A 57,671-nucleotide genomic window follows, 5' to 3' on the forward strand; every position below is an offset into this window, starting at 1 on the left:
CGTTGCTGCGTTGTATCGCTGCGACATGTACTAATATAACAGTTTATTTAGCTTTCGTCAACATTTTTCAAAATAAATTTTCATCATTTATAAACATGAACATTGAATAAATAAAAAGCGCTCTATCGCGATTCGAATCCGGTCAGAAACCGAATGTTAAATCATAATTTCAACATAACGTTCTGTTATTAATAAAAACAATCTTTTTGAAATACATATTTATACTTTTATTTGCATAAAACAGAAATCCCCATTCTTTTCCATAATAGAATAAGAAAAAAACATTTTAGAATTATATTCAATGTAATTCAACTGAATTTATTCCAGATGATTCATCCCTTCTATAAATTCAAAACCGTTTTGATTAAATGTCAGTAGGCTACATATATCCACTGCCCGAATGCATAAGCATGATTGGTTTTTAACCCATAGCGCCGTGACCGATAATCGATGTATAAATATCACGCGTGATGCTCAATAAAATAGGCTTTGAGGTCGTCAGATTGATTACCGCCACTACCATACAACCAGAGCATACCTGTCGGATTCTACCGAGGTCTCGGTACCAATCCCCAGCAAGAGAATAAGGCTGAACGCGAACAAAATGAAAGAAGAGTTACCTTTTCTAGAAGTACCACTCTACAATCTACACTCCCAATATAATTATCAGCACTTCAAGCGCTAATTTTAGTAGCTGATGCATCTGTTTTGAGAATTAGTCATGCGAGATATCAGTGCAACAAAACTAAAACGACTTGCTTGGAGAGAATTTTCTCGAAGCAAGTCGTTTTAGTTTTGTTCCCTATTGTGCAGTTTCTACCTCAATTTTAGTAGCCAACATTTTTTTAGCTAGACGTTATTCAGAATTAAGCTAGCGATGTACGGCATTGCAAAAATAGCCATATTGCAACTACCGATGGTGATGATGCCGAAAAAATTATTTTATGCCATCTTTTCTCCGATTCACCAGATAAGCGATTACTTGCTGGTTCAAATTGGCGAAGACGCTACTCACAGTCAAAAAAATAAATTGTAGCTACTGTCAAAATTATTGAAGGACCTGATTTTTGTTGGACGAAAAGGCTATCGCTAACGATAGGCCATTATTCATATTTTAAAACAGACCGTTCTCCCAGTGGTTGAACTTCTCTGTTGTTGCCTTCATAATATTCGTTGAATGTCACAATCTGTTCTGCGGATACTTCAATAGGATTCTCCATCACATACCATTCGACATTTTCCGTAAGGGGAGGTGTCGTCAAGGATCCGAGGTAATGATAATAGCTTTTGTTGGACGGCAACAGCTCAGTAACGTTCAGGCGAAGCCCGCTTGCAACCGTTGTTTCTTCGTTCGCATTCACATCAGTCAAGATTGCTTCAAAAGTTTCATTCCCCGCTCCTTCTTTGAAGAAAACCGCGATGACCGCCAAACGTCCGTCTTGTGCCTTATGGACAAAATGCAGTTCGATTGGGAAGTGCTCCCCGTCCAGCGTATGTTCGCTTGGGGAATGAAGATGAAATTGCGTCAGTTCAAAACTACGGCCAGCAATCAGCGCTTGGCCACCATCCTCTATTTCAATACTATGCCCATTATCGACCACATCAATAGCCTCTTCCAGATAGTTCAAGGTGAGAGAACCATCCTCGTTCATTATTTCGGCGTTGCTTGTTTCGATATTGATTGGGGATTGCATCTCTCCTGATTCAAAAGTCCATTCTTTCTGATTTTCATAGTCAAGATGCGCTTCGTTTTCATTTTCAGACGTTTGTTCTGTTGTTTCTTGGACGCTTTTGTCTGCTTCCACCACTTGTTTTTGGCCACAACCACTTAGTCCAAAAAAGACGAGCACACCTAAAACTGCTAAATGTTTTTTCAATCTTTTTGTTTCCTTCATTTTCTTCTTCTTCCTCCTCTAAAACAATATCTCATTATTATATCTAATAATTCGTGCGTCTACAACAAATGATGCATTTTTTTAAATTTTACTGAAATCTGTACTTTTTGTTACGCTACAAATTCCAACCGATTGAATACACCAATTTGTTTAGGCGAATCATTCTATTCGAAAAAATATTGATGCGCTCGCGCCTTAGGAAGAATCAATTTTAAATTCGATTCATTTGATTTACCCACAGCGCTACTGGATATTTTCAAGGACTTGATAGAAAAATTCCTGATAGACATAATATGAACTGAGTTTTAGCAATATAGCCTGTCCCCCGTTCGAACTACCTTACCTGCGAGCTTGAATAGGCACAATTAGATTATGTTAACTTACATACCTACCGGATATTTTGCAAAATAGAGCGTACACATAAAATTAACGATGTTTTAAACCATTGAGCTTACTACCATTCGAACGTGGTTTTCTAGAAAGGACGAGCTATCGATTTCATCAAAATAAAATCCATTTCCATCCTCTTTGATGAAGTTCTCCATAGTGCACGTTTGCAATATGTACGAAAAACCGTTTCAGCACAAACTTTGTCTGAGTCATTAATAACGATGTCACGCCGAAATGGAAGTTCACCTACTTCGCATGAGGATTTAATACAGCTTTAGCATCCCTTCGTCCACCTTTTTACTTGGTAGGATGTCAAAAAATCGACTTTTTTTATTCCACAAATGATTGTTGTCAATCTGAATAAAACCTTTTGCCAACCTTGAACGGTTGCAATTTACTTTTAACCGAACCACAAAGATGCTGTCATAGACTTCGCAGATTTCGTAAAGTTCCGGAGTGGCGCATCCGCTATCTCCCCGGACGAGAATAGTGCTGACCGGAACTACTTGATCATGATGTTCAAAAAGAGTCTCTATAAAAGAGCGCTAACGCCATTAGAATTTATACCTATTGTCAGAACGAAAAAACACCCGTCAACCCATCAAGTGTCACTAACGGATTGTAACCATTGGTCTGATAGTAAGCATTATCATCAGTTTTTTCTTGATTGCCCTCCGTATCTGAATGGGTTGATTCCAAGTTAAAGACCTTTTCAGTCGTATTCCTTGTTAACTTTACCTTATCGATTATGACTTTGATTGAGCTCTTGCATCTGATAAATATTCTCTTCACTTATGCGATCCTAGAACGGGGAAAGCGAAGTTTGCAAGACAATTTTGGACTTGTCATAAACTACTTGAAAAATAAAGTCTTCCTTCAATAGATTTGCGGAAGAACCAGTTGAATAGTTATCCCTATTTTGATAAGTCAGCTGTTCCATCAAAGCGAAATTATCATGGGTATGATAGAGTTGCTTATCTTCTATTCTGAAAAATTAAAGAAATCCATAAATTCTTTGACGAGAATCACCCCAGAATTGGTACATAAATTTCAAGCAGTATCTGAAACCGCCATTTTAAAGTTAAATTTTACTTTTTTTTCATATGATATTACTATTGTGAGAATTAACCATATTAGATTTGGCTCCTTTTTGTACACCTATAAGGTGTCTAATAAACCAACGAAAAATGTTGTTGTTGCAAGGTAAGTAATAAATACTTAGAATTGTACTAATGATTCAGGTGTATGATGAAGATTTTAAGAAATAATACTAATCACATACAAAAAAAGCATCATCCGAAGATGATGCTTTTTTTAAGATGCGCGGCAGCGTCCTACTCTCACAAAGGGAAACCCTTCACTACCATCGGCGCTAAGAAGCTTAACTGCTGTGTTCGGCATGGGAACAGGTGTGACCTTCTTGCCATCGCCACCACACATCTTACATATAAGAGAACGTTGTTCTCTCAAAACTGGATAGTGTTTAACTGTAAGGGCTTAAAACCGTTTCTTCATCGTTTAAAAATTGGTTAAGTCCTCGACCGATTAGTATTGGTCCGCTCCATACATCGCTGTACTTCCACTTCCAACCTATCTACCTGATCATCTCTCAGGGGTCTTACTCACTTACGTGATGGGAAATCTCATCTTGAGGGGGGCTTCACGCTTAGATGCTTTCAGCGTTTATCCCGTCCACACATAGCTACCCAGCGATGCTCTTGGCAGAACAACTGGTACACCAGCGGTGTGTCCATCCCGGTCCTCTCGTACTAAGGACAGCTCCTCTCAAATTTCCTGCGCCCGCGACGGATAGGGACCGAACTGTCTCACGACGTTCTGAACCCAGCTCGCGTACCGCTTTAATGGGCGAACAGCCCAACCCTTGGGACCGACTACAGCCCCAGGATGCGATGAGCCGACATCGAGGTGCCAAACCTCCCCGTCGATGTGGACTCTTGGGGGAGATAAGCCTGTTATCCCCAGGGTAGCTTTTATCCGTTGAGCGATGGCCCTTCCATACGGAACCACCGGATCACTAAGCCCGACTTTCGTCCCTGCTCGACTTGTAGGTCTCGCAGTCAAGCTCCCTTCTGCCTTTACACTCTACGAATGATTTCCAACCATTCTGAGGGAACCTTTGGGCGCCTCCGTTACACTTTAGGAGGCGACCGCCCCAGTCAAACTGCCCGTCAGACACTGTCTCCCAGCCAGATTATGGCTGTGGGTTAGAGTGGTCATACAGCAAGGGTAGTATCCCACCATTGCCTCCACCAAGACTAGCGTCCTGGCTTCATAGGCTCCTACCTATCCTGTACAAGCTGTACAAACACTCAATATCAAACTGCAGTAAAGCTCCATGGGGTCTTTCCGTCCTGTCGCGGGTAACCTGCATCTTCACAGGTACTATAATTTCACCGAGTCTCTCGTTGAGACAGTGCCCAAATCATTACGCCTTTCGTGCGGGTCGGAACTTACCCGACAAGGAATTTCGCTACCTTAGGACCGTTATAGTTACGGCCGCCGTTTACTGGGGCTTCAATTCTGAGCTTCGCTCGAAAGCTAACCCATCCTCTTAACCTTCCAGCACCGGGCAGGCGTCAGCCCCTATACGTCATCTTTCGATTTAGCAGAGACCTGTGTTTTTGATAAACAGTTGCTTGGGCCTATTCACTGCGGCTGACCAATTGGTCAGCACCCCTTCTCCCGAAGTTACGGGGTCATTTTGCCGAGTTCCTTAACGAGAGTTCGCTCGCACACCTTAGGATTCTCTCCTCGACTACCTGTGTCGGTTTGCGGTACGGGCAGATTGTTTCTAACTAGAAGCTTTTCTTGACAGTGTGACATCAGGAACTTCGGTACTTAATTTCCCTCCCCATCACAACTTGTCCTTAATAGAGGCAAGCATTTGACTCACCTCAAGACTTGTTGCTTGGACGCACATATCCAACAGTGCGTATTCCTTAGCCTACTGTGTCCCTCCATTGTTCAAACAAAACAAACTGGTACAGGAATCTCAACCTGTTGTCCATCGTCTACGCCTATCGGCCTCGACTTAGGTCCCGACTAACCCTGGGAGGACGAGCCTTCCCCAGGAAACCTTAGTCATTCGGTGGACGGGATTCTCACCCGTCTTTCGCTACTCATACCGGCATTCTCACTTCTAAGCGCTCCACCAGTCCTCACGGTCTAGCTTCGACGCCCTTAGAACGCTCTCCTACCATAGAACCTAAGTTCTATCCACAGCTTCGGTGTTATGTTTAGCCCCGGTAAATTTTCGGCGCAGGGTCACTCGACTAGTGAGCTATTACGCACTCTTTAAATGATGGCTGCTTCTGAGCCAACATCCTAGTTGTCTAAGCAACCCCACATCCTTTTCCACTTAACATAAACTTTGGGACCTTAGCTGGTGGTCTGGGCTGTTTCCCTCTCGACTACGGATCTTATCACTCGTAGTCTGACTCCCGGATATAAATCAATGGCATTCGGAGTTTATCTGAATTCGGTAACCCGAGAAGGGCCCCTAGTCCAAACAGTTGCTCTACCTCCATGATTCTAATTCCGAGGCTAGCCCTAAAGCTATTTCGGAGAGAACCAGCTATCTCCAAGTTCGATTGGAATTTCTCCGCTACCCACACCTCATCCCCGCATTTTTCAACATACGTGGGTTCGGTCCTCCAGTGCGTATTACCGCACCTTCAACCTGGACATGGGTAGATCACTTGGTTTCGGGTCTACGACCACATACTCATTCGCCCTATTCAGACTCGCTTTCGCTACGGCTCCGTCTCATCAACTTAACCTCGCATGGGATCGTAACTCGCCGGTTCATTCTACAAAAGGCACGCTATCACCCATTAACGGGCTCTAACTACTTGTAAGCACACGGTTTCAGGTGCTGTTTCACTCCCCTTTCGGGGTTCTTTTCACCTTTCCCTCACGGTACTGGTTCACTATCGGTCACTAGGGAGTATTTAGCCTTGGGAGATGGTCCTCCCGGATTCCGACGGAATTTCTCGTGTTCCGCCGTACTCAGGATACTGATCAGAGTGAACGAAGTTTCAGTTACGGGGCTTTTACCCTCTTTGGCGGACCTTTCCAGGTCGCTTCTCCTACTTCGTTCATTTATGACTCTATGTGTTCAGTCCTACAACCCCAGAAAGCAAGCTTTCTGGTTTGGGCTATTCCCGTTTCGCTCGCCGCTACTCAGGGAATCGATTTTTCTTTCTCTTCCTGCAGGTACTTAGATGTTTCAGTTCTCTGCGTCTACCTCTATTGACCTATGTATTCAGTCAATAGTAACACCCGATAAAGAGTGCTGGGTTTCCCCATTCGGAAATCTCTGGATCAAAGCTTACTTACAGCTCCCCAAAGCATATCGGCGTTAGTCCCGTCCTTCTTCGGCTCCTAGTGCCAAGGCATCCACCGTGCGCCCTTATTAACTTAACCTATGGTCATGTTAACTATTTCATTCACCTCATGGTGAAGAAATACATTAAAAAATAAAACGCGATGTTTTCTTGGTTTCTTGCTTTTCTTACATGTTAAACACTATCCAGTTTTCAAAGAACAACTAACTTACTGTTTGAGAAGATTAGACCTCTCAAAACTGAGCAAAGTAAAACAACTGTGACGGTTCCGTTATATCCTTAGAAAGGAGGTGATCCAGCCGCACCTTCCGATACGGCTACCTTGTTACGACTTCACCCCAATTATCTATCCCACCTTAGGCGGCTGGCTCCCAAAAGGGTTACCTCACCGACTTCGGGTGTTACAAACTCTCGTGGTGTGACGGGCGGTGTGTACAAGACCCGGGAACGTATTCACCGCGGCGTTCTGATCCGCGATTACTAGCGATTCCGGCTTCATGCAGGCGAGTTGCAGCCTGCAATCCGAACTGAGAATGGCTTTAAGAGATTAGCTTGACCTCGCGATCTTGCGACTCGTTGTACCATCCATTGTAGCACGTGTGTAGCCCAGGTCATAAGGGGCATGATGATTTGACGTCATCCCCACCTTCCTCCGGTTTATCACCGGCAGTCTCACTAGAGTGCCCAACTGAATGCTGGCAACTAATAATAGGGGTTGCGCTCGTTGCGGGACTTAACCCAACATCTCACGACACGAGCTGACGACAACCATGCACCACCTGTCACTTTGTCCCCGAAGGGAAAGCTCTATCTCTAGAGTGGTCAAAGGATGTCAAGACCTGGTAAGGTTCTTCGCGTTGCTTCGAATTAAACCACATGCTCCACCGCTTGTGCGGGTCCCCGTCAATTCCTTTGAGTTTCAGCCTTGCGGCCGTACTCCCCAGGCGGAGTGCTTAATGCGTTAGCTGCAGCACTGAGGGGCGGAAACCCCCCAACACTTAGCACTCATCGTTTACGGCGTGGACTACCAGGGTATCTAATCCTGTTTGCTCCCCACGCTTTCGAGCCTCAGCGTCAGTTACAGACCAGAGAGTCGCCTTCGCCACTGGTGTTCCTCCATATATCTACGCATTTCACCGCTACACATGGAATTCCACTCTCCTCTTCTGCACTCAAGTTCTCCAGTTTCCAATGACCTTCCCCAGTTGAGCTGGGGTCTTTCACATCAGACTTAAAGAACCGCCTGCGCTCGCTTTACGCCCAATAAATCCGGACAACGCTTGCCATCTACGTATTACCGCGGCTGCTGGCACGTAGTTAGCCATGGCTTTCTGGTTAGATACCGTCAGGGGATGAGCAGTTACTCTCATCCTTGTTCTTCTCTAACAACAGAGTTTTACGATCCGAAAACCTTCTTCACTCACGCGGCATTGCTCCGTCAGACTTTCGTCCATTGCGGAAGATTCCCTACTGCTGCCTCCCGTAGGAGTCTGGGCCGTGTCTCAGTCCCAGTGTGGCCGATCACCCTCTCAGGTCGGCTACGTATCATTGCCTTGGTGAGCCATTACCTCACCAACTAGCTAATACGCCGCGGGTCCATCCATAAGCGGTAGCCGAAGCCACCTTTCATCCGTTCGCCATGCGGCAATCAGAATTATGCGGTATTAGCATCCGTTTCCGAATGTTATCCCCCACTTATGGGCAGGTTACCCACGTGTTACTCACCCGTCCGCCACTCCTCTTTCCAGTCGAGTGCAAGCACTCAATAGGAAAGAAGCGTTCGACTTGCATGTATTAGGCATGCCGCCAGCGTTCGTCCTGAGCCAGGATCAAACTCTCATAAAAGTTGAACCAACCCGTTAGGATTGCTTCGCTTTTTAACGATGCTTGAAGCTCATTAAAATGACTTGCTAGCGAATAATTATTCACTTTGTTTCTTTTGGTTCGACCCTTGGTCGAACCGCCGTACACAGTTTATTGTTTTACTTTGTTCAGTTTTCAAAGGTCTAATTTGTTTGTCGTTGTCGTTTTGACAACTTCTAAATATTACCAGAAGTTGTTTAACTTGTCAACAACTTCTTGAAAGTTATTTTTTTCGTTGCTGCGTTGTATCGCTGCGACATCTACTAATATAACAGCTTGTTGAACTTACGTCAACTGTTTTTATAACAAATAACCATTTTTTTATTTACCGAGATAGAAAACACTTATAATACAGCTTTTTTTATTATTAAAACAAAATAAATCGCTATTTTTATTTTTAAATACAGATATCATCTTATATTTTATACAGTATAAATATTCATTTTCTTGATAATTTCAAACTTCTCTCTATTATATTAGTTTCTTAATAGTTATATTTTCAAAGCTTAATGGATAAAAAAAATTCCTATAACTTGATGATTCGAAAGGTAAGGCCACAAAAATGATCTGACCTTTCAAATTTACAAGTATTATGGAAGTTTTTCTTTATTAATTATTACGCATTGCAGGAAATAGTAATACATCACGAATAGATTGTGCATTTGTTAAGAGCATAACTAGACGGTCAATCCCTATTCCTAACCCACCTGTTGGGGGCATTCCGTATTCTAATGCTTCTATGAAGTCTTCATCTATAGGGTGTGCTTCATCATTCCCTTGTTCACGTTCTTTTCCTTGTGCTTCAAATCGTTCTTTTTGATCAATCGGATCATTCAATTCACTAAATGCATTTCCATATTCATTTCCTAAAATAAACACTTCAAAACGATCGGTAAACCTTGGATCATCAAAATTTTTCTTTGCCAAAGGAGAAATCTCAACTGGGTGACCAAATATAAAAGTAGGTTGAATTAATTTATCTTCTACAAACATTTCAAAGAATTCATTCACAATATGTCCAAATTGGCTATGCTCTGGTACTGGTACCTTGTGTTCTTTTGCAAGTGAAATGGCTTCTTCATCAGTCATTTCTTGCCAAAAGTCAACTCCAGTTTGTTCTTTAATCGCATCTACCATATGCTGACGCTTCCATGGACTAGCAATATCAATATCTTGTTCATTATAAACAATATGACCTGTTCCAACTACTCGTTCCGTAACTGTGCGAATCAAATCTTCTGTCAAATCCATTACGTCATTAAAATCAGTATAGGCTGTATAAACCTCTAACATAGTAAATTCCGGATTATGCGTTGTATCTATTCCTTCATTACGAAAAACGCGCCCTATTTCATAAACCTTCTCCATGCCTCCAACTATCAACCGTTTCAAATGCAACTCAAGTGCAATCCGCAAATACAATTCCATATCTAGAGCATTATGATGTGTAATGAATGGACGAGCAGCTGCCCCGCCAGCAAGATTTTGCAATATTGGAGTTTCAACTTCTAGATAATCTTTTGCATTCAAAAAAGTCCGAATTTCACGAATGATTTCGCTCCGTTTTGTAAAACGATCAAAACTTTCTTGGTTACTAATCAAATCTAAGTAACGTTGTCTGTAACGTTGCTCTACATTTGTCAATCCGTGGTATTTATCCGGTAAAGGTCGCAACGCTTTTGACAATTGTACAATAGAAGTTGGTTTAATTGTCACTTCACCTGTATTTGTTTTCATAACTGTTCCCGTAACCCCGATAAAATCACCTAAATCTGCATTATCAAATGTTTCGTAATTCTCATCTCCTACAGTATCTTTACGAACGTAAAGTTGAAGTCTACCTTTACGATCTTGCAAATGTGCGAAACCAACTTTTCCTTTTCCACGTTTAGTCATCATTCGACCTGCAACGGTTACAATAACTTCTTTTTCAGCTATTTCTTCTTTTGAAAATCCATCATAGCTTGCATGTATTTCACTCGATAAATGTGTTCTTTCAAAGCGTCCACCGAAAGGATCAATTCCACGTTCACGTAGATGATTCATTTTTTCTCGTCTTACTAATAATTGGTCATTCATTTCTTCATGCATTTCTTCGTGGCTCATGTATTCCACTCCATTTCTATAATTATTCCATCTGTTAAGTTGTCTTCTTTATAATGCCAAGAGCACACAAAAAAAGCAAGTGAATTAGAGAATTTTTCATGTATTCTCTAACTTGCTTTCTTGTTTTCTTTTATTTTTTAAGCTTCTAGCACTGTTGCTTTTTACACTTTTTTATTTCACGTTCTTCTGCCTTATCAAGAAAACGATTTAATAGGTTAATCATATCATCTAATATGACCTATATCCTTACGGTTTCAATCCTCGCTAGGGAATAAAGCTGTTGAAAGATAACGCTCTCCACTATCTGGAGCAATAGTAACAACCTTTTTCCCTGTACCTAATTCGATAGCTACATCTATCGCGCCTTTAATCGCTGCACCAGAGGAGATACCAACTAATAAACCCTCCATCAAAGCCAGTTTACGTGTCATATCGAAAGCTTCTTCACTCGTAACGTGTAAAACATCATCAAAAACAAGTGTATCTAATACTTTTGGCACAAATCCTGTTCCAATTCCTTGTATTTTATGCGGATTCGGATCACCACCACTTAACACCGGTGATTCGGTAGGTTCAAGAGCATAAACTTTAGTACTTGGATCAGCCTCTTTTAAAACTTTCCCTACACCCGTTAATGTCCCGCCAGTTCCTACAGTAGCGATGAAAGCATCTGGTGCTTTCCCATCAAAAGCGGCTAAAATTTCGGGACCAGTAGTTGCTGCATGAACAGCAGGATTTGCCATATTTTCAAATTGTAACGGCATAAAGTAGCCGGGTTGAGCAGCTATCTCCGTAGCTTTAGCAATGGATGCTTTAATCCCACCCGTTCCCGGTGTCAATATCAGTTCAGCTCCGTATGCTTTTAGTAATTTACGACGCTCAATGCTCATCGTATCGGGCATAACAAAAACAGATTTATAGCCTTTTGCTGCTGCAATCATTGCTAACCCAACACCTGTATTACCGCTAGTTGGTTCAACAATAATATCTCCTGCTTTTAATTTCCCTTCTTGTTCGGCTACTTCAATCATATTCATTGCTATTCTATCTTTTATACTGCCACCAACATTTGCGGATTCTATCTTGACATAAACTTCCGCTGCACCGGCTGGCACAATTTTACTTGATAGTTTTAATAAAGGTGTATCTCCAATTAATTCTGTGATGCTAGTAACAATTTTCGCCATTAGCTTGTTCCTCCCCAAAATATTTTTCATTATAATAATTCTAAAGTTTATCTACTGCGATAGCAAGCAGAAGCTGTTTGCCTACTATTGTATCGTTCATAAAAAAAAGACATTAACACCTTTCAAATAAAAAAGAAAATAAGTGCAATATAGTTACATACCAATACTGCACTTACTCTCATTAACTCTATTTTCTGATTGTACACTACTTAACTTATTGCTTCTGCCTTCAACTTTTCTAAATCAGCGATATCATAATGATATTGGTTGCCACAGAAATGGCAGCTCGCTTCAGCACCATGATCTTCTTCAATCATACTGTCAATTTCTTCTCCACCAAGAGCAATTATAGCCGTTGCAAAACGCTCTTTTGAACAGTCGCACTTAAAAGATACAGGCATTTTTTCTAAAACCTTCACATTTCCTTCACCAACTAGACGATCTAAAATAGCTTCAGGATTTTCTCCATTTTCCATCAATTGAGAAATCATTGGAATAGAAGCTAATCGATTTTCAAGCGCTGTAATGGTTTCCTCTGTTGCATCTGGCATAACTTGAATCATAAAGCCTCCAGCTGCTTTAATAGAATCGTCTGTATCGACTAGCACGCTTAGTCCAATAGCTGAAGGCGTTTGTTCTGAAGTCGCCATATAATAAGTGAAGTCTTCACCTAACTCGCCACTAACTAATGGAACTTGTCCAGAAAAAGCTTCTTTCATACCTAAGTCTTTGGTCACAGTTAGCGTTCCTTGTGATCCTACTGCTCCACGAACATCTAACTTTCCAGCTTCATTTAACGGAAGACTTATTTTAGGATTAGCGATATAACCTTTCACTTCACATTTTCCATTGCTATCTACAATTATATGACCAGTTGGGCCGTTCCCTTCAATTTTTACAGTCATTTTTTCTTTGCCTTTTAGCGTAGCTCCAAGCAAAATAGCTCCTATCATTGTTCGGCCTAATGCCGCTGAAGCTACACTCCAAGTTCCGTGTCTGCGTTGTGCTTCTGCAACCGTTTCTGTTGCGTCAATAGCATACACTCTAACTTCACCATTGTAGCCTAAACTTTTCAATAAATAATCTGACATTTTCTTAACTCCTTCAGCAGTGATTTTTCATTATTCTTACTTTAAATCAGAAAGTTACTAAAGTAAAGTAAGTATGTTTATTGTATCGTATTGAAAAAAAAAAAGGAGCGCATATACACGCAACCTTTTTTTGTTTTATAAATTAATGACTATCTAAATCATTATTTTTTTTATCTGGTGAATTTCTTTCTTTGTAATCTTCTTCGTCAACGCCTAGTTCTTTTTTTACATCTTCTACAATTTCTTCGGCGTCTTCTAGTGGTTCATGTCTTTTTTGTTCTTTTTCTAAACGTTCAGTTTCTTTTGCTTTTCTTGCTCGTTTAATTTCTTCAAATGACTTTCCTTCAGTTTCTTCATGAGGAAATTCATCTTCTGAAGAGTTTACTGGTTCAGGCATTTTACCCGTTTCAAATAAGCTCTTAATTGTCAGCTCATCTAATGTTTCCAGTTCAAGTAATTTGTCAGCTATCAATTTGTGTGCATCTTTGTGCTCTTCGAGAATCTGACGTGCCTGATCATGAGCTGCAACGATGATAGCGCGAACTTCTTGATCGATTTCAAAGGCAACTTGTTCAGAATACGCTTTGGTTTGACCATAATCACGTCCAACAAACACTTGATGATTTCCTTCATATTGTACTGGACCTAATTTATCACTCATCCCATATTCTGTTACCATACTTCTAGCTAAGGCAGTAGCTTGTTGGAAATCATTGCTTGCTCCTGATGATTGTGAATCGAAAACTAATTCTTCAGCTACACGTCCACCTAGCAATCCAACAATCTGTTCAGTCATTTCTTTTTTAGTCATTAAGAAACGATCTTCTTTAGGAAGCATGATAGCATATCCACCAGCTCTTCCGCGAGGAACGATGGTTACTTTGTGAACCACACGGGCATCACTTAAGACCATTCCAACAATTGTATGACCCGCTTCATGGTATGCAATCATTGCTCGTTCAACTTTACTAATAACTCGATTTCTCTTAGCTGGACCTGCAATAACTCGGTCTTGAGCTTCGTCTAAATCTAGCGCATCAATTGTCTTCTTATTACGTCTTGCAGCAACTAAAGCTGCTTCATTCAATAGATTTTCTAAATCAGCACCAGAAAAACCTGGCGTTTGAGTTGCAATGACTCTTAAGTCTACATTTTTACTGATTGGTTTGTTTTTAGCATGAACTTTCAAAATCGCTTCGCGTCCCTTAACGTCTGGATGCCCAACTAAAATTTGACGGTCAAAACGACCTGGACGTAACAACGCAGGGTCTAAAACGTCAGAACGGTTCGTTGCAGCAATGACGATAACTCCTTCATTACCAGAGAATCCATCTAATTCAACCAATAGTTGGTTTAATGTTTGTTCGCGTTCATCATGTCCGCCACCCATTCCTGCGCCACGTTGACGGCCTACTGCATCAATTTCATCAATAAAAATAATAGATGGTGCAGTTTTCTTTGCATTTTCAAATAAATCACGTACACGACTTGCTCCAACTCCGACAAACATCTCAACGAAGTCTGAACCGGAAATAGAATAAAACGGCACACCAGCTTCACCAGCAACGGCTTTAGCAAGTAAAGTTTTACCTGTCCCAGGAGGTCCCTCTAATAAAACACCTGCTGGAATACGCGCACCAAGTTCTGAAAAACGTCTTGGGTCTTTTAAGAATTCAACAACTTCTACAAGTTCTTCTTTTTCTTCATCTGCACCAGCAACGTCAGAAAAACGAACTTTGTTTGTTTTATTATCAGATTCTTTTGCTTTTGATTTACCAAAATTCATAACGCCGCGTCCGCCTTGTCCGCCGCCGCCTTGTCCACTTTGTCCCATCATCATATAGATGAAAAACACAAAGATAACTAATGGTAAAACAGAAACCAACAATGTTACCCATATTCCTGAAGATTCCTCAGGAAGTGGTGCTACTTCTATCTTATTCTCTTTAGCAAGAGAATCAATTTCACTTACTGTTGAGTCATTTTGTAAAATAGATGTTGTAAAATTTGTGCTAGATGTTTCAGTTGATCCAAAAATATTAATATCTGAACCAGACTCTTTTTTCAAAGGTTGAGCTTCACGATATTCTCCAGTGATTTTATATACACCGGCATTAGGTTGGATTGTAAATTTTTTGATTTGATCTTCTTCTAATTGCGTTACGAATTCACTAGCTGGAATTTCAGTACTTTGTTCCCCAGATGAGCCACCTGTTGCCCAGGTCACGATTCCAATAATCCCTAGAAATACGATTGCATAGAAGACTCCATTTTTTAAGAGTCCTTTTTTCATTGTTGCCCTCCTTCTACAAATAAACCTTTATAGTTTTTTTCTGTACTTTTTAATTTAAATATTTTAAATCCATCTAATCATATCACATTTGACCTTCATTGACCATTTATTTCTATTGGTAAATTTCTGGTTTTAAGATACCAATATAAGGTAAATTACGATATTTTTCATCATAATCTAATCCATAACCGACTACAAACTCATTAGGAACTAAGAAACCAACGTAGTCAGCTTTCATATCGATTACCCGTCCTTCCGGCTTATCTAACAACGTAACGATTTTGATCGATTTCGCTTTACGGTAACGGAACATTTCTATTAAATAATTCAATGTTCGTCCACTATCAATAATATCTTCGACAATTAACAAGTCTTTCCCTTCAACATTCGTATCTAAATCTTTAAGAATTTTTACTTCACCTGAAGAAGTAATCCCTCCTCCATAACTCGAGACATCCATAAAGTCCATCTCAAGATAAACATCCATTTCTTTTATCAAGTCAGACAAGAAAGGCGTTGCTCCCTTTAAAATCCCAACAACTAAAGGAGTTTTCTCTTTATAATCAACTGTTAGCTGTTGACCTAGTTCTATTGTTCTTGCTGCTAGTGCTTCTCTTGAAAAAAGCACACGTTCAATATCATTTTTCATAGTTTTAAGTTCTCCCTTTCAATACGACCTCTTTTATCTTTGGTAAACGAGTATGTATTGTATTTTATCAGTTTCCCGTTGAATAGACAATCTTGATTCCTTATATTTTAACAACCAAATAATTTCACCTAAGGAATCGTTTATTACTAGTGTTTCTTCTCGTTCTTTTAAAGGCACTTTTTGATCGATTAAGATATCTTTTATTTTTTTATGCCCTATCTTCATTCCTTTTATCGTCATTCGATCGCCAGGTTTACGGTGCCGAATGATTAAAGGCAAAACTACCTGCTCAGGGTCAAGCCACATGTGTCTATCTATTTCAAAAGCTGAATTAGCATCAGCTGCTACTTGGAATAATCCTACACGTCTTCCGTCTGCTAGAGAAACCCATTGACCAGGCACTAATTCCTCTTCATTTTGAAGATAATTTGTTTTGATAAGATTAGTTTTTTCTAAAAAAAATTGCTGATATTGACGTCTACCTTTCCATCCGCCAGGCAAATCTAATTGCGCATTAGATTTACTTCCTGTCATCAAATCCAATAATTCTGCTACTTGTTTTCTAAGCGTTTCAACTGGGCAAGAATGATACACTTTGTTTAATAAAATATGCTTTAATACTAGTCTTTGAATCTCCGGTTCAAAACCTAGTAATGTCGATTTATCTATTTCATAGAAATCGGATTTACTTTCCAATAAAACTTGAGCGCTTTTTTGTTGAATAACTTGATTAGCTAAAAATAGAACATCTGATAAATCGGATGAGAAGTCTCTGAAATGATTCAAAACTTGATTGTTTTCAAGCTTCAAGAGAGGGGCAATTGTCTGTCGATAGCGATTACGCGTGTATGTTAACTCTATATTGGTCTCATCTTCATAATAATCCAGATGATTGGTTTCACTATAGGCGTAAATCTCTTCTTTAGCATATTGCAATAATGGTCGAACAAGCAACCCTGTCCCAAAAAAACGTTGAACTTGAATGCCCGTCATCCCTTCTAGCTGTCCACCACGTACTAATCGCATCAAAATCGTTTCTAATTGATCATCTGCATGGTGAGCTGTCAAAAGATGAGTTGCTTGATTGGCTTCCATCATTTCTTTAAAAAAAGTATACCTGAAATTGCGAGCCGCCAATTCTATTCCTGTTTTAGGGTGTTGATCGCTTTTCCAATTGCGACTAAAGTAAGGGATTTTTTTTATTCGACACTGTTCTTCTAAAAAAGATTCTTCTGCAATAGATGCAGTACGTAATTCATGATTAACATGAACAACACCGTACCAAGGGCGCAATGCATCTGGCACTCGTTGAATCAAATTCAACAACACCATTGAATCAACTCCGCCAGAAACAGCAATCAATAATCGATCCGAGGGCTTCCAAAGAAGATGTTGTTGACAATTTTTCAAAAAATCAGAAAACAATTCCATTTCCTTATCACCTCGTATTATGAATTTAACTATTTTTTAACTAGATACATCCTGGTTCATGTTCGCTTTTTTATTAATCTTTGATCAGCCTCTTACTCTGCTAACGAGTAAGGATAAATATAAAAAAGGATAAGTCTCCTTATCCCTGGTTTTTCTTTTTAGTTACGACGTCCACCACGTCCGCCGCGCTTTCCTTCAGTACTTCGTTTTAATGTTGTTAAACGATCATCACTATCTTTTAAAAATGATGACATCAATGAATCAAAATCATCCTTTTTAGGTTCTACGCTTTTCATTCCACGGCTGTTTCCGCGTTGACTTTGGTATCCGCCACTACGAGGAGCTGCGCTTTCCCGACGTCCTTGATAGCCGCCTGTCTTTTCTTGAGTACTTGAAGCAGGTTCAACTGGTTTATCAACTGCACGTCTAATCGAAAGACCAATTTTTCCATCGTCTCCAATGGACATGACTTTCACAGTGACTTCTTCTCCAATTTTCAATACATCTTTGATATCTTTGATAAAACTATCGGATACTTCACTAATATGAACTAATCCAGTTTTTCTGTCTCCTAGATCGATGAATGCACCAAAATTTGTAATACCTGATACTTTTCCCGAAACTTTATTTCCCACTTCAATTGACATTAAAATTGTTTCCTCCTTAGAACTTGTATGCTTATTATAGCATGCTATCTGGCGACTTCAAACAGTTTATTACTAATTAATGATTTCTTTAGAAATAATAGTCTTTTTTTTTACTAAACTTAGTTCTTCTCTTGATAATGTTGTCATTAATCGTTTTCTTGAACATTTTTTTCGTTTTCTTTTGTATTTTCAATTACTTTTGCAGCATTATCTTCAGGTAAACTAAAAATAATTTCATTATCTTTAGATAAATAATATTGGCTTCTGGCTAATTTAGCTACATAATCTTCATCTTCTAAACGTTTCACTTGGATTTGTAGCTGTTCTTGTTCTTGTTGCGTATCTTTTAAAGTAACTTCTACTTGTCTTTTTTCAGTTTTCATTTTTGAAACGGATTGAACATTCGTCCATATTTTTAGAGATAAAAAGATGATAACAAATGAACCAATCACTAAAATGACGGTCGCTCTTAAGCGCATCCTACGCTTTTTTTTGTGTTCATGATGAGCTTGAAGGGTTTTAGCTTTTGTATAGTCGTTTTGCAATCTAGCAACATTCGTCGGCTCTTTTTTCTTCATGAATCCCCCATCCTCTTGCTACTCTATTATTAGTTTGATTATAGCAAGAAAGCGGATGCGTTGTCTAATATAATTGACAATAGACCACTAAATAAAACTATTACTCATTTTCATCACTTTTTGATTTTTCACTAATAATACTATACATTTCCTTGGTTTCTTCTTTTTTTGTTGATTCAACAATTTTTTCTATTTTTACAACCATTGTTTTATTTCCAAAACTGATTGTTAATTCATCTCCTAATTTTACATCCGATGAAGATTTAGCTACTATTCCGTTTACTTGAATGCGCCCTTTATCTGCAACTTCCTTAGCTATCGTACGTCGTTTAATAATACGTGAAATTTTCAAAAATTTATCTAGTCTCATTCTTTTCCCCTCATTTCTTTTAATTTTATTTTTTGCCACAAGGTTTCTACTTCTTCGATACTCGTTGCTTCAAATTCATCAAATACATGCGGATGGCGCCGGCGTAGTTTTTCATTAAGCGTCTCTAACACTTCTTCTAAAGAAAAATAGCCCGATTGCTCTCCTAAGTTGGTATGATACAAGACTTGCATTAGAATATCCCCTAATTCTTCTACCATATTCGTATCATCTTCTTTTTCAACAGCCTTTATAAATTCTGCTGTTTCTTCTTTTAAATAAGGGATTAAACTTTCATGTGTTTGTTCTTTAATCCAAACATCCCCTGTTTCCCCAGTAATCAAGTCCATATAATATTGCACAGTTTGAAAAGACTTCGTTTGGTTATCTCGAGCCAAAGGAGGAACATACATAGAAGTTAAGTTATGAACGCCTTCCATACGGTCAATTTCAACTAACGGCAGCCATTCAACTTTTTCTATTTTGCTTCCTGCTGCATGAACGAATGCTACAACATGATTAACTGGGTATTTTTCCATTAACGTTAGTTTAACATCACTTGCAATGTATTGATTAAACACTTGCATGATAATGATGTGTTGTCCTACTTCCAATTCGTCCTGTTTTAAATCTAACGCATCAACTAATTGAAAGCCTTCTATTGGATCAATTTGAACAGCTTGAAATAGATCATCTAAAAAGCTTTTTCCGCCTTTGATGTTAATCTCAATTCCTTGTTTATTATCAAGCAGTAGTTGAACGGACTTTTCTGCAACCATTGGATGCCCTGGAACCGCGTAGATAATATCTTGCCTGCCAGCTAACTCAATTAATTCTGCTGCAATAGTATTATAAACTTCTTCAAACTGGTCATTTTTTTCATATACCGCATCGAAAGAATGAAATTCGAACCCTTCCTGCTCTAATTCTGAAACAACTGGATGTAACTTGGTTCGTAAATAAATAGGCTTGTCACTTTTTAGCAAACGGTAAACACCCATTGGTAGTTGCTCCATGTCTCCTGGACCTAAGCCTACAACACTAATTTTCCCCACTTTACTTCCCCCTACTTTCTTAGCATTTTTTTCCCAAAAGGCAATGATAACCATTCACGAATCGTTAAAACGTTTAGATAAGATAATCCATATAAGAATACCCTAACCCCTATTATTACACCTAGAATCGTTAAAGCAAAAGCATCTATCCGGTGCCCGCCATTAAAAATCCATTTTTCTATAAATTGTGTTCCTAACCATACTATTGTTGCCATAGCTAGACTAAGCCAAGCTAATTTAAAAACAATGCCATTCTTTTTAAATTCTTTCCTTAAGACTACCGGTAACCCTAATCTGACAACAAATAAAATAACTACTAAAGATAAGACCGTCGCTATACTTGCACCTATTGTTCCGATTTTGATTATTAACCAAGTATTCGCTAACCATTTTACCAATAAGCCAATCATCAAAGCAACCATTGTTAAATAATATTGATTTCTACTTTGCAAAATAGCATTATAAGTGCCTATCAATGAGGCGAACAAAATAGCTAACATATAAATACTCAAAATCCTTACCCCAGAGCGATCACCAAATAGGAATTGATTAATGTAAGGCATCAAAACAATTAGGCCTGTTGTTGCAGCTATTGAAAAGGTTAGCGTCATACGGACCATCGAACTAGCTGATCGTAAAAATTTAGTTTCTTTTTTTTCAGTAACTGCTCGACTCAGTATCGGTATAAGTGTCGTTGAGAAAGCTGTTGCCACTATCATCCCTAACTGAATTAAAGGTTGTCCTCGATCATAAATACCTTTAGCATTCTTAGCCAGTTCCGAAGAGATTCCTGATTGAGTTAACCCTTTATACAAAGTAAAGGAATCAATCAACTGCAATAAGATCAAAAGAGCACTTAACAGACAGATTGCCAAGCCTTCTGTCATAAATCGTCTAGTTAATAAGCTGTAGCGTATTGTTTCTGATGATTCATCTTCTAGATAAAAAAAGGAATCTTCAACAGTCTCTCTGTTCCTTAACAGTGCTATTCCTAGAACCAAACTAGCTGCTAATCCAGCAATCCAGGAACTACTCATAGCAGCTGTTCCCATTTGATAGACATCCCAGTTTAATGACTTATACAGAAAAGCCGCTAACAAAATAACCGTCACACGAATAACTTGTTCCACAACTTGCGAGACAGCTGTAGGCATCATGTGAAATGTTCCTTGAAAATAACCACGGGTTGTTGTTAATACTGGTACCAATAAAAATAACCACGAGACTGACTGAATAATTGGAGACAATTGCCTATCTCCCATTCCTTGGGCAATCCAATCTGATCCAAAGAAAACTAAAGAAAATAAGAAAATCGAAAAGACCGCTAGTAACATGAAAACTTTTTTAATTAAGTTAGTTTGTCGTTTCTCATTTTTCTGTTCTGCAATAAGCTTAGACAAAAAAACTGGCAACCCACTTAAAGCTATCGTCATTCCAATTCCATAAATAGGATAGACTTGCTGGTAAACGTAAAAACCCGTGTTACCTACTATGTTTTGGAATGGCACACGATAAACTGCACTAAGAATTTTCGCAATCAAGGCTGCTAAAGAAAGAAGTACCGCCCCATTCATCGTTTTTCTCATTTGTTGATTATCCAAGCAGAAAACTCCCCTTTCAAAGTGCAATGGATAGTTGCATCTCATTAGTTTCTAGGTTTTTTTCTACGATAAGTTGCAATGACTTTTGCAAACTTTTGAAGATAATCTAACCATTGATAGGTGTAAGTTTTTCCAATTTGTACCGTTACAAGGTATTTATTTTTTTTCATCTTCATATTTGCCTTTAATGGTACTTCGCCAAGTGCTCTGAAGATTTCTTCTGCTGGTAATGTATTGGAACCCGATTCAGAGAAAATCAACTCCACTTCTTGATCAGAACGTCTAATCGTCTCAATTAACGCACGTTCACTATATAATTTAATTAGACCAATCACTAACAAATCAGCGACTTCATCTGGATATTCACCGAAACGATCGATGACCTCATCTTGTAAATGAACGTAAGTTTCATCATCCCGTAATTCACGGATTCGTTTATATATTTCAATTTTCTGACGCTCATCTTCAATATAGGTTCCCGGTAAATAGGCATTTATACCCAAATCGATTTCTACTTGTGTTGTTTCTTCTCGTTTTTCTAAACCACGTTTGCGGGCAACTGCCTCACTTAGCATCTCTGAATACAAATCAAATCCGACAGAATCAATAAAGCCATGTTGTTGAGACCCTAGCAAATTACCTGCTCCACGAATAGATAAATCACGCATGGCAATTTTAAATCCTGATCCTAATTCTGTAAAGTCTTTGATAGCTTGCAGTCTTTTTTCGCTGACTTCATTTAGAACTTTATCTGCTTGATACATAAAATAAGCGTATGCTACACGGTTGCTACGTCCAACACGGCCTCTTAATTGATAAAGTTGCGATAATCCCATGTGATCTGCATTTTCGACAAATAAGGTATTCACATTAGGAATATCTACTCCTGTTTCAATAATAGTCGTAGTAACTAGCACATCGTATTCGCCTTCAATAAACTGGAAGAGCACGTTTTCTAGTTGGTTCTCGGTCATTTGCCCATGAGCAAACCCAATTCTAGCTTCAGGAATTAATTGCTTTAATTCTGAAACTTTTTTTTCAATCGTTGCTACGCGATTATGCAAATAAAAGACTTGCCCACCCCTAGCCATCTCTCGTTCAATGGCTTCACGAACAGCTCCAAGATTTTGTTCCATGACATATGTTTGAACAGGGTAACGGTTAGCTGGTGGCGTTTCAATGACTGACAAATCACGAACACCTAACATAGACATATGCAATGTTCTTGGTATTGGAGTAGCCGTTAAGGTCAAGACGTCGACTTGAGCTTTTAACTGTTTTAACTTTTCTTTGTTTTTCACACCAAATCGTTGTTCTTCATCTACAATCAATAATCCTAAATCTTGAAATTCAATATCCTTTGATAAAATCCGGTGTGTCCCTATCACAATATCCACTTGGCCTTTTCTTATCCTTTCAATTGTTTCAGCTTGCTGTTTTTTTGTTCTAAAACGACTCAACAAGCCTATTTCAACAGGGAATTCTATAAATCGTTGTTTAAGCGTTTCGTAATGTTGCTGGGCCAAAATAGTTGTTGGCACTAAGAATGCCGCTTGTTTGCCTTCTTGAATAGCTTTGAAAATGGCGCGCATCGCCACTTCCGTTTTACCATAACCGACATCTCCTACTAACAAACGATCCATAGGCTTTTTACTTTCCATATCTTTTTTGATTTCAGCTGTACTACGTAATTGGTCAGGCGTTTCTGTGTAAGGGAACGCGTTTTCAAATTCCTGCTGGTAATCATTATCTGGCGGGTACGAATAGCCAACTTCTTGTTCACGAGCTGCATAAAGTTCGATTAAATCATCTGCTATATCTTCAATTTTACTGGCTACTTTTTTCTTAGTTTTAGCCCATTCAGTGCCACCTAATTTATTTATTTTAGGTGTCTTCGCTTCTGAAGAAACATATTTTTGCAGTAAATTTAGTTGAGTAACGGGAATAAATAATTTAGCGTCATCTTTATAAATGATAGACATATAATCTTGATGAACACCATCAATCGTTAACGTTTCCATCCCCGTGTATTTTCCAATTCCGTGATTTACGTGTACGACAAAATCACCTGGATTGAGTTCACTATAACTTTTTAAACGTTCAGCGTTAGATAATGTTTGGCGTCTAGGTGTTTTTTTCGTTACCTTATTGAATAACTCTCGTTCAGTCAGCAAGACTAATTTATCAACTGGTAACTCAAACCCATTTTGAATGGTTCCTTTTAAAATCTGAACTTTTCCAATTTCGATTTTTTTTGGTTTGACCACTTTACTGACAATATCAAAATCTTTAAAAATTTGCTGAACTTTATTTGCTCGTTCATCATTAGGAACCATGACGATGACAGTATTATTTTGTTTTATCCAACGATCCATTTCCGTTTTTAATAAGGGCATTTGTCCAAAAAATTGTTGCATATTTCGATATGAGAAAGGATGAATTTGTGAGAAACGTAAATTCCCCATTCCCTTTTGGAAAAGCGAAAAGTATAAAATATCTTGTTTGATATTTTTTGTCTTACTACGAAAATCATTAGAAAAAATTTGTTTTTGTAAAATACGGTGCTCTGAAAGTTTTTCTGTAGTCCACTCAGCTTCTTCTTTTATCAATTGACGATCCGTTTCCATGATACGTGGATATTCATCTAAGATAACAATGCTTTTTTTACTAATATAATCTAAAATACTAATAGATTCAGGATAAATGTAATCAGTAAACATGGCTAATTGATCCATTGGTTCTCCCTTATCAAAAGCGTCCATAATCGGAGTAATATATTGCGTGAAAGCTTGTTTCACATCAGCTTCCTTTAGCAACTCTAAGTTATGTTCGACAGCTTTTGAAAATCGTGGAGCAGCATCTTGAAGCAAATCATGGGTGTAGAGTGTATCAATAGCCGGTAAGATGGTAATGGATTCGATAGTTTCAATTGAACGTTGATTATCTGCGTCAAAAAACCGTAAAGAATCAACTTCTACATCAAATAGATCTATCCGAATAGGGTGCTCTTCTGTCAAAGGATAGATATCAATAATCCCACCACGTATACTAAATTCTCCCGGACTGCCAACCAGTTGTTGCCTCACATAACCCATATCAACTAACCTGCGGGCCATACCTGTTACGTCTAGTTCGCCCCCTTGTTGTACTTTGAAACGAGCCTTCTCCCATATTTTTTTGGGTGGCAATAATTTACGGACTCCGGCTAGTGGAACAATGACGATTCCTGATTTTCCAGAAAGCAAAAAATCTAGCGCCGCTACTCTCTCTGTTCTAGCCTCTGGAGATGAAATAGACATCTCAGCATAGAGCATCTCCTCAACTGGAAATAAATGCAAATTTTCTTCAGCAACAAAACCTGAAAAATCTTCTAATAATTGTCGAGCATGAAATAAGTTATGCGTGATTAAAATAATAGGTCGTTTCTTTTTTTCCAAAATCGCATTTGTTACTAGCGTCCTAGCTGAACCAGCTAACCCTGTGACTAATTGGACTTTTTGTTCTCCAATACCCGCTAACAAGCCTTTTACATCAGGCGATTCAGCTAATATATGATTGATATCTCCCACTATATAGACTCCTTTTCTTTCTGTTTTTCAGATGATAAAAGAAGCTCAGATTTCTACTGGGCTTCTTGTTCAGCTACTTTATTTTTTATTGTACTGATTCATTGCATCGATAAAAGGGTGGCCACTAACCCAATAGTCAATAGCGGATGCGCCATCCTTAATTGCAAAAGCGATTACTTCTTCTTTCTCTTTTGGAAAGGCCCCCAAGACGTGATTTACCACCGTTTGATCAAAAAATGGACGATTGATACCGATACGGATACGGTTGAAATCAGGTGTTCCTAAGTGTTGAATCAGACTTTTTATCCCATTGTGGCCTCCAGCACTTCCTTTTTGTCGGAGACGGATTTTCCCAGCAGGTAAATCTAAGTCATCATAAACAATGATAATATCATCTATCGTCACATTAAAGTAATCCATCAGCGGTCTCACTGCTCGACCAGAATCATTCATGAATGTCTGTGGTTTTACTAACAAAACCTTTTCTCTTCCTATAAAAGCCTCTGTATAAAGAGCTTCAAATTTACTTTTGTTAAACGTTAAGTCATGTTGTGCAGCGTATTCGTCTACTACCATAAATCCTATGTTGTGTTTAGTATTCGCGTATTTTGCACCAGGATTTCCTAGGCCAATAATCATTTTCATATAGTTTATTCTCCAGTTTTTAATCATTTTTATTTATGGTATATTTTTTTATTGTAGCCATTTTAAGATTTGCACGCAAAAAAATGCCGCACGAAATTCTCTTCGTCCAGTAATATTTTTTACAGTATACCACATTTTGATTTACAATAGGAAAAATACTCCTTTCACCTCATATATGAGTTTTTTGCAAAAAAACTGACTCGGATCAAAATTATTATTAGATGAAGAATCTTTCTCCTCGTTACTAGGTTGAGCAGAGGTCAACTTGATTCCGACCATTTTTTTCACTGCCTATGAGGCCAAGTCTGACTTTTCAATAACAGAATCTTTTGTATTTCCCTTATTGAAAGAAGACCTCCTGTTGCTAACCGTTAAGCCTTCTATTTTTATCCAGTTTATTTTTCCGATACTCTGGTTAATTTTTCATGCTATTTTAATCATTTTTTTCACATAAAAAAGAATCATCATAAATTATACTATCCATCATAGGTGTTCGTTCCATTCCTATTTTTTTGAAAATCCATTTAAATTTAAAGATACATTAAGATAGTTTAATCATTTTGACCTGTCTTCTCCGTTGTCTCTATTTAGTGTACTATACTTCGCAACCATCTCCCTCATTAATCAGTTTATTATCTAATTAATGATTTTATTATTTAATCATTTAAAATTAAATTAAATTAAATGACATTCCCCTATAGAACAATTTCTATAGTTAATTATCCTATAAAATTCGTAAACCAAGTTAAAAAATGAACAATTTAACGAAGATAATACAAAAAATAAAATGAATGTGTTTTCATTTTTGTTAAACGCTGTTCTTCTATTTCCACTTCTTATCTGAGAGTGTTATAATTAAGGTGCATGATAATGTTTATAAGGAGGACAATTCATTATGGTCAATACTGAAATAAAAGATCATCAAAAAGTTATTATCGTTGGTGACGGTGCGGTGGGTTCTAGCTACGCTTTCACTTTAGTCACACAAAATATCGCTCAAGAACTTGGTATTATCGATATCGATACGGCAAAAGCAGAGGGTGATGCAATGGATCTTTCTCACGCACTAGCTTTCACTTCTCCCAAAAAAATTTATGCTGCTAGTTATAGTGATTGTCACGATGCCGATATTGTTGTTATTACTGCTGGCGCAGCTCAAAAACCCGGTGAGACTCGCTTAGACTTAGTACAAAAGAATTTAAAGATATTTAAAAGTATTATAGATAATATTATGGCCAGCGGTTTTGATGGTATCATTATCGTTGCAACTAACCCAGTAGATATTTTAACTTACGCTACTTGGAAATTTTCTGGTCTACCTCAAAATCGCATTATCGGATCAGGTACTTCTTTAGATAGTGCTCGTTTCCGTCAAGCTATTGCTGAACTTACAGGTGTAGACTCTCGTAATGTTCATGGTTACATTTTAGGTGAACACGGGGACACAGAATTCCCAGTATGGTCACATGCTAACATAGCTGGTCTTCAAATTTATGAATGGATAAAAGATAATCCTGGAGTAGATGAAGAAGCTTTAGTTGATGTGTTCTTTAAAGTTCGTGATGCTGCTTACGATATCATTGAACGAAAAGGCGCTACTTTCTATGGTATAGCTGTTTCATTAGCACGTATTACCAAAGCTATCTTATCTGACGAAAATGCCATCTTACCTCTTTCGGTATATTTAGACGGCGAATACAACCAAAAAGATATTTTCATTGGAGCACCCGCAATCGTAAATCGTCAAGGTATCCAAAGTGTTATTCAGATTCCTTTAAACGATTCTGAACAAGAAAAAATGAATTACTCTGCTGAAACTCTTAGAAAAGTTACACAAGATGCTATGAGAATGTTAGAAGAAGAATCAAAATAAGTAACAAGCAAGACTAAATACAACTTGACTTCATATTTTGATTAAAAAAAAACACATCCTTACTTTATAAGTAGGAATGTGTTTTTTTGGTTCTACAACATAATTGAAAAATCGTTTCTGCATAGATATCCATCGCTTGAAACAGTTCATCTAGTGATATCCCTTCATTACTCTGGTGAGCTAACCCTTCCGTTGTAGGAAAACGGGCTCCAAAAGCAACCATGTTTTGCATCGTTCTTGCATAGGTCGCCCCTCCTGATGTGAGCGGCCAAGTTTTATCACCTGTTTTACTTTGGTAAATAGTCATTAACGTTTGAACTAATTCGCTCTCTTTAGGAACATACAGCCCAGCTACATGATCAAATTCTTGATAGTTTAGCCCATAAGGTGCTACTACATTTTTAAGTGTTTCGACTAAATCTTCTATTGGAAAACTGATTGGGATGCGTAGATCCAATTTTATTTCTGAATTATTTTCATCGATACAGATAGATGCCACATTAAACGTTAATTCTCCAGTCATCTCATCCTGAATTTCACCAAAGATACTAAATCCATTCGTTTCATCCCCCACCTTTTCGGCTAAAAATTGTACCATCGGATGCGGATGAACATGAACAAGTCCTTTTGCTAATTGATTGATTGCGTTAATGCCTTGTTCAGCTGTGCTAGCATGAACAGCTTTCCCTTTTACTGTAACCAATTGTCCATCAAAATTTTGGTTTACATTTATTTCAGCTAATTTTTCACTAACTATTTTTGCATCATTACCTTGGTAACTCGCACGATCAGGAACGACATTAAATGCACCGCCACAAACTAATGAGAAGTCCGAACTTCCTGGACCAATTAACTTAATTTGCAACAATCCTTTTTCAGCATACGTTACGGGAAAAGAACTATCTGGGACAAATCCCATTGTTGGTTGCTCTTCTTTCAAGTTATAACGATCCATACAACGCCACAATGTTTCTTCATCTGTTCCAAAAACAAATCGAATACGCTTAGTAAAATTGATTCCTTCATCAACTACTGCTTTAAAACCATATAGAGCTGCTATAGTTGGACCCTTATCATCTTGTGATCCACGACCAAGTAATTTTCCATCTTTAACTACTGCATTGAAAGGATGAGTATCCCATAAGTTCAAGTCTCCAGCAGGAACGACATCTAAGTGACACAATACCGCTACTAACTCCTCACCTTGTCCATAATCAGCGTATCCATAAAACCCTTCAGGGTCCGAATAAGTCGACATTCCTAACGTTTTACAAATACTTAACACTTCTGCTAAACAATCAGCAATAGCTTGCCCAAATGGTGGATAGGTTACGCCATCTCCTATATTAACAGAAGGAATACTGACTATTCTTTTTAAAGCTGCCACGCTTTCTTTCTGATTTATTTTCGTTACCCAAGTTTTCATAAAAAATAGATAGGCTCCTTTCAAATCTTACTATTCAATAGATACATATTTTAAATTGACACTGTTAATTTGGCTCATATGATAATTATGCACAGAGCTTTTCACTAACATCGCTTGCGCTTGCTGATAAAGCGGAATAATTGCCGCATCTTCCAACAGAATTTTTTCAGCTGCTAAATCATTCCCCCATTTTTTATCAGGATTACTGCTATCTTTCCCCATAGACGCTTGAACAAGTTGGTCATATTTTTCATTAGAATATTTCCCACCATTAAAAACAGAACCTGATAGAAATAAACTCAAGAAATTATTTGTATCATTAACATCTGCACCCCAACCGGATAATAATAAATCAAAATCTCCATTGTCACCTAACTCAATCCTACTTTTGAAAGGTACACTTTTTAGAGAAACCGTCACACCTGGTAAATTCTTTTCAATTGTATTTTGTAAATATTGACTCACCTTTTTTGTTACTTCATCATCATCCGTTACTAGCTGCAAATCAACGTTCGTTAATCCTAATTCCTTTTGTGCCACTGCCCATAATTGAGAAGCCTTTTCTGGTTCATATTCTAAATAGTTACCGGATGCTTCTCTAAAATCTTCGCCTGTTTGGGGATTTTCAACTAAACCATTAGTAACTAACCCCCCAAGAGCTTTAGATCCATTAGCAATAATGCTTTCTGCTAATTCCTCACGCGATATTGCTAACGCTAATGCAGTTCTTAGCTTTTTATTTTTCAACGCTGGATTATTTAGATGGTCTAACTCTAAGTATACGGATTTAGCCATTAAAGGTGCCATAAATTCAGGGTCTTGATTGTATTGTTGAGCAAATTCTCCAGTTAATGCAATGGAATCAATTTTTTCATTGTTGTATAAATTTAATCCTGTAGAAGTTACTTTAATCACTTGATTAGTAACCGTCGTTAAAGAAACGTTTTCTTGATCCCAGTATTGATCATTTTTTTCATACACCCATGATAAACCCGTTCCATCCCATTCTTTCAAGATAAATGGTCCATTGTATAAAGCTGAATCACTATTCGTTCCAAATTTTGAACCTTGGTCAGTAACAAACGATTCTTTTTGAGGGGAAAAAGTCGGTTTGGTGATTAATTTCAAAAAATTTTCTACTGGTTTTTCTAAGGTTATTTCTAAATCTAATTTGTTTAATGCTTTTATTCCTAAATCATCAACTTTAGCTTCTCCGGCTAAAATAGCTTCAGCATTTTTTATATCAGACATCACAAATGAATAATTAGCAGCTGTTTCAGGATCTACAATACGTTTCCAACCGTATTCAAAGTCTACAGCAGTTAACGCTTCGCCGTTCGACCATTTCAAATTTGGCTTCAATGTAAACTGATAAGTCAACCGGTCTTCGCTGACTTCTGGTTCTCCTTCAACTAAAGCTGGAATAGGTTTTTCATCTTTATCTAACCGATAAAGGCCCTCCATCACTTGGTTTAAAGCGGTAAAACTAATGGTATCTTGTGATAAAGCTGGATCAATTGTCGGCAATTCTGAGGCAACACTCAGATTTAGCGTTTGTTCTGTTTTATTTTTTCCTGAAGTAGATTCTTGATTGGTTACTTGGCTAGCAGATTGCCCGCACCCACTTATAAATATCATCCCTACAGCAAAGTAAATAAGTTGTTTCATTTTACAGCTCTCCCTTATTTAAATGATTTATTCTTTTGTACTACATTATTCCAATCTGATTAAGCTTTTTCTAATCATACAAGATTAGACATAAATATACAATATAAATCGTATTTTTTAATAAATAAAAGTATAATATACATTATAAATGAATATATCAGTTTTTTTGTTAAATTTATTCAAAAAAAACAAAGCTGAAAATGATTATTTCAGCTTTGTTAGAGTGGTATGATGATGTCTTCTTCAGAATCTTTTTCTGGGTTAATTGCTTTTACTTCAATAATTAATTTGTGAGGCAAACAAATACTAGTCTCCCCTGGCTTACTAATCCAACCTGTTTTCACAGCAATCTGATCAGGACTATTATCTTCTTTATTTCGTATTTTTGTTCCATCAACTTCGATAATGTTGTATTGTCCTTCTGCTGGATAGAACGTAAATTCCTCATTTTCTGTCTCATTTGATAATTCCATCTGTTTTACTTCTTTGCCATTAATAGAGATAACAGCAATAACTGTACTGTTTTGATCTCCTGAAAAGTTCTGTCGATTAAATATAAAGTACGGAATAAATGATCCAACAAGCAATAAGATAATAATAACCACATCCAATGGTTTAACTAATTTTTTATATATTTTAAATTTAGTCATACAAACTGGCTCCATCCATTCTAATCTTTTTAATAACGGTTTATTAATCTTACTGTAACAAGTAACTGTTTACTCAAGAAAGGCAGCTTCATTTATACTCCATTACTTTAAACTATAAAAAACGTAAGAAAAGCTAAAAGGCTCCTCTTACGTTTTCCATATTTATTTACGACTTTTTCTTAAATTTTCTTTCAAAAAGTGGGCTAACAGATTTATTTTCATGAATCCGTTTAATGGCATCGGCCATTAAAGCACTAACACTTATTCCAATGATTTTATCGATTTTTTTGTCTTCAGGAAGATAGATGGAATCTGTCACAATCAATTGCTTAATAGCCGAATTTTGGATTCGCTCAATCGCAGGACCAGATAAAACTGGATGTGTGCAACAAGCATAAACTTCAGTAGCTCCAGCTTCTTCCAAGGCTTGAGCAGCTAACGTAATGGTTCCTGCTGTATCAATCATATCATCGATTAAGATACATTTCTTACCTTCAATTGATCCAATGATATTCATTACTTCTGCCACATTGGCTTTTGGACGACGTTTATCAATTATTGCAATTGGCGCTTTTAAGAATTCTGCTAACTTACGCGCACGGGTAACTCCGCCATGATCAGGCGAAACAATTACAACGCCTTCTCCTTCAAGACCACAATCTAAAAAGTAATTTGCTAAAAGTGATGCCCCTAATAAATGATCCACTGGCATATCAAAGAACCCTTGGATTTGTGAAGCATGTAAGTCTAATGTCAGAATACGATCTGCTCCTGCAGCTGTAATCATATTTGCGACTAATTTTGCAGTAATTGGCTCTCTTGAACGTGCTTTACGGTCTTGTCTAGCATATCCATAATAAGGAATAACTAGATTTATTGTTTTTGCACTAGCTCGTTTTAATGCATCAATCATAATCAACATTTCCATTAAGTTATCATTTACTGGACTAGAAGTTGATTGAATAATATAAACATGGTCCCCACGAATGCTTTCTTCAATATTGATTCGAATTTCTCCATCGCTGAACTGATCCACTGAGAGTTTTCCTAATTCTACTCCTACTTCATCAGCAATTTTCTTTGCTAATGGTTTGTTTGAGTTTAACGCAAAAATCTTTAACTTTGGATCAAAATAGTGTTCTGACATAGTGACCTCCACTTTTTTTATTTTCAAGAATATCCGTTGTCTACAATTCATTTCTATACTATGCATTTTCTTCGAATAAATCAAGACAATTCTTAACTTTGGTTGAATTTCATAAGTTATTTTAATGTGGCAGTTTATTATAATATTCTAATTTGTTTTCTTGACGTGCTCTAGCAATCGCCATAGCCTCTGTTGGAATATCTCTTGTAATAGTCGATCCTGCAGCAATGTAAACATTCTCTCCGATAGTTAATGGCGCAATCAAGTTTGCATTACATCCAACAAAAACGTTCTTTCCTACAGTTGTTCGGAATTTATTTTTACCATCATAATTCACAAAAATTGTGCCACACCCAACGTTGATATTTTCCCCTAAATCAGCATCACCAATGTACGTTAAATGCCCGACCTTAGTTTTCAATCCAAGAGTTGCGTTTTTAATTTCAACAAAGTTCCCAATATGAACGGCTTCTCCAACATGACTATTTGGACGAAGGTGACTGTAGGGTCCAATATTGCTATTTTTTTCCATTACAGAATCTTTAACAGTTGAATTAGTGACACGTACCCCATCACTAATTATACTATTTGATATCTCAGAATGAGCTCCAATAAAGCAATCCTCACCTATAATAGTCTTTCCTTTCAATGAAACGCTGGCTTCGATAACTGTATCTGATCCAATTACAATATCACTATCAATATAAGTAGTGGTCGGGTCAATCATTGTTACACCATTTTGCATATGCATTTTGTTAATTCGTTCACGCATCAATTGTGAGGCTTCAGCTAGTGCAACTCGATCGTTGACACCTTTCCCTTCGTTTTCACTTATCATTTTATAAGCATCTACAATTTCATTTTGCTTCTTTAGTATTTCAATAACATCTGGCAAGTAGTACTCGCCTTGAGAGTTCTGGTTACCGACTTGTGAGAGGGTTTCAAATAGTAAACGATTATCAAAGCAGTACGTTCCTGTGTTAACCTCTTGCACTAACCTTTCTGCTTCACTAGCATCTTTTTGTTCAACAATTTTTTCTACAGAATTTTCTTTATTTCGAATGATACGACCGTATCCTGTTGGATTTTGGGCATGTGCGGTTAAAATTGTAGCTTTTGCACCTTTTTCTTGATGGTAATCAAACAAGTTATTTAATGTTTCTGCTGTTAATAAAGGAGTATCTCCACATATAACTAGAGTAATGCCTTCTTTATCTTTCAAATGTGTCTCCGCTTGTATAACAGCGTGGCCCGTACCTAACTGTTCCTCTTGCACTGCATAATTTGTTCGATTGCCTAAGTAATCCTTTACCTTCTCAGCACCAAACCCTACAATTGTGACAATCTCATTTGCGCCTGTTGCTTCTACTTGTTCAATTACATGGCCAACCATTGGCTTACCAGCAACCGGATGTAAGACTTTATACAACTTAGATTTCATACGTGAGCCTTGACCTGCTGCTAATACGACTGCATATCTTTGTATCATTTCAGTAACCTCCATCCATTTTTCTCTTCAATAAAACAGAATTGTCTTTTTACTCATACCTTTTTTTATAATTTCATTTATTTTTCCAACTTAACTCTAACTATTCAATAATAGCTTAAAAAGCGCGGTTTTTCAAGCACAATCCCTGCTATTTGCTATCCTTTTGGAATAACATTCCACTCTCTTTTACTATGATTACTGATTAGTATTGTTAAAACTGTTGTCTTTGTATGTAATCTTGTATACTGATAGAAATGATGATAAAAGGAGAAGTATAATATGAACCAAAAATCAGAGCAGTACTGGATTAAGCATTTAGAATTGACCCCTCATCCTGAAGGTGGCTTTTTCAGATCTGTTTCTCAATCTGCTGAAATCTATGAATTTAAGGATGGGTATGAAAGATCCTTATACACGAGTATTTATTTTTTATTAAACCAAGAGAATCCATCGCATTTTCATCGTTTAAAATCTGATGAAGTTTGGTATTTTCATGCTGGCAATCCTTTAACTGTCCATATGCTTTATTCTGATGGACGTTATAATCAAGTAACATTGGGTGGTACACTTGAAAAAAATGAATCTTTGCAATTTACCGTTCCTAAAGGCGTTATTTTTGGATCAACTGTTGAAAATCATGGAGGCTATTCGTTAGTCAGTTGTATGGTCTCTCCTGGTTTCGATTACAAAGATTTCGAATTGTTTACGCAAGCAGAATTACTCAAAGACTATCCACAGCACAAATCGGTTATTGAAAAATTAGCTTTTAAAACTTTACCTGACTAACCATCTAAATTCTTATTTAATCTGATTTGTCAAATTAAGCTATACAAAATATCTTCATCCATGTAACTCATAAAAACTTCCAGCGGTGTTTGGTAATTTAATGACTTTCTTGGAATTATATTCCGTTTGTGTGCAACAGACGATACGAAAGCCTGATCAACTTCGTTGAAATCCATTTCTTTTGGCAATCCATCTTTTCGAAGAAGCCCATTAGAATTCTCGTTTAAAGCTCGTTGTGAAGGCGTTCCAGGGTCAGCGAAGTAGATAGCGACATCATGCTGGTTGCACAAAGATTTCCAGTTGGAGAACTCCTTACCGCAATCAAAAGTAATTGATTTGAATAATTTTTTTGGTATGGATTGGAACCATTGATTCATAGCACTCTCAATGTCGCAGGCTTTACGCCCTTTGGGCTTTAAGGTAATGATAGCTTTCGATAAAATCTCTACTAGAGTAATGACCGCACTTTTGTGGCGGACACCTACAATGGTATCTCCTTCGATATGACCAAATTCTTCTTTAAATGTTGGATAATCTATTATTCTTTCAGAGATATTTCGTTTATAAGCTTGTCTACCTCTACGTTCTTGATGTCCGTTAGGCTTTCTTTTCCCTTTCATTGGAAGGGTAGCTTCATCGAATGTTTTTTCTTTAAATTGTCTATAAAGTGTTCGTACGGAACAGTCTATTGTCATTTCTTTACGGCCAATAATGACATCAGGCGTCCAGCCTTCAGCTACTTTTTCCTTGATATAAAGATGTTGTTCTTCTGGTAAAACAACTTTTTCGCGTCCACACTGCTTCTTGTTTTTCTTATACCGTAGGTAATACTCGAAAGCTGTATGTCCTGCTCTGAAGAACCTGATAACATTATTAATCGGTGTTCGAGTACGATTCAAGTAAGCAGCTATTTTAGCAACTGGAATACCTTGATGGTAATAAGCTTCTATCATCACTAGTTCATCCATGGTAATATGGGTATAGGTCATTTGTGATCACTCCTTGTTTTCTATGGTTGGAAATACAATTAGAGTGTATCACGAATGGCTTTTTTATTTGTATAGCTTAATCTTACAATCCACGTAACTAAAAATGGACACTCTTTTCTTTTTCTTCAAGAAAGAGCGTTTTTTTGAACCCATTCAGTCGTACTTATATCTATACAAAAGTTCCCTCTAAATCTACTAAGTGTCTATCGTGATGCTACTTTTCATGAAGTCGATTAGAATAAAGTGGCTAGCAACATTAATATTAATGTTGCATTTTTATCATTTAGTAAACCATTGAGAAGCTAGTAAAGCTTGTTGCTATTCATCCTTCAAATGGACAAGTTTAAAAGAAATTTTTTAAAGCTTATCTACCTTTCGTGGATAAGATACGATGACCTACTGATACTATCAAATACATCCTATGAGTTTACTCTCTAAAACCTCATCGCTTCACTACTAATTTGTAAAGGTATAAATTAAGTAAAAAAATAAACGTAGACTTGCATTTTCAGGCGCAAATCTACGTTTTCACCATTACAATTATTCTAATGGTATTTATCATTTTCAATTTAAATGTATCTTAATTATTTTGACTCGTTATGTTTAAAATAATTTCCAGGAGTCACGTGAATGGTTTTATCGCGAATATCTACTTCATCCACACACAACAATGATGTGTAATCTTCAATCATTCTGTTTCCGCTAAAGGTTGATTCTGCAAAAACGGTCACCCCAACTAATTGAGCTTCAAATTCGTCAATCAGGCTCTTCATTCCATTGACGGTCCCGCCGCCTTTCATGAAATCGTCCACGATTAAGACACGTGACCCTCTTTTTAAACTACGTTTAGATAACTCCATTTTTTCTATCCGTTCAGAAGATCCTGAAACATAGTTAATACTTACGGTTGATCCTTCTGTAATTTTAGAATCACGTCGTACCATTACAAATGGGACATTTAAATAACTTGAAACCGCCTGGGCAATTGGCACTCCTTTTGTAGCTACTGTCATAACTGCATCGATTGAATCATGAAGGTATTGAGAAGCAATAATTTTTCCGATTTGGCGTAACGTTTGTGGTTCTCCTAATAAGTCTGATAAATAAACGTAGCCTCCTGGCAATAAGCGGTTCGCCTCTGACAAACGTTCACACATATCTTCAATAAATTCTTTTGCTTCTTCTTTGGCTATCTCTGGAATATAACGTACGCCTCCTGCTGCCCCAGGAACTGTTTCTAATGTGCCTGTACCCCGATCTTTGAACGTCTTTTTAATAATAGATAAATCTTCACTAATAGAGGATTTTGCCGAATCATAGCGATTTGCAAAATAAGTTAAAGAAACTAACTTATGGGGTTTTTCTAATAAATAACGAGTCATATCAATTAACCGTTCACTTCTTTTTACTTTCAACTCTTTCACCTCATCATAATGTACTTTTTACTTTATTTTTTAAAATGGTTGTGTTCATTATAATCATATTTAACGAAAAAAGGTAGTCATTTTTGTCAAATATAGTAAAAATGTTCGTTTCTGTTATTATTTTCTCATAAAAAAAAAGCGAACTTTCGGATTCGCCCTTTTCTTAAAACTATTAAACTCGTCGATTTTTCTTATATCTTAGTTGATTGATAACTTTTTTTATAATCGTCGTGAAAATAAAAATGACAATAAACACCAATGTAATCGTTGCTCCTGGTGGCGTTCCGAATTGATATGAAGCAGTTAGACCAGTAAGCATTCCAATAAGACCAATGATAATGCCTGCTAAAATAACTAAATTAAAACTTTTGCTCAATCTCATGGCAATGGCTGCAGGCAATATAATGATCGCAGAGACTAATAAAGCTCCCACAATAGGCATAATAACCGCAATCGTGACACCCGTAATCACATTAAAGATAATTGACATCAACTTGACTGGTAAACCCGCTGTAAAGGCTGTATCCTCATCAAAAGTCAAAACATACATTGGTTTACGAAAGACTAAGAATAGTCCTACAACTATTATGAAAAGAAAGAGCAATAAGCGTACTTGCGCAAAGTTGATGGTCACAATTGATCCAAATAAATACTGTTGGATACTTGTGTTCGTTCCACCTTCGTTTAAACTCATCAGAACTAAAGCAACGGCCATTCCTGCTGACATTAAAATAGCAATAGAAATTTCTGAATATGATTTGTAGAGCATCCGTAAATAATCTATTGCTACAGCTGCTATAACAACAACAATTAACGTCATGAATGTTGGATTAACATTTAGCAACAAACCCAATGCAATCCCTGCTAAAGAAATATGTGATAATGTATCAGCCATCAGTGATTGCCGTCTAAGAATTAAAAACAATCCTAAAATTGGAGCAATGACTGCAATTAAGAATGAAGCTTGGAAGGCTCTTTGCATGAATCCATAGAAAAACATCTCCACGGTGAATCCTCCTTTCTAACGAGTTGAATATGACGATCTGCATACTGTTTAATATCATCATGATCATGGGTAACCATTAAGATTCCTTTGCTATGAACTTTACTATTGTGTTTTAATAATTCGTAAAATTCTCGACGTGAATCAATATCCATTCCAGTCGTCGGTTCATCAAGTACAAAAAGATCCGGATCGGTTGCAAAAATACGAGCTAATGAAATACGCTGCTTTTGCCCACCTGAAAGTTCCCCAATTTTTTTGTATCTCATATCCCACATACCAACTGATTTTAATGCGCGTTCAACATGCTCCTTGTCTTCTGCATCTAGTTTTTTAAACCATTTGCCTCTTTGGTAACGTCCAGAACGCACTAATTCCAAGACCGTACTAGGAAAACCCGCATTAAACGAAGCAACTTGCTGGGGAATATATCCAATACTTAATTTTTCATTTCTTTCATTTACTGGAGAGATAGAAACTGTCCCCTTATTTGGTGTTAATAAACCTAATACGTTAAGAAGTAAAGTTGATTTAGCCGCACCATTTTCACCTGTCAACATAACGAATTCGCCTGGATCAACTGTAAAAGAAATGTTCTCCAAGACCGGCTCTTCGTCATAATAGAAGGATAAGTCTTTAACTTCAATGTAATGCATCGTCATCTTCCTTTCATGTATTTATTTTAAAATATGAATACGTTATAAATAAAGATGCTAGCTAATCCTACATCTTCTAATTATTTTAATTCTAGTTTCTAATGCCCTCAAATCGTAATGATTACTTTTTGAGAATTTCTTCAGTAGCTTATCATTACTACTATTATTCGTCAAGAAAAAAATAGGTGTAGAGCAAAAAGTGTTCACATCCGATTCACTTCATGAAAGAGCTCGAAATCTGTGCCCCAACGATCCTGATTCGTCTATTCCAGTTGCATATCTTTTTTGATGCCATTCCTAGAGTACGTATTTAGACATACAACGAGGCTAGAACTTATGTCCTAGCCTCACTTTGTCATTTCTATTTTAACGTTCTCACAAGGTAGACTTCATTACAAAAACCTTTCAAACCGTTGTAAACTCTTTGAGCTCTAGAGTATTTACGACAAAGAGCAAAAATAGTCGGTCCGCTGCCACTCATTAAAGCAGCATCTGCTCCAAATGATATCATTTTTTCTTTGATTTTTTCAATCGAAGGTTGACGTATAATGGATGTCTCTTCTAATGAGTTGCCTATCAATTTTGTCATCCTCAAATAATCTTGCTCCTTGATAGCTGCTATCATTGAATAAGTAGCAGGATGTTTGAGTGTATCATAAGATAATGCATTAAAGACTGTTCCTGTCGAGATGCCTTTCTTAGGCTTAACTAGGACAACCCAACACTGGGGAACAGCATCCAACTGTTCTATCTTTTCACCCCGTCCGCTTGCGAAAGCCGTACCGCCATAAATACAATACGGCACATCTGAACCTACTTCAGCACCCAATATGGCTAATTCATCCAATGACAAACCTAAGTTCCACAACTGATTTAAACCTCTTAGAGTTGCTGCGGCATCACTACTTCCGCCGCCTAATCCTGCGGCAATTGGAATATTTTTTTTAATCATCATCTCCACGCCTAGTTGAATATTAAATCTTTCTTTAATTAACAGCGCTGCTTTGTAGGCATGATTTCTTTGATCTAAAGGCAAAAACCCATTATTAGATTGAATAATAATGCTATTTTCTTCAATCGTTTTTAATGTCACGTGATCTGCTAAATCAACAGAGGTCATAACCATTTCGAGTTCATGATAACCATCTCCACGCTTATATAATACATCTAATGTTAAATTAATTTTTGCAGGAGCTTTTTCTGTTACCTCTGTATTCATCATTTACCTCCTTTCATTTTTGAAAAGTCTTTTGTCTGTTAAACATACTAGCTTAAAAAAAATGATTTGCAAATAAAGAATGAACAACTTTAACGGAATTATTAGAAACCTCTTTTTTGAAAAAAAAAAAACGAGCTTGTCTTTCAGCTCGTGGTCTTACGATTAAGCATATTGTAGACTTTCTTCATCTAGAAATTGGATTTCTACTGATTGGGTCAAAACATCTGTATAACTATAAGAAACACGTTCAAAAGCATTTTCATCTTGATCTAATTCCACAACAAAAACAGAAGGGTACGTTTCAGTCAAAACACCTTTACGCTCTGTTTTTCTTTTGCGACCAACTTGTGCAGTCAACATAATTTTTTTCCCTAACTTGAGATCTAGTTTTTCTTTGATACTGGCTAATGTAATTGGCATCAGTTTCACCTCACTCATCTAGTGAATATTATACCATACTTAGATTAAGTTTGCAAGTATACCATATGAGAAAGAAGGAATCAACTGTTTTCTCTCTAATAAAACTATTGCCAAAACTCCTTTGTTTTAAAGAGTTTCGGCAATCCATCTTATTGTTTTTTCATTTTATTTTAATAATTTCAAATAAATCCCATCCGCTAATTTACCAAATTCTGTTAAACTCAAGGTTTCACCTCGTCGTTTTGAATCTATTCCAGCATATTCTAAGGCTTCAATTAATTTTTCTTTTACGGATTCATTTTTACCGTATCTACCAGCAAGATTATTCCATAACGTTTTTCTTCGCTGAACAAATGCAGCACGTACTACTTCAAAAAATATTTTTTCATTCAACACTTCAACAGCCGGTGTTTCTCGACGGGTTAATTTAATAATCGCTGAATCGACATTCGGCTGTGGCACAAAAACTGTTTTAGGCACAATAAAAGCTATTTCTGCAGCCATATAATATTGAACAGCAATTGAGAGCGAACCATATGCTTTACTACCAGGTGCTGATGTAACCCGTTCTGCGACTTCTTTTTGCATCATAATAACTAACGTATCAATTCGAATGTTTGATTCTAGAAAGTACATAATAATGGGTGTTGTAATATAATATGGCAAGTTAGCTACAACCATTAAGGGTTCAGATAAGTCGATTTTCTCTGCTAATATTTCTTTTAAATTTGCTTGTAAAACGTCTTTATTTATAATGGTCACATTATCGTAAGGACTTAACGTATCATCCAATACTGGTAGCAGACGATCATCGATTTCAAAAGCAATGACTTCTTTGCTCGCGCGTGCCAAGTGTTCCGTTAAAGCTCCTATACCAGGTCCTACCTCAACGACGTTCGTTTGTTTCGTTAGTTCGGCAGTTTGAACAATCTTTGTTAAGATATTTGAATCAATGATAAAGTTTTGCCCCAAGCTTTTTTTTACTGAAAATCCGTGTTTTTTTAATATTTCTTTCGTTCTGATAGGTGTTGCAATATCTTTATTAGTTGTCATTTTCTTCCTCCAAAATCTGTTGCATAGCTTGAATAACTTCGTCTGGTGAGATTTGGAACATTTGCAGTCTTTTTTGAAGTTGCTTTCCATTGGTGTAACCAATATTCAATCGATCACCCAATTTTTCTCGTCTTTTCCGTGCAAATTCTCCTGCAATGAGACCGGCATCTATTAGTAATTGCCTTGGGATTAGTGATTCTTGTTCTAACACTTCTGCATAGCTTTTTGATAAAGCTTTACGGATAGCTTCTGGAGAAGCATGCTCAATGCCTAAACTACCTTTGTGTTTGGGCTTCGCCTCATCAATCGTTAAGAAGGCGTGTTTCACACCCGGTACAGCTCTTGAAATAATCTTTCTAATTTTTTCTCCTGGAAAATCAGGGTCAGTAAAAACGATTACTCCCCTTGTCGCTTGTGCTTTTTCAATCAACTTTAACGTTTCACCATTAATGGCTGATCCGTTTGTTTCAATCGTATCGGCCTCAAGTGATTCCTTTATTCTTCTTGTGTCATCTCGTCCTTCAACGACGATAATTTCTTTTATTTTTTCCATTTGTCTAACCTAAACAATTTATTTGCATTCTTCATTGTTTGAGCTGCTGCCTCTTCATAAGTACAGCCTCTTAACTCTGCGACTTTTTCTGCGACATACTTAACATAAGCAGGTTCATTCCGTTTTCCTCTATAAGGAACAGGGGCTAAGTAAGGAGCATCTGTTTCTATCAATAGTTTATCAAAAGGAACATTTTTAGCCACATCCTTAGGTTCTTGGGCATTTTTAAAGGTCACTACCCCACTTAAAGAAATATGCATGCCTAAATCCAAGAAACGTTCCATCCATTGCGTATCTCCACTGAAACTATGCATGATACCGCCAATATCTTCAACGTGTTCTTCTTTTAGAATCTGATACGTATCTTCTATTGCATCGCGCATATGAATACTAACGGGTAAGTTTAATTCTTTTGCCATTTGAAGTTGTCTTCTAAAAACATCTTGTTGCTGTTTTTTAGGAGACGTATCCCAGTGATAATCTAAACCCATTTCACCCATAGCCACTACTTTAGGTAATTGCAATTGCTGATACAACTGCTCTTCAATTTTTTCAGTATACAAATAGCTTTCAGTTGGATGCCAACCGATAATACTAAAAATCTCTGGATAGGTTTCGCTTAAAGCCAATGTTTTTTTTATTGTTAGTGAGTCAAAACCAACTACCGCCATACGAGAAACATCGTGTTCTTTTGCACGTTGAATCGTTTCTGGTATTTCTTCATCAAATTCTTCTGCATTTAAATGGGTGTGTGTATCGAATAACATATTCTCCATCCCTTTCTCTATTGACTTTTTCATCTCTAATCCAATACCCTGCCAAAAATTCTTCAGCAGGGTATCCATTCATTTGAAAATCATGCTACTTCAGAACCATTTGGTGCCTCTTTTGGCGCTTCAATAATTTGCAATTTGCCGTCTTTTTCAGCAGATAAGATCATACCTTGACTGATTTCACCACGCATTTTACGAGGTTTTAAATTGGCCACAATAATGACTTTTTTACCAATCAAATCTGCTGGATTAGGATACCATTCAGCAATTCCAGAAAGAATTTGACGGTGATTTTCATCGCCAGCGTCCAGACGGAATTTCAATAGTTTATCTGCGCCTTCTACTTTGCCACAATCTATCACTTCAGCAACTTTTAATTCTACTTTATCAAAATCTTCATATTTAATTTGTTTTTCTTTGACAGAAACTAATTGTGTTTCAGTAGGATTCCATTCTGCTGGAATCACTTCTTCGTCTTCCCTTTCAGTTGAGCCACCATCCATTTGATGCTTAATATAGGCTACTTCTTCTTCTATATCTAAACGCGGGAAGATAGGCGTTCCTTTTGCAACGACTTTAGACTCTTGCGGGAAATGTCCGAAACTGATAGTCTCCCAGTTTTTTGCAGTTTCATCTTCAATACCTAATTGTCTAAATAGTTCTTTTGGTGCTTGAGTTAAGAATGGTTGAAGTAAAATACCAGAAATCCTTAAGCTTTCGGCTAAATGAACCATAATACTTTCCAAAACCTGTTTTGCCTCTTCGTTTTTGGCTAGTTTCCAAGGCTCGGTTTCGTCAATATATTTGTTAGCTCGAGAGATTAATAGCCAAATATTGCTTAATGCATTACTAAACTGCATTTTTTCCATTTCAGTCTGATAGTTAGCGATAACGGTCTCTGCTGTTTGTTTAAATGACTCATCGAAAGCAGTCACATTACCAGTATAGGCTGGAATATTTCCATTAAAATATTTATTAATCATTGCAACCGTTCTATTTAAGAGATTTCCTAAATCATTTGCCAAATCATAATTTACTCTTGAAACAAAATCTTCTGGTGTAAATACACCATCACTACCAAATGAAACTTCTCTCATTAGATAATAACGCAAAGCATCTAAGCTATAGCGTTCGACTAACATTTCTGGGTAAACAACATTGCCTTTGGATTTTGACATTTTCCCATCTTTCATCAATAACCAACCATGACCAAATATTTTTTTAGGTAACGGTAAATCTAAAGCCATCAACATGATTGGCCAATAGATTGTATGGAACCGAACGATCTCTTTTCCAACCATATGCACATCAGCTGGCCAAAATTTATCAAATAGCGTTGTGTCATCTGTACCATATCCTAAAGCGGTGATATAGTTCGCCAAGGCATCAATCCAAACATAAATAACGTGTTTTGGATTGCTAGGTACTTTGATACCCCAAGAAAAAGTTGTTCTAGATACTGCTAGATCTTCTAAGCCTGGTTTGATAAAATTATTGATCATCTCATTTTTACGCGACTCAGGTTGAATAAAATCAGGATGTGCATTGTAATAATCCAATAAACGATCAGCGTATTTGCTCATCTTAAAGAAATATGATTCTTCTTTTATCAGTTCCACAGGGTGCCCACTATCTGGTGATTTACCACTGATAATTTCTCCGTCAACATTGCGCTCAATATCAACTAACTGTGTCTCAGTGTAGAAGGTTTCATCAGGTACAGAATACCAGCCTTCATACTCATCTAAGTAAATATCTCCTTGTGCTAAGAATCGTTCAAAAATATCCGCTACTACCTTTTCGTGAACCGGATCTGTCGTCCGAATAAACTTGTCGTTGCTAATTTCCAATAGCTTCCATAGGCTTTGCATATCATCAGCCATTTTATCCACATATTGTTGTGGTGTAATCGTTAATTCTTCTGCCTTATTTTCAATTTTTTGACCATGTTCATCACTTCCGGTCAAATAAAATACATCAAAACCAATCATTCTTTTATAGCGCGCCATTACATCACAGGCGATAGTAGAATAAGCATTTCCTATGTGTAGTTTTCCGCTCGGATAATAAATCGGGGTCGTAATATAAAACGGTTTTTTTTCAGTCACAATAAGCGTCTCCTTTGTTAATTCCTAAATTTTTTCATTCACTCATTTTATCTCTGTTGCACCTATTTATCTTTTCCATCATTCAACTAAAACTATTCTAAAACAGTATACCACAGAAAGATAGTCAGATAAGGTCTTCTTATCTTTAACTTTTACTTATTTCATCTCTTTTTATACGCTGAATTTATCTGTTTTTCAGATTTATTACTTGTTTAAAAACTTACCAAGAATAGTTTACTGTCTTTATCTTTAATTGTAAATGTTTCACGGGAAACATTTACAATTAAAGATAAAGCTTTTTGTTCTTTTCAATAAATACGGTACAATTAAAAGAGAATCTCTTAATTAGAAAGGAGTACTTTTTGATATGATTACAATCGGTTTGACGGGTTGGAGCGATCATGAGTTGTTAATGACTCGTAGAACTAGAAAATTGGAAGATTACGCTTCTCATTTTCCTTTTGTCGAACTAGATACGAGCTTTTATGCTATCCCATCTGAAAAAAATATTTTAAGTTGGATAAACAAAACACCTGACAGTTTTCAATTTATTCCTAAAGCTTTTCAAGCAATGACCCAACATAAAGAGTGGATTGATTTCTTCCCTTCTCAAGAAGCTATGTTCCAGCTTTACGTTGCCGCATTTAAGCCAATGATAGAAGCCGGTAAAATAAAAGCTTTTTTATTTCAGTTTCCACCTTTCTTCCATTATACAAAAGAGCATCTAACGTACTTAAAGAAAATAAGAACTTGGATGGGTGATTTACCGGTAGCTGTCGAATTTCGTCACGCTAGTTGGTTTACCGAAGAAAACCAACCTCTTACCCTAACTTTTTTAAAGGATTACCAATTCAGTCACGCCGTTATCGATCAACCTCAAACTCCGGGAAACAGTATCCCCATGATTACGGCGGCTACTAATAAAGAACTTACTCTCTTTCGTTTACATGGTCGCAATTATGAAGGATGGTTACATTCAACTGATTCAAATTGGCGCGAAAAAAGAACTTTTTATGATTATAGCGAAGCCGAACTAGCTAGTTTTATTCCTATCATTCGGTCATTAGAGCATAAATCTAAAGAAGTTGCCATTATTTTCAACAATAATTCTGGCGGCCATGCTGCTAGTAATGCTAAATATTTACAAAAATTATTGAATCTAACCTTTGACCAATTAGGACCTCAACAACTTAACTTATTTGATTAAAAGAATTGGTTATTTTTGTTCTAAAAAATGGAGTGGGATATAAAGTGTTTAGGCTCGAATCACTTCACGAAAGTATGTAAGATAGCCCCAGACCATCGAATATCATTCATAAAATAGATGTCAGGTTTCTTTTTTGGAGCCTATCTTAGAATAAAAATCCAGATATGTGAAAAAGGCTGGGGCAAGATGCTCCAGCCTTTTTCATGCTTTTTTAAAGTAACTCTTTTGCTAATAAACGATAGACATCTAGTCGTTTCTGTTGAGAATGTGGAATGCTGCATATCATTGCTTCATCGAATCCATAATACTCTTGTTCTTCTTTTAAAAGATTGGCAACCTCTTCAGCCGTCCCTACAAGGTGCAACTTCCGATTGTCTTTAATAATCCTCTTATCTATTTCAGTTAGTGGATAATTTAGGGCTTCTTCTGGCGTTAACAAGTTGCTAGGTTTGCCTTGCACTAACCATAATCTAGCTATATCTTGTGGTAATGCTTCAAATTCAGCTTCTTCTTTTGTTTCCGCCACTGTAACTAGATAAGCTACACTCATTTCTGGTTTTTGCATGAAGGCTGATGGTACAAAATTATTTTTATACTGATCTATTATTTCTTTTGTCATTCCACCCATAAAAAATTGAGCAAATGAATAACCTACTCCCATACGTGCCGCTTCTAAAGCACTATTTCCGCTTGATCCTAACAGCCAAGCTTCTGGTAAGCTGATTCCCGAAGGTGTTGCAATAGTTTTATTGTATAACCGATCCTCTGGAATTTCATCATTGATTAATTGTAACGTAGTATCTAATTTTTCATACATATTGTCTAAAAGTGGTTGACGTCCTTCTGATAAAGCATACATCGCATTTCTATCTCCACCTGGGGCTCTACCTACTCCAAAATCTATCCGACCTGGTGAAAATGCACTCAATGTTTTAAATACCTCAGCCATTTTCAAAGGTGAATAATGCATCATCATAATGCCACCTGTCCCGATACGGATATTTTTTGTTTTCGCTGCTAAATGCGCAACTGTAATCTCAGGTGCCGAACTTGCGTATCCATTCGTTCCGTGATGCTCTGCCATCCAAAAGCGACTATACCCTAGCTCATCTGCTAGGACTGCTAGTTCTTCTGCTTTGTCCAAAGCCTCTACCGCTGTATTTCCACTAGTAATAGGTGCTTGATCTAATACACTTAATTTCATTGTCTGTTATCTTCCTTTCTATTTAAACTCTTTTAACTATGTAAAGTAGTATATCAGTTTCCGTTTAGAATAACAGAAATCCAGCTTCCCCCTTTGCTACTTTCCGTTTATCAAATAAAGTTAACTATTGTTTATTCAAGTCGGTTTTAAGCTCTATTTAATTTATAGCAGGTAAAATATAAAAAATAATTTTCATCCTTTTTTCTTGCATAATCTATCCTTAACTTTTAAATAAGGTGTTTCGTTACTTATTTGTCTTGTTATGCAAAAAGACGTATAATATTCTCATACTATACGTTGTAAACGAACTACGTAAGACGTTTATACTTTAGTTTAATTGGAGGTGGAATAGGTAATGCTTTTAAGTCTTGCTTTAATATTAATTATTGGATTTATACTGAGTTCACTTTTTGTTCGATTACATTTGCCAGGGTTACTGGGTCTCATTCTAACAGGGATTATTTTAGGTCCGTATAGTTTTAATCTTTTAGACCCCAAATTACTGACAATATCAGCTGATATAAGACAAATCGCCTTAATCGTTATTTTATTCAGAGCAGGATTAACAATGAATATTCGTGATTTGAAAAAGAATGGTCGCCCAGCTATTCTGTTGACCTTTTTACCAGCTACATTTGAAATAATAACTGTTACGATATTGGCTCCGCTATTATTTGGTATTTCTACTTTAGAAGCAGCTATTTTAGGGACTGTCTTAGGGGCCGTTTCCCCAGCAGTTGTGGTTCCACGTATGATTGGGCTTATTGAAAGTGGTTATGGAAAAGCCAAAGGAATCCCCCAAATGATTTTAGCGGGAGCATCTGTCGATGATGTCTTTGTGATTGTACTGTTTACCTCGTTTTTGAGCATGTTTCAAGGAACCGGCTTTGCTATCACTTCGCTTCTATCCGTTCCATTATCAATTATTTTCGGACTCCTACTAGGGATCGGCTTGGGCTATTTACTAGTCAAACTATTCAAATATTTTCATGTTCGCGATACCATCAAGGTTTTATTAATCCTAAGTGTTTGTTTTTTGATGGTGGCTTTAGAAGATAAGTTAGAAGGCACTTTCCCTCTCTCAGGTCTTTTAGGTGTGATGGCTTTAGGGGGAATCCTATTGAAACTGTACCCTCTTTTAGCTAAACGTATCAATAATAAATTTTCAAAAATTTGGCTAGGTGCAGAAATTTTCTTATTTGTGCTAGTAGGATCAGCTACCGATATAACTGCACTTAGTGAAGCCGGATTTGCGGTCGTTCTATTAATAATTATTTCACTGATATTCCGTATGATCGCAGTGTTCTTAAGTGTTGCTGGTACAGATCTAACACTACAAGAAAAAATTTTCACAGCAGGTGCTTATACACCAAAAGCGACGGTACAAGCCGCTATTGGTTCTATTCCTCTCGCAATGGGTGTTCCAGCAGGAAGTCTTATTCTGACTGTAGCCGTTCTTGCTATTGTCATAACAGCTCCAATTGGCGCAACTTTTATTGATCTGAGTCATAAAAAACTTTTACAAAAATAAAGTAAAGAAGCCTCTAAGGGCGGGACTTAAGTCCCACCCTTAGAGGCTTCTTTACTTAAATTGTTCGCCCATATCTTCCTCGCTTTTGATTTCACTATACTATTTAAGGCTATTTACTAAATAATGTTGTACTTATGAAAAACAGACTACTTCTTTAAATATATCCTATCTTACTGTTTTGGTATCATACTCAATGATGACCCAACTTAATATGGTTAGCCTTTTATTAATGCTTATTGGAGGACTATTGTTTTTGATAAGTCGATTTGGTAAATCAGAAATAGATAGTAACGGTTTTTTGCATGAATCTTTATTTTTTTATCCCCTTTGGTTATTTGTTTATATTCATTGGAATATTACTATCTTTCATTCGTTTTGTTAAGAAGCAAATCAGAAAATATAAATCCAGATAATTATCAATACAACAAAAATAGTTTAGCACGTGCATAAAATTGACTGAATTAATGTATCTAAAACCTTGTTAAATCAAGCTGTCTTTTTTCATGTACAAAAAAGACAGTTTGTCTTCTGTATTTCCCCACTTTTTTTTGGTAAACTAAATTGCCAAGCTTGCTTAGAGAACTTACTAATTTTTAAACTAATAATTGAATAACGAGGAGAATAATATGAAAATTGCCATTATTGGAATGGGTGTTGCCGGTATTGGTGCACTTAGAGAATGGACAAAAGAAAAAGAAATTGATCCTTCAATAGAGTTAACTGTATTTGGAGATGAGAATACTTTTGGAACCGGTGCACCCTATCAAAAAGATAATGAAAAACTGGTTATGAACCAAGCTGCTGGAACAATCACCATCATTCCAGAAAATAAGAAAGACTTTTCTGAGTGGATGCAACATAATCAAAATGAAGAAAATCCAGCATTAAAACATTATCCCCGTGAACTATTTGGCGACTATTTAAAAGATCGAATGAACGATTGGCTAATACAATCAAAAGCAGGAATTGTAAAAGAAAAAGTTGAAAGAGTTCAGATACTAGCGAATAATCAATTTCGATTGACTTCGTCTTCCGTTGTAAAAGATTTTGACGCAGTTCATCTTTGCATTGGCGGTCTTGCTTATAAAGACTCTTATCAACTGATTAATCATCCAAACTTCATAGTAAATCCTTTTCCAGTCGAAAAAACATTGTCAGTGATTCCTAAGGGATCAATAGTCGGTGTATTAGGTACTGGTCTAACTGGTATTGATATTTTTAGATATACGTATTATAACCGGCCCGATTTAACAGTATCTTTCTTTTCTCCTTCTGGAAGATTCAAGTCAATCCGAGGTAAATCTGACCCTATTGACTATCGTTTCTTTACAGAAGAAAATATAAAGCTTGCCAAAGAAAAAAACAACGGCTTTATACCATTAGAAACTTATGTCGAATGGTTTAAAAAAGAAGCAGAATATCAACAGTTGTCACTAAAAGACAATTGGGAAAATGATCAGCTTGGCTCTAAGGATACTCTCAAAAGGGAATTGAACGATTCAAAAGAGATTGGCGCAATCCAAAATCTACTTCACGATATGAGTCCGTTTCTACCGGAAATATGGCTGGCTCTCGAAGAAACCGATAAGCAACTATTTTTTGATAAGTACTATGAAAAATGGGATAAGCTACGCAGTTCGTTCCCTGTTGCTACTGCCAAGGAACTTGTATCTGCTTGGGAAAAAAACAACATTACTGTATTCGATAACTTAATTGATGTTGTTGAAAGCGAACAATCGTTTAAAATTAGCTTAAAAGATCAGGAGCCAAAGTATGTAGACTATCTTATTAATGCTGCTGGTACTGAAAAGAACGTTTCATTCAAAATGAATCAGATGCCGCTCCTACGCCAATTACTTAATGAACGTCTCCTCCAACCTGAAACATTTGGCGGTGTTCAAGTTAACTTGCCTGACTTCAGTGCCATTAGTCAAAAATATGGTATTCTCCATACACTAAAAGTTCACGGTGAATTGATTTCTGGAATACAATTCGGAAATAATTCAGTGAATATGGTTTCTGAAAGTGCTCGACCGGCAGTTCAAGACATTTTGCAACAGATAAAAAATAGATAAAGACTATTAAAACCATGTATCAAGAGCCTAGTACTATCTTAGTATGTTTTATTTTTTACTGGACGTACCTTCCTTTTTTTAAGTAGAAACGTTCATTCTTCGCGTTTGACTACCGATATACGGTATAATAAAAACAAGAGAAAATAAATGTCTTTCTATGGAGAGGAAGGAGTTGCCCGTATGGAATCTATCCGCAACTTTACTGAAACATACCCCTTATTAGTTAATGTTATCTGGTTTCTTTTGTTTTTTATTATTCTTTATTTGTTACGTCGTTCTCTTTTGAATCGTTTATATGGACGATTAAAGAACTCAGGACATTGGTATGTTGCTCGAAAAATTGCCCGTTGGCTAAATAACTTTATTTTATTTATTCTATTTATGTATATTTTTGGAAAAAACCTTACTGGCTTTCCGACAGCAATCGGTCTGGCTGGGGCTGGCGTTACATATGCCTTACGGGAAGTAATTGTCAGTATTGCGGGATGGTTTGCAATCTTATTTGGTGACTTTTTTGAAACAGGCGATCGTGTCCTCCTTGGAGGGATTAAAGGCGACGTAGTGGATATTGGCGTACTGCGAACCACATTAATGGAAATTGGAGAATGGGTCAATGGCGATCAATATACAGGTAGAATCGTTCGAGTCGCAAACAGTTATATCTTTAGTTCTCCTGTTTACAACTATACCGCTAATTTCAAATTTTTATGGGATGAAATCATGATTCCTTTGCGCTTTGAAAGTGATATGAAGTTAGCCAAAATCATTTTATTAGAGGTCGCGGAAAAGCATACAGGACAATATAATGACGAAGCTGCTCTCGCTTGGGACAATATGAAAAGACGTTACAAACTAGAAAACGCTTCTTTAAATAGTCAAGTTTTTCTTTCCTTTAACGACAACTGGGTGGAAATAAGTCTTCGATATGTAGTCGATTATCGAGAACGTCGTGATGTAAAAGACAAACTTTTCACAGAAATTCTTCAAAGATTCGAACAAGAAGGAACACGCCTAGAAATAGCATCTGAAACGCTTGAAGTGCTCTCTGGCGGCAGCACAAAAATGAAGTGAATAGATTTGCAGAGTATGTAGACTTAACTGTTAGTGAAGTTGAACGGCTTACTAAGGGCGATTAACTTCTTCAAAAAAAGAGGGGAATCCAGGCAAAAAGGAATAGAATACTTGCAAGAACCTGCTCTGGAAAAAAAATAGAAATACTATATTAAAAATCATTCACACCATTTTAGTTCACCTCTGTAAAATATTGGTAGCCAATGATAATGAAAAATTTCTAAAGCTAAATGGTACAATGAAGTTAGCCACCGCTAATTTCATTATACCATTCAGCTTCTTTCTTATTTTTTTAATTTTTATTAGTTTTATTATCGGTTCATATAATACTATTCTTATTATTCCTACACTACTACTTATCCCCTAAAGATAGTAGCTGATGAAAATAAATCTCTTGATTAATAAAATGCATGTATTGTTAGATAGCTAAATTTGTACGTGAATAGATGAAAGCCTGTATCTATAACTTTTTTTAACAAGTTTAATTTGTGAACCTTGTCAGTTCCATCTAATTAAGGTGTTACCCCATAAAGATAGTTCAACTATCTTTATGGGTATTATCTTTGAATAAAGGATCTAGGAAGTCAAAAAGGTTGGGCAAAATTTTATGTCATAAATTTTATTGGGTATAATTAAACTAGAGGAGATGATTCTGCATGACAATTAATAAAATAAATTTCCCCATTAAAATAACAACATTGATTACTTATCTTATAATGATTGGAGCAAACGCACTTGCGACAATATTACCCATAAATGGCATGACTACTGGGGAGATTTCAGACTCCTATCCTAATTTATTTGCACCAGCGGGTGTAACTTTTTCAATATGGGGAGTGATCTATGTCTTTCTTCTTTTATATTCTCTCTATCAATTTGGAATTTTCCAAGGGAAAGAAGACTCATATAAGGAAAAATTATTTAAACAAATTGGCATTCTATTTTCAGTTTCATCTGTATTAAATACGATTTGGATATTTACTTGGCATTATGGCATGATAGGACTTTCAGTACCTATCATGCTAGGCATACTCATTCTGCTTATCATAATAAATAATATGACAAAAAATGCAGATTTACCATTAAAAGATTATGTGCTTATAAGATTTCCATTCAGCATCTATCTAGGATGGATCACTGTTGCAACTATAGCAAACATTACGACTTTGCTTGTAAAAATTGGATTTAAGGGCTTCGGGATATCTGAAACGATTTGGACAATAGCTATTCTACTAATAGGTCTCATTATAGCCTCTCTAGCCATTATTAAAAATAAAGATATAGCTTATGGGTTAGTAGTTATATGGGCATATATAGGAATATATATAAACCATATTTCAAGAACTGGCTGGAATGCAGAGTATTCTAGTATTATATTTACCGTAGTAGCCTCTATTCTACTATTAGTTGCAGTAGTTTGCTTTACAGTATTTAAATTACGGAAATCGTAAAATCTTGCTCTTCTTTGGAAATAGTTTGAGTACTCTCCTATAAAAAAAAATGAATAAAAGAAATCTACATAGTGGATTTCTTTTATTTTTATACTTTCGATTATCTTTACATTCTTGAACTAAAATTTAAAGTCTTTCCAGCTACTTTGAAAGAATCCATTCCAATGAGTTTATTCTCCAACACTTGATCAATTCTTTCATAATCTACTTTAGGATGGATTTCTTTTAATAATTCTAGTGTCTTTCTTGCACCCTGATCCATTGAATGCGCTCCTGAAATCAGTAGAATATCCCCTACATTCAACTGTTTAACGCCGAATCGCAATGTATCTTCGAGTTCTTTAAAAAATGTAACCTCAATTTTATTTTGTTTCATTACTTTCAAGAAAGCGGCTAATTCTTCTTCTGTAACTTCATCTTTTTTGTCTACATGAGATGATGCCGTCGTCAGAATGATCTTAGTAACGTTCATTTTATGGAACCATTCTGTTAAAGACTCGGCAATTTCTGTACTGTGCGCAGGACCATTACTTCCTCTAATTGCATGTACAAGGTGCAGCTCATTGTAATCTAAATGACTGATGGTTTCCATACATGAATCAATGTTGTTTTGATTCAATAGCAAGTCGTCTATCACTTTAAATTCTTTATCATAAAGTATCTGGAATCGTCTCTCTACACCTCGGAAATTTTTAATTCCTCGCTGAACATCCTCAATCGGTATATCATTGACCAATCCTGTAACAAGCGCTGTAAGTGTATTATAAATAGAATGATAACCTGGAACGGACATCTCTAAATCAAAACTTGTTGTCTCAATTCTTTTTCCACTTAGGGTGTTAAAGGGTTTTAGAATATCCACAGTAAATGATGGTATGCCCGACAAAAACTGAATATCTGAGACAGTAATCGTACCAGACTTATTTTCGATTCCGAAAGTAACGACTTGAGCTTCTGTCTCTTCTCTTAAAGGGATAAGCAGCGGTTCATCAAGATTCAAAATAACGGTGCTTGTTTTAGAAGCATTCCTTATCAATGATGCTTTAGCATTAAAGTAAGCATCAAATGATTCATGCAGTCTGATATGTTCTGGACTGATATTCATAAAGGCTACAACATCAAAGTCAGTATTATAAACACGTTTAAGTTCCAACGCTGAGGAAGAAACCTCTATGGAGACATGTGTGATTTCACGATCTCTCATCTTTGCAAAATGCTGCTGCAAATCATAAGATTCCGGAGTAGTTAATCTACTCATTTCGATTTCTTTATCGATTTTAACTAGAATAGTTCCTATTAAACCTGATTTCAATTGATAGGCCTTGAAGATTTCTTCTGTCATGTATGTAATCGTCGTCTTCCCATTAGTAGCAGTTACTCCGAATATGCTCATTGACTTAGAAGGATGATCAAAAAAATTACTTGATAAAACAGCCAAAGCTTCCCGGCTATCTGAGACTTTAAGTTGAATAACATCCATGTCTTCAATAAATTGTTCGACGATGATAACCGTTGCGCCTTGACTTGCAGCATGCTTTGCGTAGTTATGTCCATCTGTTTGGTGACCTTTAATACAGACAAATAAAGTATCTGAATTTACTTCTTTTGAGTGATAAGCAATTTTTTTAATATCGATTTTATCTAATGCTGTTTTAAGCTGATTATAGCGGATAGAGTCGATCTCTACCGATTTCAATAAGTCAGTTAGGTTCATAATGATCGTGACTCCTCCAGTGATTGTATCCATAATCTGACAAATCATATTTTTTGACAGATTACGTCTATTAATACTATCTAGTTTACTATTTTATCTGTCTTATGTCATATCATTTGCTTACTGAAAATAAATCTTTGTCTACTTATGCTACGAAATACATTTAGTTCATTTGTTTGAAGTCGGTGTTCTCTGCTCTTATTGAACTCTTTTAGAATTGGCATAACATTTTGTGCACCAGATTTTTGAATAGATATAGCAGCTGCTTCATTTATGAATCGAATACCTTCTTCTACCGTTTGACCTGCTACGTAAGTAACTACAAAAATCCGCGTTGAACGTATCTCTTACTCCTGTTGCCTCTATACTGATTCTACATTCCCTAGACCGTCATTCGTCTGAAATGAGTTACCTTCCATAGTCTCTTCGATTTTTGGTATTCTTAAGGCTTCTACGACAAAATCTGTTGAGATACTACCGACAACTAATCGTTTGGTTTTCATTTGATTTCTTCCTTTCTAATTGATTATCACATTAAAACGAGTACAAGTACAACTTGGTATAAGGAGTAATACCAATAACAAAATACTTGAGCGATTTTGGTAGTTTAATACACCTATTCAATAAAAAATAATGAAATAGAGAGCAAAGCGTATGCTTGGATAAAAACTCCAACAATAATCTGAACGATCCCGGAAGCAATCACTCCTTGAAACTAATTCCGCTCTTTTAGCCAATAGATAGTCCAGCCAAATAAAAATCCATAAAGACTGTACTCAGTCAGCATAAGTATCTGGCAAATAAACGTCAATAATCTTTTCCCGTTTTATTCCTCCTCGCAGTTTGTAAAAAAAGATTTTTTGAACAACTCATTTTATTGTATTCATTCAATTTCACGTTATACGGGATACGGAAGCGGCAACAAGATTCGGAGCTAGTCACATTTTGATCCTTTCTCGGTTATGTGTTTGAAGTATGCTCAGAACGCTTCTTTAGCAATTTTTTCCCTCCATGACTTACTACTCATTTTTCAAATGAAATACATGAAATTAGATAACGTTATGTACCATTTATAAAGAGGAGAGATTTTTTTAAAGGGCGTTGCATCATCAAATCATTGAAAATGCAAAAGAAACAACCGATTTGAGATAAGATAAAATATAAAATAAGAACTTTTTTTAAAAACCAGAATTGACACTCGTTCACGTTTGTCGAACCTAGTAAAATCCTATAAATTAGACTCTTTAGACAGTGGCAGATGACTATAAATTTGGAGAAGAAGCATTAAAACTAGATTAATTTAACATTAGTGATTGTAGCCACGTTGGCATTTGAATCTAATGAAAACAATTATTTCTTTGCTTCCATGTGATGACAGAAACATCTTGGTCCCTATATTGATAATACTTTAATAAATGGACAATTGACAAGCGATAAATGGTTGATTATACTAAAAGTAATCTAACAACACTATTTACGTTGATTGAGCACAGTAGCAGAAAGAATGTTGTCACCAGAAAGCTAGTGGATGATGAAAACTAGCACAACTCTTTTTCGCGAATTACACTCATAAGTAACTTGATTAATCTCAAGCGTCCTACTGGCGTTAACAGTAAATGAGTGGTCAGCAACTGTTTTTTTACAATTGTCGGCAAATTGGGTGGTAACACGATATTATTCGTCCCGATGAAAAGGTTTTTCAGCCTTTTCATCGGGACCTTTTTTATTTTAATATTATTCTTATAGAGGAGATTACAACATGACAATTATTGATGAACTAATATGGCGCGATGCCATTAACCAACAGACCGATGAAGAAGGTCTGAATAAGTTAATTAAAAGCAAACAAATTTCTTTATACTGCGGTGTTGACCCTACTGGAGACAGCATGCATATTGGTCATCTGATTCCATTTATGATTTTGAAACGATTCCAACTAGCTGGACATCGTCCGGTCATATTAATTGGTGGAGCAACCGGTACGATTGGCGATCCAAGTGGAAAATCAGAAGAACGTGTCCTACAAACGATGGAACAAGTCCAAGATAATGTTAGAAAACTTAGTGCACAAATGGTTCGACTTTTTGATGCAGGTGGAAGTAATGGGATTAAAATGGTTAATAATTATGACTGGACTAAAGATTTGAGTTTGCTCGACTTTTTACGTGATTATGGTAAAAGTTTTAACGTCAATACAATGTTAGCAAAAGATATTGTAGCTAGCCGTTTAGAAACTGGGATTTCCTTTACCGAATTCACCTACCAAATTCTACAATCGATGGATTTCTTACACTTGTACCAACATGAAGATGTACAATTACAAATCGGTGGAGCTGACCAGTGGGGAAATATTACAGCTGGTCTAGAATTTATTCGCAAACAAGAAGGCGCAGAAGCTCAAGCATACGGTCTGACTATCCCTTTGATGTTAAAAGCTGATGGAACAA

At 36.7% G+C, this 57,671-nt stretch carries 42 protein-coding genes, 3 rRNA genes, 1 pseudogene and 1 other annotated feature (1 of these 47 running past the window's edge); of the genes and pseudogenes, 10 read left to right on the plus strand and 36 right to left on the minus strand.

Annotated elements, in window-relative coordinates; all coding sequences use genetic code 11:
• Nucleotides 1-877: 877 nt before the first annotated feature.
• Nucleotides 878-1,036: a hypothetical protein gene (locus BR44_RS11510; RefSeq protein WP_156954911.1), complete on the plus strand. Its 159-nt coding sequence runs from the start codon at nt 878-880 to the stop codon at nt 1,034-1,036.
• A gap of 67 nt (nt 1,037-1,103) precedes the next feature.
• On the opposite strand, the gene BR44_RS06800 is transcribed toward BR44_RS11510, so the two are convergent.
• The 18 genes and pseudogenes from BR44_RS06800 to pth all read right to left on the minus strand — a co-directional run bounded on the left by BR44_RS06800 (nt 1,104) and on the right by pth (nt 25,734).
• Nucleotides 1,104-1,895, minus strand: a complete 792-nt coding sequence (locus tag BR44_RS06800; RefSeq protein ID WP_156954913.1) for a carbonic anhydrase family protein — start codon at nt 1,893-1,895, stop codon at nt 1,104-1,106.
• A 243-nt stretch (nt 1,896-2,138) separates the two neighbouring features.
• Nucleotides 2,139-3,401, minus strand: a pseudogene (locus BR44_RS12180) (transposase).
• A 205-nt stretch (nt 3,402-3,606) separates the two neighbouring features.
• Nucleotides 3,607-3,722 (minus strand): 5S ribosomal RNA (gene rrf / locus BR44_RS06810).
• An 88-nt stretch (nt 3,723-3,810) separates the two neighbouring features.
• A 23S ribosomal RNA gene (locus BR44_RS06815) occupies nt 3,811-6,731 on the minus strand.
• Between the two features lie 204 nt (nt 6,732-6,935).
• Nucleotides 6,936-8,497, minus strand: a 16S ribosomal RNA gene (locus BR44_RS06820).
• The 16S, 23S and 5S rRNA genes sit together here, the layout of an rRNA operon.
• Before the next feature lie 627 nt (nt 8,498-9,124).
• Entirely contained in the window at nt 9,125-10,621 is a 1,497-nt protein-coding gene (lysS, locus tag BR44_RS06825) for a lysine--tRNA ligase (RefSeq protein WP_034551442.1), read from the minus strand.
• 254 nt (nt 10,622-10,875) lie between these two features.
• Nucleotides 10,876-11,808, minus strand: a complete 933-nt coding sequence (cysK, locus tag BR44_RS06830; protein WP_034551443.1) for a cysteine synthase A — start codon at nt 11,806-11,808, stop codon at nt 10,876-10,878.
• A 209-nt stretch (nt 11,809-12,017) separates the two neighbouring features.
• On the minus strand, nt 12,018-12,899 hold the full coding sequence (hslO, locus tag BR44_RS06835) for an Hsp33 family molecular chaperone HslO (protein WP_034551444.1): 882 nt from the start codon (nt 12,897-12,899) through the stop codon (nt 12,018-12,020).
• A gap of 142 nt (nt 12,900-13,041) precedes the next feature.
• On the minus strand, nt 13,042-15,192 hold the full coding sequence (ftsH, locus tag BR44_RS06840; protein ID WP_034551446.1) for an ATP-dependent zinc metalloprotease FtsH: 2,151 nt from the start codon (nt 15,190-15,192) through the stop codon (nt 13,042-13,044).
• Between the two features lie 112 nt (nt 15,193-15,304).
• A complete protein-coding gene (hpt, locus tag BR44_RS06845; protein ID WP_034551448.1) occupies nt 15,305-15,841 on the minus strand; it encodes a hypoxanthine phosphoribosyltransferase in 537 nt (178 codons plus the stop codon).
• Between the two features lie 33 nt (nt 15,842-15,874).
• On the minus strand, nt 15,875-17,272 hold the full coding sequence (gene tilS, locus BR44_RS06850; RefSeq protein ID WP_034551449.1) for a tRNA lysidine(34) synthetase TilS: 1,398 nt from the start codon (nt 17,270-17,272) through the stop codon (nt 15,875-15,877).
• A gap of 158 nt (nt 17,273-17,430) precedes the next feature.
• Nucleotides 17,431-17,919, minus strand: coding sequence for a S1 domain-containing RNA-binding protein (locus tag BR44_RS06855; RefSeq protein WP_034551451.1), 489 nt, complete (start codon nt 17,917-17,919; stop codon nt 17,431-17,433).
• A gap of 146 nt (nt 17,920-18,065) precedes the next feature.
• Complete coding sequence (locus BR44_RS06860) at nt 18,066-18,497, minus strand: FtsB family cell division protein (RefSeq protein ID WP_034551454.1); 432 nt, start codon at nt 18,495-18,497, stop codon at nt 18,066-18,068.
• Nucleotides 18,498-18,597: 100 nt separating this feature from the next.
• Nucleotides 18,598-18,867 carry an RNA-binding S4 domain-containing protein gene (locus tag BR44_RS06865; protein WP_034551456.1) on the minus strand — a complete coding sequence of 90 codons (270 nt, stop codon included), beginning with the start codon at nt 18,865-18,867 and terminating at the stop codon, nt 18,598-18,600.
• Complete coding sequence (locus BR44_RS06870; protein ID WP_034551457.1) at nt 18,864-19,919, minus strand: MazG nucleotide pyrophosphohydrolase domain-containing protein; 1,056 nt, start codon at nt 19,917-19,919, stop codon at nt 18,864-18,866. Before BR44_RS06870 ends, BR44_RS06865 begins: the two co-directional genes overlap by 4 nt.
• A gap of 11 nt (nt 19,920-19,930) precedes the next feature.
• Nucleotides 19,931-21,520, minus strand: a complete 1,590-nt coding sequence (locus BR44_RS06875) for a putative polysaccharide biosynthesis protein (protein ID WP_034551459.1) — start codon at nt 21,518-21,520, stop codon at nt 19,931-19,933.
• A 44-nt stretch (nt 21,521-21,564) separates the two neighbouring features.
• Nucleotides 21,565-25,089 carry a transcription-repair coupling factor gene (mfd, locus tag BR44_RS06880; RefSeq protein WP_034551462.1) on the minus strand — a complete coding sequence of 1,175 codons (3,525 nt, stop codon included), beginning with the start codon at nt 25,087-25,089 and terminating at the stop codon, nt 21,565-21,567.
• Nucleotides 25,090-25,167: 78 nt separating this feature from the next.
• Nucleotides 25,168-25,734, minus strand: a complete 567-nt coding sequence (gene pth / locus BR44_RS06885; protein WP_034551464.1) for an aminoacyl-tRNA hydrolase — start codon at nt 25,732-25,734, stop codon at nt 25,168-25,170.
• An 895-nt stretch (nt 25,735-26,629) separates the two neighbouring features.
• Here pth and BR44_RS06890 point away from each other — a divergent pair.
• Nucleotides 26,630-27,607 (plus strand): L-lactate dehydrogenase, encoded by a 978-nt coding sequence (locus BR44_RS06890; protein WP_034551467.1) that lies wholly within the window; start codon nt 26,630-26,632, stop codon nt 27,605-27,607.
• Between the two features lie 64 nt (nt 27,608-27,671).
• Here the strand turns inward: BR44_RS06890 and BR44_RS06895 are convergent, their stop codons facing one another.
• The 5 genes from BR44_RS06895 to glmU form a co-directional block, all read right to left on the minus strand.
• Nucleotides 27,672-29,033, minus strand: a complete 1,362-nt coding sequence (locus BR44_RS06895; RefSeq protein ID WP_034551469.1) for a M20 family metallopeptidase — start codon at nt 29,031-29,033, stop codon at nt 27,672-27,674.
• A gap of 30 nt (nt 29,034-29,063) precedes the next feature.
• Complete coding sequence (locus tag BR44_RS06900) at nt 29,064-30,701, minus strand: peptide ABC transporter substrate-binding protein (protein WP_034551472.1); 1,638 nt, start codon at nt 30,699-30,701, stop codon at nt 29,064-29,066.
• 218 nt (nt 30,702-30,919) lie between these two features.
• A complete protein-coding gene (locus tag BR44_RS06905) occupies nt 30,920-31,351 on the minus strand; it encodes a NusG domain II-containing protein (RefSeq protein WP_034551474.1) in 432 nt (143 codons plus the stop codon).
• Between the two features lie 166 nt (nt 31,352-31,517).
• The gene (locus BR44_RS06910) at nt 31,518-32,498 is read right to left on the minus strand and encodes a ribose-phosphate diphosphokinase (protein WP_034551475.1); all 981 of its coding nucleotides are present in this window, start codon (nt 32,496-32,498) and stop codon (nt 31,518-31,520) included.
• 121 nt (nt 32,499-32,619) lie between these two features.
• The gene (gene glmU / locus BR44_RS06915; RefSeq protein ID WP_034551477.1) at nt 32,620-33,987 is read right to left on the minus strand and encodes a bifunctional UDP-N-acetylglucosamine diphosphorylase/glucosamine-1-phosphate N-acetyltransferase GlmU; all 1,368 of its coding nucleotides are present in this window, start codon (nt 33,985-33,987) and stop codon (nt 32,620-32,622) included.
• A gap of 279 nt (nt 33,988-34,266) precedes the next feature.
• Between glmU and BR44_RS06920 the strand changes: the two genes are divergently transcribed.
• Nucleotides 34,267-34,773, plus strand: a complete 507-nt coding sequence (locus BR44_RS06920) for a cupin domain-containing protein (RefSeq protein ID WP_034551478.1) — start codon at nt 34,267-34,269, stop codon at nt 34,771-34,773.
• 29 nt (nt 34,774-34,802) lie between these two features.
• Here BR44_RS06920 and BR44_RS06925 read toward each other — a convergent pair whose 3' ends face one another.
• The 10 genes from BR44_RS06925 to metG all read right to left on the minus strand — a co-directional run bounded on the left by BR44_RS06925 (nt 34,803) and on the right by metG (nt 44,971).
• Nucleotides 34,803-35,762: an IS30 family transposase gene (locus BR44_RS06925; protein WP_034546336.1), complete on the minus strand. Its 960-nt coding sequence runs from the start codon at nt 35,760-35,762 to the stop codon at nt 34,803-34,805.
• A gap of 584 nt (nt 35,763-36,346) precedes the next feature.
• Nucleotides 36,347-37,177: a pur operon repressor gene (gene purR, locus BR44_RS06930; protein ID WP_034551479.1), complete on the minus strand. Its 831-nt coding sequence runs from the start codon at nt 37,175-37,177 to the stop codon at nt 36,347-36,349.
• Between the two features lie 181 nt (nt 37,178-37,358).
• Nucleotides 37,359-38,192: a metal ABC transporter permease gene (locus tag BR44_RS06935; protein WP_034551480.1), complete on the minus strand. Its 834-nt coding sequence runs from the start codon at nt 38,190-38,192 to the stop codon at nt 37,359-37,361.
• Nucleotides 38,138-38,845: a metal ABC transporter ATP-binding protein gene (locus BR44_RS06940; RefSeq protein WP_034551482.1), complete on the minus strand. Its 708-nt coding sequence runs from the start codon at nt 38,843-38,845 to the stop codon at nt 38,138-38,140. The genes BR44_RS06935 and BR44_RS06940 overlap by 55 nt, the downstream gene beginning before the upstream one ends.
• A 361-nt stretch (nt 38,846-39,206) precedes the next feature.
• Nucleotides 39,207-40,064 (minus strand): 4-(cytidine 5'-diphospho)-2-C-methyl-D-erythritol kinase, encoded by an 858-nt coding sequence (gene ispE, locus BR44_RS06945; protein ID WP_034551484.1) that lies wholly within the window; start codon nt 40,062-40,064, stop codon nt 39,207-39,209.
• Nucleotides 40,065-40,226: 162 nt separating this feature from the next.
• Nucleotides 40,227-40,484 (minus strand): Veg family protein, encoded by a 258-nt coding sequence (locus tag BR44_RS06950; protein ID WP_034551487.1) that lies wholly within the window; start codon nt 40,482-40,484, stop codon nt 40,227-40,229.
• Nucleotides 40,485-40,649: 165 nt separating this feature from the next.
• Nucleotides 40,650-41,537: a 16S rRNA (adenine(1518)-N(6)/adenine(1519)-N(6))-dimethyltransferase RsmA gene (gene rsmA / locus BR44_RS06955; protein WP_034551490.1), complete on the minus strand. Its 888-nt coding sequence runs from the start codon at nt 41,535-41,537 to the stop codon at nt 40,650-40,652.
• The gene (rnmV, locus tag BR44_RS06960; protein WP_034551491.1) at nt 41,527-42,090 is read right to left on the minus strand and encodes a ribonuclease M5; all 564 of its coding nucleotides are present in this window, start codon (nt 42,088-42,090) and stop codon (nt 41,527-41,529) included. Before rnmV ends, rsmA begins: the two co-directional genes overlap by 11 nt.
• Nucleotides 42,078-42,857, minus strand: a complete 780-nt coding sequence (locus BR44_RS06965; protein ID WP_034551493.1) for a TatD family hydrolase — start codon at nt 42,855-42,857, stop codon at nt 42,078-42,080. Before BR44_RS06965 ends, rnmV begins: the two co-directional genes overlap by 13 nt.
• Nucleotides 42,858-42,946: 89 nt before the next feature.
• Nucleotides 42,947-44,971, minus strand: coding sequence for a methionine--tRNA ligase (gene metG, locus BR44_RS06970; protein ID WP_034551495.1), 2,025 nt, complete (start codon nt 44,969-44,971; stop codon nt 42,947-42,949).
• Between the two features lie 367 nt (nt 44,972-45,338).
• Here metG and BR44_RS06975 point away from each other — a divergent pair, with 367 nt between their 5' ends.
• Entirely contained in the window at nt 45,339-46,178 is an 840-nt protein-coding gene (locus BR44_RS06975) for a DUF72 domain-containing protein (protein ID WP_034551497.1), read from the plus strand.
• Nucleotides 46,179-46,389: 211 nt separating this feature from the next.
• On the opposite strand, the gene BR44_RS06980 is transcribed toward BR44_RS06975, so the two are convergent.
• The gene (locus BR44_RS06980; protein WP_034551500.1) at nt 46,390-47,382 is read right to left on the minus strand and encodes an LLM class flavin-dependent oxidoreductase; all 993 of its coding nucleotides are present in this window, start codon (nt 47,380-47,382) and stop codon (nt 46,390-46,392) included.
• Between the two features lie 355 nt (nt 47,383-47,737).
• Between BR44_RS06980 and BR44_RS06985 the strand changes: the two genes are divergently transcribed.
• The 5 genes from BR44_RS06985 (at nt 47,738) to BR44_RS07000 (ending at nt 53,510) form a co-directional block, all read left to right on the plus strand.
• Nucleotides 47,738-48,913 carry a cation:proton antiporter domain-containing protein gene (locus BR44_RS06985; RefSeq protein WP_034551502.1) on the plus strand — a complete coding sequence of 392 codons (1,176 nt, stop codon included), beginning with the start codon at nt 47,738-47,740 and terminating at the stop codon, nt 48,911-48,913.
• 211 nt (nt 48,914-49,124) lie between these two features.
• The gene (locus BR44_RS12185) at nt 49,125-49,295 is read left to right on the plus strand and encodes a DUF3955 domain-containing protein (protein WP_425393579.1); all 171 of its coding nucleotides are present in this window, start codon (nt 49,125-49,127) and stop codon (nt 49,293-49,295) included.
• Nucleotides 49,296-49,539: 244 nt separating this feature from the next.
• Nucleotides 49,540-50,988: an FAD/NAD(P)-binding protein gene (locus BR44_RS06990; RefSeq protein WP_034551504.1), complete on the plus strand. Its 1,449-nt coding sequence runs from the start codon at nt 49,540-49,542 to the stop codon at nt 50,986-50,988.
• A gap of 147 nt (nt 50,989-51,135) precedes the next feature.
• Complete coding sequence (locus BR44_RS06995; protein WP_051912590.1) at nt 51,136-52,059, plus strand: mechanosensitive ion channel family protein; 924 nt, start codon at nt 51,136-51,138, stop codon at nt 52,057-52,059.
• A gap of 656 nt (nt 52,060-52,715) precedes the next feature.
• Nucleotides 52,716-53,510, plus strand: coding sequence for a hypothetical protein (locus tag BR44_RS07000; protein WP_034551507.1), 795 nt, complete (start codon nt 52,716-52,718; stop codon nt 53,508-53,510).
• A 106-nt stretch (nt 53,511-53,616) separates the two neighbouring features.
• Here BR44_RS07000 and BR44_RS07005 read toward each other — a convergent pair whose 3' ends face one another.
• Together BR44_RS07005 and BR44_RS11515 are read right to left on the minus strand one after the other, a co-directional pair.
• Nucleotides 53,617-55,257 (minus strand): Mur ligase family protein, encoded by a 1,641-nt coding sequence (locus tag BR44_RS07005; protein ID WP_245592938.1) that lies wholly within the window; start codon nt 55,255-55,257, stop codon nt 53,617-53,619.
• A gap of 329 nt (nt 55,258-55,586) precedes the next feature.
• Nucleotides 55,587-55,727 carry a hypothetical protein gene (locus BR44_RS11515; protein WP_156954915.1) on the minus strand — a complete coding sequence of 47 codons (141 nt, stop codon included), beginning with the start codon at nt 55,725-55,727 and terminating at the stop codon, nt 55,587-55,589.
• A 967-nt stretch (nt 55,728-56,694) separates the two neighbouring features.
• Nucleotides 56,695-56,913, plus strand: a binding site (T-box leader).
• Nucleotides 56,914-56,983: 70 nt separating this feature from the next.
• On the opposite strand from BR44_RS11515, the gene tyrS reads away from it, so the two are divergent.
• Nucleotides 56,984-57,671 carry the 5' portion of a tyrosine--tRNA ligase gene (gene tyrS / locus BR44_RS07010; protein WP_034551509.1) on the plus strand. Its footprint extends 575 nt past the window's final position, so only the first 688 of its 1,263 coding nucleotides appear in the window; its start codon is at nt 56,984-56,986; its stop codon lies beyond the right edge, outside the window.

Origin of the sequence: Carnobacterium funditum DSM 5970 (genome assembly GCF_000744185.1) — a bacterium.
In the GTDB taxonomy this organism is placed as follows: Bacteria; Bacillota; Bacilli; order Lactobacillales; family Carnobacteriaceae; genus Carnobacterium_A; species Carnobacterium_A funditum.

Bases quoted from the DNA above. Each gene is read 5' to 3' on its own strand.
- BR44_RS11510 (WP_156954911.1), top strand. From the start codon at position 878: ATGTACGGCATTGCAAAAATAGCCATATTGCAACTACCGATGGTGATG.
- BR44_RS06800 (WP_156954913.1), bottom strand. From the start codon at position 1,895: ATGAAGGAAACAAAAAGATTGAAAAAACATTTAGCAGTTTTAGGTGTG.
- lysS (WP_034551442.1), bottom strand. From the start codon at position 10,621: ATGAGCCACGAAGAAATGCATGAAGAAATGAATGACCAATTATTAGTA.
- cysK (WP_034551443.1), bottom strand. From the start codon at position 11,808: ATGGCGAAAATTGTTACTAGCATCACAGAATTAATTGGAGATACACCT.
- hslO (WP_034551444.1), bottom strand. From the start codon at position 12,899: ATGTCAGATTATTTATTGAAAAGTTTAGGCTACAATGGTGAAGTTAGA.
- ftsH (WP_034551446.1), bottom strand. From the start codon at position 15,192: ATGAAAAAAGGACTCTTAAAAAATGGAGTCTTCTATGCAATCGTATTT.
- hpt (WP_034551448.1), bottom strand. From the start codon at position 15,841: ATGAAAAATGATATTGAACGTGTGCTTTTTTCAAGAGAAGCACTAGCA.
- tilS (WP_034551449.1), bottom strand. From the start codon at position 17,272: ATGGAATTGTTTTCTGATTTTTTGAAAAATTGTCAACAACATCTTCTT.
- BR44_RS06855 (WP_034551451.1), bottom strand. From the start codon at position 17,919: ATGTCAATTGAAGTGGGAAATAAAGTTTCGGGAAAAGTATCAGGTATT.
- BR44_RS06860 (WP_034551454.1), bottom strand. From the start codon at position 18,497: ATGAAGAAAAAAGAGCCGACGAATGTTGCTAGATTGCAAAACGACTAT.
- BR44_RS06865 (WP_034551456.1), bottom strand. From the start codon at position 18,867: ATGAGACTAGATAAATTTTTGAAAATTTCACGTATTATTAAACGACGT.
- pth (WP_034551464.1), bottom strand. From the start codon at position 25,734: ATGAAAATGATTATTGGCCTAGGAAATCCTGGTGCAAAATACGCGAAT.
- BR44_RS06890 (WP_034551467.1), top strand. From the start codon at position 26,630: ATGGTCAATACTGAAATAAAAGATCATCAAAAAGTTATTATCGTTGGT.
- BR44_RS06895 (WP_034551469.1), bottom strand. From the start codon at position 29,033: ATGAAAACTTGGGTAACGAAAATAAATCAGAAAGAAAGCGTGGCAGCT.
- BR44_RS06900 (WP_034551472.1), bottom strand. From the start codon at position 30,701: ATGAAACAACTTATTTACTTTGCTGTAGGGATGATATTTATAAGTGGG.
- BR44_RS06905 (WP_034551474.1), bottom strand. From the start codon at position 31,351: ATGACTAAATTTAAAATATATAAAAAATTAGTTAAACCATTGGATGTG.
- BR44_RS06910 (WP_034551475.1), bottom strand. From the start codon at position 32,498: ATGTCAGAACACTATTTTGATCCAAAGTTAAAGATTTTTGCGTTAAAC.
- glmU (WP_034551477.1), bottom strand. From the start codon at position 33,987: ATGATACAAAGATATGCAGTCGTATTAGCAGCAGGTCAAGGCTCACGT.
- BR44_RS06920 (WP_034551478.1), top strand. From the start codon at position 34,267: ATGAACCAAAAATCAGAGCAGTACTGGATTAAGCATTTAGAATTGACC.
- BR44_RS06925 (WP_034546336.1), bottom strand. From the start codon at position 35,762: ATGACCTATACCCATATTACCATGGATGAACTAGTGATGATAGAAGCT.
- BR44_RS06940 (WP_034551482.1), bottom strand. From the start codon at position 38,845: ATGCATTACATTGAAGTTAAAGACTTATCCTTCTATTATGACGAAGAG.
- ispE (WP_034551484.1), bottom strand. From the start codon at position 40,064: ATGAATACAGAGGTAACAGAAAAAGCTCCTGCAAAAATTAATTTAACA.
- BR44_RS06950 (WP_034551487.1), bottom strand. From the start codon at position 40,484: ATGCCAATTACATTAGCCAGTATCAAAGAAAAACTAGATCTCAAGTTA.
- rsmA (WP_034551490.1), bottom strand. From the start codon at position 41,537: ATGACAACTAATAAAGATATTGCAACACCTATCAGAACGAAAGAAATA.
- rnmV (WP_034551491.1), bottom strand. From the start codon at position 42,090: ATGGAAAAAATAAAAGAAATTATCGTCGTTGAAGGACGAGATGACACA.
- BR44_RS06965 (WP_034551493.1), bottom strand. From the start codon at position 42,857: ATGTTATTCGATACACACACCCATTTAAATGCAGAAGAATTTGATGAA.
- BR44_RS06975 (WP_034551497.1), top strand. From the start codon at position 45,339: ATGATTACAATCGGTTTGACGGGTTGGAGCGATCATGAGTTGTTAATG.
- BR44_RS06980 (WP_034551500.1), bottom strand. From the start codon at position 47,382: ATGAAATTAAGTGTATTAGATCAAGCACCTATTACTAGTGGAAATACA.
- BR44_RS06985 (WP_034551502.1), top strand. From the start codon at position 47,738: ATGCTTTTAAGTCTTGCTTTAATATTAATTATTGGATTTATACTGAGT.
- BR44_RS12185 (WP_425393579.1), top strand. From the start codon at position 49,125: ATGGTTAGCCTTTTATTAATGCTTATTGGAGGACTATTGTTTTTGATA.
- BR44_RS06990 (WP_034551504.1), top strand. From the start codon at position 49,540: ATGAAAATTGCCATTATTGGAATGGGTGTTGCCGGTATTGGTGCACTT.
- BR44_RS06995 (WP_051912590.1), top strand. From the start codon at position 51,136: ATGTCTTTCTATGGAGAGGAAGGAGTTGCCCGTATGGAATCTATCCGC.
- BR44_RS07000 (WP_034551507.1), top strand. From the start codon at position 52,716: ATGACAATTAATAAAATAAATTTCCCCATTAAAATAACAACATTGATT.
- BR44_RS07005 (WP_245592938.1), bottom strand. From the start codon at position 55,257: ATGGATACAATCACTGGAGGAGTCACGATCATTATGAACCTAACTGAC.
- BR44_RS11515 (WP_156954915.1), bottom strand. From the start codon at position 55,727: ATGAAAACCAAACGATTAGTTGTCGGTAGTATCTCAACAGATTTTGTC.